Genomic DNA, 49,761 nt, shown 5'->3' with positions numbered 1-49,761 from the left:
ATCGAAGCCGGTGGCGTCGTAGATCGACTTGATCGTCGCCGCGCCCACGCGCGATTCCATCTTCTTGTGCACCGGCACCAGCGCCTTGATGAAGGCCGCACGCTCTTCGTCGCTCAGCTCGCGGATCTCGGTCTTGCCCGCGGCCCGCACCGCTTCCAGCGACTTGTCGTTCTCTTCCTTGGCGATCCGGTTGGCGTAGTCGGTGGCCTCGTCCATCGCCTTGTCGAGCTGGCTGCGCACCTCGGCGGGCAGACCGTCCCAGAACTTCTTGTTGGTGATCACCGCATAGCCCAGATAGCCGTGGTCGGTCAGCGCCAGGTGTTTCTGCACTTCATGCATCTTCTGCGTGTACAGGTTGGAGTGCGGATTCTCGGTGCCGTCCACCACGCCGGTCTGCAAGGCCTGGTAGGTTTCCGAGAAGGCCATCACCTGCGGCAGCGCCCTGATCTGGCGCATCTGCTCCTCGAGCACCTTGGACGACTGGATGCGCATCTTCTTGCCGCGCAGATCTTCCGGCTTGGCGATCGGGGTGTTGGCCGAGAAGGACTTGAAGCCGTTGTCCCAGTAGGCCAGGCCCTTGATGCCGCGCGGCTCCAGCTTGTCCAGCAGTTGCTGGCCGACCGGACCCTTGGTGACCTTGTGCAGGGCATCGTAGCCATCGAAGATGTAGGGCAGGTCGAAGGCTTCGAACTCGCGCACGCCCAGTGGGCCGAACTTGGCCAGCGACGGCGCCAGCATCTGCACCGCGCCCAGCTGCAGCGCTTCCATTTCTTCCTTGTCCTTGTACAGCGTGCTGTTCGGGTACACCTCGACCTTGACCGCACCGCTGGTGTATTTCTCGGCCAGTTCCTTGAACTTTTCGGCAGCCTTGCCCTTGGGCGTGTCCTGCGCGACGACGTGGCTGAACTTGATGACGATCGGGTCTGCAGCGACAGCGGCAGCCGACAGGCCGACAGCGACCAAACCCACCAGAAGTGCACGGATCTTCATGGTTTTCTCTCCTCCGAATGAACAGCGTTCATATTGACGTTTGCATTCCCCCGCCGGACGATGGTGCCCAACGTGGTTGACTGCACCGATAAGTTTTTCTGCACAGCCCCATCAGTATCCTTTGTACCTGCCAACAGGTTCTATTGTGGAAATCCGCAGTTCCAGCCGGGTACCATCCGCACACAGACCCCATGACCCAGGCCTCATGACCCACGCCGACGACACTCTCCCCCCCGCCACGGCCGGACGCGCCCGCTGGGTAGGCCGGGTCTCCTACTTCGCCCTGCCGCTGTTCCTGGCAGCGATCGCCGCACTCGTGTGGCTGACACGCCAGTACGACGCCGACGAGCAACGATCGACACTGATCAGCGACGTACTGTGGATGGAGCAGAATCTCCGTTTCGAGCTTGACCGCAACGAAGCGGATCTCCAGCAGCTCGGCCCGGATCTGTTCGTCTCCCAGCGGCACCAACAGACCGAAGCCCGGCTGGCACACCTGCTGACCCAGGGGCGGGGGCTGGTGCGCATCCTCTGGCGCGCACCGGACGGCACGCTGGTCGGTGCCATGCCGCCGCTCCCCGCCCCGAATCCGGACGAGGCGGCCGAGCTTTCCCTCGCCGACACGCCCTTCGAGCTCGCACGCAACATCGGCCGCCCCACTTACGGCCCGCCCTATCCGGGCAGCAACGGCAAGCATCGCTTCGAAGTGCACATCCCGGTCTGGTCCGACAACGCGCTGAAAGGCCTGGTGACCGGCGTTTATTCGCTGAACGACATCGTCGTCCGCGATCTGCCCTGGTGGTTCTCCACGCGCTACCGGGTCGCGGTACTCGATGGCGACGGGCGTGAGATCGCCGCCAAATCGAAGGTCGCGCCGCTGTCGTCGCAGCTCGACTACCAGATTCCCTTCGAGCCGCCCGGCCACGGCCTGAGCCTGCAGATCACCGCGTACCGGCCCGAGACGCGCTGGATCCCGGTGCTGCTGGCTGCTTCGATCGTGCTCCTCGGCGGCGTCATCGTCTGGAGCGTGGCCCAGCTCAGGCGCCAGCTCGCCCGCCGCCAGCAGGCCGAGATCGCGCTGCGCGCCGAATCGGCCTTCCGCAAGGCGATGGAGGATTCGATGCTGACCGGCATGCGGGCCCGCGACCTCGACGGCCGCCTCACTTACGTGAACTCCGCCTTCTGCCGCATGACCGGCTACAGCGCCGACGAACTGGTCGGCCTCGAACCCCCGCTGCCCTACTGGCTGCCGAACCACACCGAACAGCGCCAGCAATTGCTCGACCGCCTGGAAGACACCGGCTCGACGCCCGAAGGCATCGAACTGCGCTTCCGCCGCAAGAATGGCGAGATGGTCGACGTGCTGCTGTTCGAAGCGCCGCTGATCGATGCCGCCGGCCGCCACACCGGCTGGATGGGATCGGTGCTCGACATCACCGAACAGAAACAGGCCCAGGAACTGGCACGCCAGCAGAACGAGCGGCTGCAGGCCACCTCACGCCTGGTCACGATGGGCGAGATGGCCTCCACCCTCGCGCATGAACTCAACCAGCCCCTCACCGCCATCGCAAGCTATGCCGACGGCTGCCTGAACCACCTGCAGACGACCGACACCGACCGCGACGAGCTACTCGACATCCAGCGCAAGATCGGGCGCCAGGCCCGCCGCGCCGGCGAGATCATCCGCCGGGTGCACGACTTCGTGCGCCGCTCGGAGCCGCGGCTCGACCCGCTCGATCTCAATGCCGTCGTGCGCGATGCCGCCGGCCTGACCGAAGCGGATGTCCGCAAGCGGCGGATGCAGCTCATCCTCGATCTGGCCCCGGACCTTCCCCAGGTCACGGCCGACGCGGTGATGATCGAGCAGATCATCGTCAATCTGGTGCGCAACGGCATGGACGCAATGCGCGACACCCCGGCCGCCAAGCGGAAGATTCTCGTCACCACCCGGCTCGAAGGCCGATCGGTCGCGGTCCGCGTCACCGACCACGGCTGCGGCATCCCCGCCGACACTGCCGCCCGCCTGTTCGAACCCTTCTTCACCACCAAGAGCGAAGGCATGGGCATGGGGCTCAACATCTGCCGCTCGATCGCCGAACTCCACCGCGGCCGCCTCACTTTCGACACGAAGCCCGGCAGCGGTACCATCTTCACCCTGACGCTTCCCGTGGAAAACGCATGAACCCGGCTTTCGCGCACATCATCGACGACGACGACGCCATCCGCGACGCCCTTCAGTGGCTGTTCAAGACGCGCAACGTCGCCTGCCGGGCCTGGGAAGGCGGCGAACAGTTCCTCGCCGCCTGGCAGGCGGAATGGCAGGGCTGCATCGTCCTCGACATCCGCATGGCGGGCATGAGCGGGCTCGAATGCTTCGACGCCCTGCTGGCGCGCGGCTGCCGCCTGCCGGTGATCTTCATCACCGGCCACGGCGACGTGCCGATGGCGGTGGCGGCGCTGAAGAAGGGCGCGTTCCATTTCATCGAGAAGCCCTTCAACGACCACGACCTGGTCGAACTGGTGGAAAAGGCGCTCGCGCTCGATGCCGAACGCCAGCGCGCCGCGGCCAACCGCGAGGCGATCGAAGCCCGGCTGGCGACGCTGACGCAGCGCGAACGCGAAGTCATGGAGCTGATCCTGGAAGGCAAATACAACAAGGTCATCGCCGACGAGCTGTCGATCTCGATGCGCACCGTCGAAGCGCACCGCTCCCGCATCTTCGACAAGATGGCCGTTCGCTCGGCGGTGGAACTGGCGCAGATCCTGACCGACCTGCGCGGCTGAAGCTGCTGCGGGCCGGTCGTCACCGGCTTTCCTCCCCCCCCGGCCTCCACTCCGGCACCAGGCCGGCGCCGCCGGCCTCGCAGGCGAAATCCGCGGCGACGCCGATGCCGCCGATCCAGGCCGCTTCGCCGCCGATCCACAGCACGGGCAGGCGTTCGCGCATCCAGGCCGCAACCCCCGCTTCCTGGCACAGCTTCCTGAAGCTGCGCCGCGGCCGCCCCACGCCCAGGCGCATTTTCAGGCCGGGCCGATACGCATCCAGCACCACCGGCGCCAGGCCGTCGATTGCGGCACGGGCGATGCCTGCACCGACGGTGGGACGGAAATCGACGCTGCCCGCCCCCCACGGCAGACGTGCCCCGCCCTGCCAGGGCTGCGGCTGCGGGTCTTCGACGAGGCTCGCCTCCAGCCACAGTTCACCCCGGTAGATGCAGCAGGCCAGATCGCCCAGTTCGAGGCGCAATGGACGGGAAGCCGGCACCGCACGCATCTGGCGCAGCGCCTCGCCCAGCCGAACCCGACCGGGCGCGCGGAAGCCCTGCCGCCGCGCCAGCCAGCGCAGCAGATTGGCGATGCGGGCGTCGGGCAAGGCCAGCAGGCGCTCGCGCTTCAGCGCCTGCCTGCCGCAGGCGGCATGATCCAGTTCGGCGAGCTCGTCGAGCAGATCGCTCGCTTCGCGGAAATGCCCTGCCGCCCGTGCCAAGGTCACAGCTGCCGCCGGAAAGCGCTCGCCGATCACCGGCAGCACGCGATGGCGCAGATGATTGCGGCGGTAATCCAGCACCGCGTTGCTTTCGTCCTCGACCCAGCACAGCCCGTGGCGGCGCGCCCAGGCTTCGATCCCGGCGCGGCGGCAATCGAGCAGCAGCCGCAGCCGCCCCGGCCGGCCGGCCTGCGGCGGCTCGCATGCCGCCATCGCCGCCGCACCGCGCACGCCGCTGCCCCGCAGCAGCCGGAACAGCAAGGTTTCGGCCTGGTCGTCGAGATGGTGGCCCAGCACCAGCCAGTCGCAATCGACGCCATCGAGCGCCGCATGGCGCTCGCGGCGGGCGGCGGCTTCGAGCCCGGCGGCATCGTCGCGCGGCACGGTCACGCGGAACAAGGAGAAGGGAACCTGCAACTGCGCACAGAGCCGCCCGCAGGCTTCGGCCCACGCATCCGCGTTCGGGCTGAGGCCATGATGGACGTGGGCGGCCTGAAGGGAAAACCCCAGGCGCGGCGCCAGGTCATGCAGGACATGGAGCAGCACGACCGAATCGACGCCGCCCGACAGCGCGCAGCACAGGCGCGCGCCCGGGCCGACTCCCGCCGCCTTCAAGCTGCGGGAAGCGGCCTCCGGCAACATGGCTTCAGGCCGCCTGTTCCTTGAAGCGGCCGTAGCTCATCAGCTTCTCGTAGCGTTGCGCCACGAGTTCGGAAGGCGACAGATGCTCCAGCTGGCGCAGCGATTCGGCCAGCGCCAGCTTCAGCGACGCCGCCATCGCGCGGTGATCGCGATGGGCACCGCCAATCGGCTCATTGACGACCCTGTCGACCAGGCCGAGCGACTTCAGCCGCGCCGCGGTGATGCCCATGGTCTCGGCCGCCTCGGCCGCCTTGTCGGCACTCTTCCACAGGATCGACGCGCAGCCTTCGGGCGAGATCACCGAATAAGTGGAGTATTGCAGCATCAGCACCTGGTCGCCGACCGCGATCGCCAGCGCACCGCCGGAGCCGCCTTCGCCGATGATGGTGGCGATGATGGGCACGCGCAGTTCGGCCATCAGGTAGAGGCTGTGGCCGATCGCTTCGGACTGGCCGCGCTCCTCGGCGCCGATGCCGGGATAGGCGCCCGGCGTATCGACGAAGGTAAACACCGGCAGGCCGAACTTCTCGGCCAGCTTCATCAGCCGCATCGCCTTGCGATAGCCCTCGGGCCGCGGCATGCCGAAGTTGCGCGCGATCTTTTCCTTGGTGTCGCGGCCCTTCTGGTGGCCGATGACGACGCAGCTCTCGCCGTTGAAACGCGCCAGGCCGCCGACGATGGCCTTGTCGTCGGCATATGCGCGGTCGCCGTGCAGCTCCTCGAAGTCGGTGAAGATGTGCCGGGCGTAGTCGAGCGTGTAAGGCCGCTGCGGGTGGCGCGCGACCTGCGCGATCTGCCACGGCGTCAGCTTGGCGTAGATGTCCTTGGTCAGCGACTGGCTCTTGGCTTCGAGGCGGGCGATCTCCTCGGAGATGTCCACGGCGGGGTCGTCCGCCACGAAACGCAACTGGTCGATCTTCGCTTCCAGTTCGGCAACCGCCTGTTCGAAATCCAGAAAAGTGGTCTTCATCCAACCGTTCCCACTGAGAAATGTGCGCCATTGTAGCGCCACACGGACCGGTCCGTGCCCATCACATTCGGGCGAACATGCCCGGGAAGCCGGCCTGAACGCCTAAAACAAGCGGGGTGGCCGCCTTCCGGCAACCACCCCGCACACGGCACCGGCAGTGCCGGCGGTCAGTCGTTGTTCATGAAGCCCAGCAGGTGCAGCAGGCTGGTGAAGAGGTTGAAGATCGACACGAACAGCGTCACCGTCGCCATCACGTAGTTGGTCTCGCCGCCATGGATGATGTTGCTGGTCTCGTAAAGGATCAGGCCCGACATCAGCAGCACGAAAGCGGCGGAAACGGTCAGCGACAGCGCCGGGATCTCGAAGAAGATCGCGCCCAGGCCGGCCAGGAAGGCCACCAGGATGCCGACCATCAGGAAGCCGCCCATGAAGGAGAAGTCCTTCCTGGTGGTCACCGCGTAGGCCGACAGGCCGAGGAAGATCGCCGCAGTGCCGGCCATCGCCTGCATCACGATGGAATCACCGTTGGGCAGCGACATGTAGGCCGAGATGATCGGGCCGAGCGTGAAGCCCATGAAGCCCGTCAGCGCGAACACGAACAGGATGCCCAGGCCGCTGTTGCGGAACTTCGTCGTCAGGAACAGCAGGCCGAAATAGCCGACCAGGGTGATGATCAGCCCCGGGTGCGGCAGCCCCATCGCCATCGACAGCCCGGCCGTCAGTGCGGAGAAGGCCAGCGTCAGCGACAGCAGCATGTAGGTGTTGCGGATGACCTTGTTGGTCGACAGCACCGATGCTTCGGAGCGGGTCGTCGTCGAAAGGCGGTTTTCCATGGTCTTGCTTCCTCCGGTCAGTGGGTTTTGTTTTGGATGTATCGGATTGCCCCGGCGTCAGCGCTCTGACGTCAGGCCGGCTGCGCCTGCATCGACGCGATGCGGGCCCGGTTCGGTCGCTGGACACGGCGCACGCGCTGGGCAAGCACACGCGCGACACGTTCGGCAGCCTGGTCGATCGCAGCGCGAACGTCGAGCTGCGTGATGGCGAACACCACGTCGGGCAGGTTGCGCAGGCGCAGTTGTACCACGCAACGCTTGTCCTGGCCGCCGCGCGGGCCATTGACGTCGGCCACTTTCACGCGCGCCCACTGGATGTGGTCACGAAAACGTCCGATTGCGAAGCCCATCCGGCGGGTCACGTAATCACGCAGGACGGGCGCGGCTTCGACGCCCTCACAATGCAGGTCGATTCGCATCTCGAGTCTCCTTATTGGTAGTTGCGCATCACCGCCAGGCTGCACGCCTGCCGGATACTAAACCTCAGACGCTTCGATAGAATCTCGGTTCAACAGAATATGCATCCGATTTTTTCGAAGTATTCACGATACCCGGGAGCCGGCCATGATCAACTACAAGCAGCTGCATCACTTCTGGACCGTCGCCCGAGCAGGTGGGATCGTGCGTGGAGCAGAACGTTCCGGACTTGCGCCACAAACCTTGTCGGGCCAGATCGCCACGCTCGAAGCCGAACTCGGCGTCAGCCTGTTCAAGCGCCAGGGGCGCGGGCTGGCACTGACCGACACCGGGCGCGTCGCCCTCGATTATGCCGAAGAAATTTTCCGTCTTGGCGACGAACTGGAAGAAGCGATCCGCAGCCGCGCCAGCGGCCCTGCGGTTCCCTTTCGCGTCGGCGTCGCCGACGTGGTGCCGAAGACGATCGCCTGGCTGCTGCTGGCGCCGTCGATGACACTGGCCGAGCCGATGCGCATCGTCTGCCGCGAAGGCAAGTTCGACGCCCTGCTCGGAGAACTGGCGATCCACAAACTCGACGTCGTACTCGCCGACGGCCCGATGCCGCCGAACACGGACGTGCGCGGCTACAGCCACAAGCTGAGCGAATCGACCATCGGCTTCTTCGCCGCTCCCAGCCTGGCCGAGGCCCTGAACAGCGACTTTCCGCACAGCCTGAACGGCGCGCCGCTGCTGCTGCCGGGCAGCGAAGCCGCGGTGCGCGGCCCGCTGCTGCGCTGGCTCGACACCGCCGGGCTGAAGCCACACATCGTCGGCGAGTTCGACGACAGCGCGCTGATGCGCGCCTTCGCCGAAGCCGGTGCCGGCATCTTCCCCAGCGCCCTGGCGGTCGGCGAACAGCTCTGCCGCCAGGATGCGATGGTTCATCTGGGCACGGCCGACGGCGTCGTCGAAACCTATTACGCCATCTCGGTGGAGCGCCGGCTGACCCATCCTGCGGTACGCGCGATCAGCGCCGCGGCGAACGAAGGCCAGCAGCCGGCGTAAGCCGCGCGGACAGAAACCCTCATCCATCCGCCGGCTCAATGCCGCCCCGCGTCGATGCAGAACACGAGCGCCACCACGAGCAACGCCAGCACGATCGACAGGCACTTCCAGAACAGCACCGGATCGCGCTCCGCCAACGGCGTCCGCCGTGATCGCAGGAAACTCGCACCTGGCGCGCTCAGGTCGTGCACGAACTCCGAAATCACTTGCTGCCGCTTCGTCGGCACCGGATGCAGCGCCTTGCCGAGCACCGCATCCAGCCACGGCGGCAATTCGGGCCGGAAGTGGCGCAGCGGCACGTAGCGCAGCTTGCGCAGATCATGCTGCGTCCGTACGCGCGCTGCGCTCAGGCCGTAAGGTAGCTGGCCACAGAGCATCTGGTAGGAGATGGCGGCCAGCGAGAACAGATCCGCCTCCACGCCGGCCGCCTGGCCGAGCAGGCATTCCGGCGCCATGTACTGCAGGGTGCCGGGCGGGATGGCATGCGCCGGCTCGCGCCACCCCTCGGCCAGTCCGGCGACATGCACGTTCGCCAGGTCGATCAGCTTGACCGTACCGTTGCGGTCGATCATCACGTTCTCGGGGCGCAGATCGCGATGCAGCATGTCGCGGCCGTGCAATGCCTGCAGGCCCTGCGCCAGTTGCCCGACGATACCGCGCACGACGTCGAGCGGCGGCTTCGGATGGTCGATCATCCATTGCGCCAGCGTCTGCCCCTCGATGTACTCCATCGCCACGTAGAGATGAGCACGCCGGCGCTCGCCCGGCCAGGCCTTGATGACGTGCGGACTATCGACGCGCCGCGCCACCCACTCCTCCAGCACGAAACTGTCGAGATAGTCCGCATCCCCGCGCAGATCGACCGATGGCGTCTTCAGCACCAGTTGCCGGCCGCTGTCCTCATCCACCGCGAGGAAGACGTGGCTGCGCGCGCTCACCTGCAACTCGCGCACGATGGTGAAGCCTTCGAACACCGTGCGCGGCGTCAGCACCGACGGCAGGGCCAGCCCTTCCCGCCGCAGCTGTGCCTTTGGCGCTTCGTCCTGTGGCAGTTCGTCGATCCGCAGCAATTGCAGCGTGGCGTCGTCCTCGCTGCCGGCCGCGCGCGCCTGCGCCACCAGCCACGCGGCCGCTGCATCGAGATCGTCGGGATGGCGGGCGATACCGCAATGGACGAGTGTGGCGTCGAGGTATTCATAGGCCCCGTCCGTCGCCAGCACATAGATTTCTCCACGCTCGGCCTCCCAGCAAGCGTAGTCGATCTCGACGTGCGAGCTGGTGCCGAGCGCGCGGGCGAGATAGCTCTCGACCGACGAATGGCGGATCCGGTGGTCCTCCGTCAATTGCTCCAGCGACTGCGGATGCAGCCGGTAGATACGCGAGTCGCCGACGTGCAGCAGGTGCAGATCACGCCCTTTCAGCACCAGCGCGCTGAAGGTGCACACATGGCCGCGGTCCTTGTCGAAACAGCCCTCGCCGCGCTGCGTCTGGCCATGCAGCCAGGCGTTGGTCGCGCCCAGCACACACTGAGCCGCGCGGCGCACCGTCCAGGCTTCGGAAGTGGCGTAGTAGTCCTCCAGAAAGGAGTGGACTGCGGTCTGGCTAGCCAGATGGCTGACGCGGCTCGAGCTGATGCCGTCGGCCAGTGCCAGCACGATGCCCTTGGTGGCCAGCAGGTTTCCGCCCGGCAGCATGGCGCCGTGGAAATCCTGGTTGGTCGGATGGGCGCCGGCCAGCGAATGCTGGCCGACGGATACGCGTGGCGGCTTGCGCATCGGGAGCCGGCAGCGCTCAGGCAATCTTGCGCTTGGGCGCGGTCTTGTAATGTGTGGAGTACAACGTGGCGCCGACGAAGGTGAGACCACCAACCAGATTTCCCAGCACCGTCGGGATCTCGTTCCACAACATGTAATCCATGAAGGTGAACTGGCCGCCGAGCATCAGGCCGGAGGGGAACAGGTACATGTTCACGATGCTGTGCTCGAAACCCATGTAGAAGAACACCAGGATCGGCATCCACATCGCAATCACCTTGCCCGACACGCTGGTGGACATCATCGCCGCGACCACACCGGTCGACACCATCCAGTTGCACATCACCGCCCGCACGAACAGGGTCAGCATGCCGGCCGCGCCGTGCTCGGCGTAGCCGATGGTGCGGCCTTCACCGATGTGGCCGATCTTCTGGCCGATGGCATTGGGCGCCTCGGTGAAGCCGTTAGTAAAGATGATGGCCATGAACACCGCCACCGTGATCGCACCGGCGAAGTTGCCGACGAACACCAGCGACCAGTTGCGCATCACTCCGCCCCAGGTGGCGCCGGGCCGGCGGTCGAAGACCGCCAGCGGAGCCAGCGTGAACACGCCAGTGAGCAGGTCGAAGCCGAGCAGGTAGAGCATGCAGAAACCGACCGGGAAGAGCAGCGCACCAAGCAGCGGGTTGCCGGTGTTGACCGTCACCGACACGGCGAAGGCTGCAGCCAGCGCCAGGATGGCACCGGCCATGTAGGCACGGATCAGGGTGTCGCGGGTGGACATCAGGAGCTTGGATTCGCCGGCGTCGATCATCTTGGTGACGAATTCGGCAGGAGCCAGGTATGCCATGGGGGACCTCTCGGAAAATGGCCTTGGATCAGGAAAGGGGGGAAAGGGAAACGAAGACCGCTTCACCGCGCACCTGCACCCGGTGCGCACGCACCGAATGCTCCGGCATCTCGAGGCAGGCTCCGGTGCGCAGATCGAAATGGTTCTTGTACAGCGGCGAAGCGACGACGAGATGCTCGCCGAGATTGCCGACCAGTCCGCGCGACAGCACGCTGGCGCCGGAGCGGGGGTCGATGTTGTCGATGGCGTAGAAGCCGTCCTCGCCCAGGCGGAAGACGGCAACGTGGCAGTCCTCCACCAGCGCGCAGACGCCGGTGCCGGGCAAGATGTCGCCGATTTTGCAGACGGCGGTCCAGCGCGGTTTCTTGGTACTCATGGGGTGGTCCTCGGTGGATTCAGGTGCTCAGTTCGGGAGTTGCCACCAGCGCCGGGTCGCGCTCGTCGGTGCGGGCGGGCCGGATCTGGCCGCGCTCCTCGACGAAGACGATGCGCGCGTCGGGCTGCGGGTCGTTCACGAAACTACGGAAGCGCCTGCGCACGCCGGGGTCGGTGACCGCGGTCTTCCACTCGCACTGGTAGGTATCGACCACGTGCTGCATCTGGCGCTCGAGTTCGTCGCCGATGCCCAGCGAATCGTCGATCAGCACCGCCTTCAGGTAATCCAGCCCGCCTTCGAGGTTGTCGCGCCAGGTGCTGGTGCGCTGCAGGCGGTCGGCGGTGCGCACGTAGAACATCAGGAAGCGGTCGATCAGACGCACCAGGGCTGCCTTGTCGAGATCGCTGGCGATCAGCTCGGCGTGGCGCGGCTTCATGCCGCCGTTGCCGCAGACGTAGAGGTTCCAGCCGCGCTCGGTGGCAATGATGCCGACGTCCTTGCCCTGCGCCTCTGCGCATTCGCGGGTGCAGCCGGAGACGCCGAACTTGATCTTGTGCGGTGCGCGCAGGCCCTTGTAGCGGTTCTCCAGTTCGACCGCCAAGCCCACCGAGTCCTGCACGCCGTAGCGGCACCAGGTCGAGCCGACACAGCTCTTCACCGTGCGCAGCGACTTGCCGTAGGCATGGCCGGATTCGAAGCCGGCGGCGATCAGCTCTTCCCAGATCAGCGGCAACTGCTCGACACGGGCGCCGAACAGGTCCACCCGCTGGCCACCGGTGATCTTGGTGTAGAGGCCGTACTTCTTCGCCACCTGGGCGACTGCGATCAAGCCGTCGGGCGTCACCTCGCCACCGGGCATGCGCGGCACCACCGAGTAGCTGCCGTCCTTCTGGATGTTGCCGAGGAAGTAGTCGTTGCTGTCCTGCAGGCTGGCAAGCTCGCCCTTGAGCACGAAGTCGTTCCAGCACGAGGCGAAGATCGAGGCCGCGGTCGGCTTGCAGATGTCGCAGCCCAGACCGCGGCCGTGGCGGGCGAGCAGTTCATCGAAGCTGCGGATCCCGCCGACGCGCACCAGGTGATACAGCTCCTGGCGCGAATGAGGGAAATGCTCGCACAGGTGGTCGGTTACCGCCATGCCGAGCTTGGCCATTTCGGCCTTCATGATCTGCGTCACCAGCGGCACGCAGCCGCCGCAGGTGGCGCCGGCCTTGGTGCAGGCCTTGATCTCGCCGATGCTGGTTGCGCCCTCGGCCACCGCGGTGCAGATCTGCCCCTTGCTGACGTTGTTGCACGAGCAGATCTGCGCACTGTCGGGCAGCTCATGCGCACCGAGGCCGGGCCGGGCCTTGCCGTCACCTGCCGGCAGGATCAGGAACTCCGGAGCCTCCGGCAGCGCGATGCCGTTCAGGGCCATCTGCAGCAGGGTGCCATATTCGTCGGCATTGCCCACCAGCACTGCGCCGAGCAGGTGCTTGCCGTCGGCGCTGACGACGATCTTCTTGTAGATCTGCTTGCATTCGTCGGTATAACGGAAGCTGCGACAGCCCGGCGTCCGGCCGTGGGCGTCGCCGATGCTGGCCACATCGACACCCATCAGCTTGAGCTTGGTGCTCATGTCGGCGCCGGCGAAAACCACCCCGGCCTCGCCCGCAAGCTGGCGCGCGGCAATACGCGCCATCTCGTAGCCTGGCGCGACCAGGCCGAAAGTCTGGTCGCGCCAGGCCGCGCATTCGCCGATGGCGTAGATGTCCGGATCGCTGGTGCGACACTGGTCGTCGATCGCGATGCCGCCGCGGGCGCCGACCGCGAGCGCATTCTGGCGCGCCAGTTCGTCGCGCGGGCGAATGCCGGCGGAGAACACGATCATGTCGGTTTCCAGATGGCTGCCATCGGCGAACACCATCCGGTGGCGGGCCTGGCGGCCGTCGGTGATCTCCAGAGTGTTGCGCTCGGTATGCACCTGCACGCCCAGCGCCTCGATCTTGCTGCGCAGGATGCGCCCGCCATCGTCGTCGACCTGCACCGCCATCAGTCGCGGCGCAAACTCGACCACATGGGTCTCCAGGCCGAGGTCGCGCAAGGCCTTGGCACACTCCAGGCCAAGCAGCCCACCGCCCACCACGACGCCCTTGCGCGAGATCGCGCTGGCCTCCTTCATCGCCTCGAGGTCCTCGATCGTGCGATAGACGAAACATTGCCCACGGTCGCTACCCTTGACCGGCGGCACGAAGGGATAGGACCCGGTGGCCAGCACCAGCTTGTCGTAGGACAGGGTGACGCCGTCCTGCGTCGTCACCGTCTTCGCGCGGCGGTCGATGGCAGCCACGCGGTTGTTCAAACGCAGGTCGAAACCGGTATCGGCAAAAAAACCCGGCTCGACCAGCGACAGGTCTTCCGCCGTCTTGCCGGCGAAGAATTCCGACAGATGCACGCGGTCGTAGGCCGTACGCGGCTCCTCGCACAACACGGTGACGTCGGCCGCCGGAAACTGCAACTGCCGGAGCGCTTCGAGGAACTTGTGGCCGACCATGCCGTGGCCGACGAGAACGATCTTCATGCTGGTATCACTCATTCGGGCCCCGAGAGGCTGCCGATACCGGCGCAGCGGGCCTGGCCCGGCGCAAGCATGAAGACCTCCGCGGAACGCGGTTCGAAATCAGATGGATTCAGTGGCCGACATGGACCGAGACAGGGCCATGACTACCAACGTCCACCCTCATTGGCGGAGGTTCTTGCTCGCAGCACCGTTGCGGCGAGCAATGAGCACACAGCAGATTTCGTGCCAGCACGAAAACAGGGCGAAACTCGCCTGTTTCCGGGGAAACGGAATGCGGTATCCACGAATGATGCACTGCAACAGTGCCCGGATCACCAGAATGGTGCCTGACGGCGCACCTTGCCGGACGCGTAGAAGACTTGCACCTTCAGCCAGGAAGCAGCGAAGACGGCAGCAATGGCAATCGCCAGGGAAACCGCTCTTTGCGGCACGCACCACGGACAGGGTTGCATGCCGCATGGATGCTGAGAAACCGGCGCAACCGCAAGGGCGACAAGGCAGCACTCCAGGATGGCCAAGGGAATCCATCGGCCGGAGCTCAGCGTTTTTCTCTGGACTGGCGACGGTCCATGCTCGACGAATCTTTCACGCAGCCGCCGCCGCGCGCATCGGCGTTCCCCGTCGTGGTGGCGCTGCGGCAATGGGGCGAGCAGGCCGGGCGCGGCATGGCACTGAATCTGCGCAGGATGCGGCAGGCATGGAGGGAAGGAGGGACGCATGCCCGGCTCCATCCAGCCCCCTCACATCGTGGCTCGAAGGCCGTCCATGGAGGCTGATGCGCCACCAATGCCTGAGCGGGGCCGTCGAAGCCCAGGCTCCTGGGATAGGCAAGCGGAGAGGGGATGAACGGGCCTGATGCTGCAAAATTGCAGCAAAAACCCTAAAATGGCGGGCCTCCGCCACTCCATGCTTACGTAACCCATTGATTTCATGTGGTGCCGGGAGTGGGACTCGAACCCACACACCTTGCGGCGGCGGATTTTGAATCCGCTGCGTCTACCGATTCCGCCATCCCGGCTGGGAAGCCGCGCATTATCCACGAATACCGCTCGCCGCGGCAAGCAGGACACCCAGGGCATGCCGACGGGCCGTGCCTGCTTCCATCCACCCGACTCCATTCACCTGATTACATGCAGCTCACGCTGAACGATTTCGACTACCCCCTGCCGCCGGATCTGATCGCCCAGGCGCCACTCGCCGAACGCAGTGCAAGCCGCTTGCTGGTCGTGCCGGCAGACAGGGACGGCACCCTGCTCGACCGCCATTTTGCCGACCTGCCCGAACTGATCGGCCCGAACGACCTGCTGGTGTTCAACGACACCCGCGTGATCCATGCCCGCCTTCACGGCGTCAAGGCCAGCGGCGGCCAGGTCGAAGTGCTGATCGAGCGTGCCGTCGGCCCGCACGAAGCGCTCGCCCAGGTACGCGCGAGCAAGTCGCCCAAAACCGGCAGCACGCTGCGCCTGGCCGATGCCTTCGAGGTCGAGGTGCTCGGCCGCGCCGGCGAGTTCTACCACCTGCGCTTTCCCGCCGGCGAAGACCTGTTCGAACTGCTGGAACGCCACGGCAAGCTGCCGCTGCCGCCCTACATCCAGCGCGCCGCCGGCGACGACGACGAAAGCCGCTACCAGACCGTGTTCGCGCGCGAGCCCGGCTCGGTCGCCGCACCGACCGCCGGCCTGCATTTCGACGAAGCCACCCTCGCCCGCATCGCGGCAAAGGGTGCACGCTGCGCCTGGCTGACGCTGCATGTCGGCGCCGGCACCTTCCAGCCGGTACGGGTCGACGACCTCGGTGAACATCGCATGCACCGCGAGCGCTACGTGATCCCGCAGCAGACGGTCGATGCCATCGCGACCACCCGCGCCGCCGGCGGCCGCGTCATCGCCGTCGGCACCACCAGCATGCGGGCGCTGGAAGCCGCTGCGCAGGACGGCCCGCTCTCCGCCGGCAGCGGCGAGACCGAGATCTTCATCCTGCCCGGCTTCCACTTCCAGGTCGTCGATGCGCTGGTCACCAACTTCCACCTGCCCAAATCCACGCTGCTGATGCTCGTCTCCGCCTTCGCCGGCATGGACGAGATCCGCCGCGCCTACGCCCACGCCATCGCCCGGCGCTACCGCTTCTTCAGCTACGGCGACGCGATGTTCCTCACCCGCAACGAAAACGCCGAACACGATGCAGTTTGAACTCCTCACCACCGACGGCGGCGCCCGCCGCGGCCGCCTGACGCTGAACCACGGCACGGTCGAAACACCGGTCTTCATGCCGGTCGGCACCTATGGCACGGTCAAGGCGATGACGCCGGACATGCTCGCCGGCATCGGCGCGCAGATCTGCCTGGGCAACACCTTCCACCTGTGGCTGCGCCCGGGGCTGGACATCATCCGTGCCCACGAAGGCCTGCACCGCTTCATGGCCTGGGACAAGCCCATCCTCACCGACTCGGGCGGCTTCCAGGTCTTCAGCCTGGGCGCGCTGCGCAAGATCAGCGAGGAAGGCGTCAAGTTCGCCAGCCCGATCGACGGCGCCCGGCTGTTCCTGACGCCCGAGATCTCGATGCAGATCCAGGCCGTGCTGAACTCCGACAGCGTCATGATCTTCGACGAATGCACGCCCTACCCCGCCAGCCGCGACGAAGCGGCGAAGTCGATGCGGCTGTCGCAGCGCTGGGCGCGCCGTTCGCGCGACGAGTTCGACAAACTGGGCAACCCCAACGCCCTGTTCGGCATCGTCCAGGGCGGCATGTACGAGGACCTGCGCGACGAATCGCTCGGCGCGCTGGAAGAGATCGGCTTCCACGGCTTCGCCATCGGCGGGCTGTCGGTCGGCGAACCCAAGGAAGACATGGCGCGCATCCTCGCCCACACCGCGCCGCGCCTGCCGCAGCACAAGCCGCGCTACCTGATGGGCGTCGGCACGCCCGAGGACATCGTCGAAGGCGTGGCCGCCGGCATCGACATGTTCGACTGCGTGATGCCGACCCGCAACGCGCGCAACGGCTGGCTGTTCACCCGCTACGGCGACATCAAGATCAAGAACGCGGTGCACAAGGCCGACACCCGCCCGCTCGACCCGTCCTGCGACTGCTACACCTGCCGCAACTTCAGCCGCGCCTACCTGCACCACCTGCACCGTACCGGCGAGATCCTCGGCAGCATGCTCAACACCGTGCACAACCTGCGCTACTACCAGACCCTGACGGCCGAGTTGCGCGAAGCCGTCGCCAGCCAGCGCTTCGAGGCCTATGTGCGCCGCTTCCGCGAGGAACGCGCGACCGGCACGCATTGAACCCCCGGCACCACACAACGTCTCACCCGGCCGGAGCACTCGCCGGCAACTGCTATAATCGAGCGCTTTTTCGCTAACCCGGAGTAACCAACGTGCTGATTTCCAATGCCTATGCCCAAGCTGCGGGCAGCGACCCGACCGGCGGCCTGATGGGCCTGCTGCCCCTGATCCTGATGTTCGTGGTGCTGTGGTTCCTGATGATCCGCCCGCAGATGAAGCGCGCCAAGGAACACAAGGCCATGGTCGAAGCCCTGGCCAAGGGCGACGAAGTCATCACCGGCGGCGGCATCGCCGGCCGCGTGACCGAAGTCGGCGACAGCTTCGTGCAGGTCGAAGTGGCTGCCAACACCGTGATCGCGGTGCAGAAGCAGGCCGTCGCCTCCGTGCTGCCCAAGGGCACCCTGAAGTCCCTTTGATCCCCTTTGCCGTGGAGCCGGGCAAGCCCCCCGGGGGCCTGTCCGGTTTTGCGCAATCCCGGCTGCCCCGCCCGCCGCCGTCCCAGGCAGTGGTCGTGGCCCGGCACCATACTGTCTGCCGCCGACGATGAATCGCTACCCCCTCTGGAAGAACCTCATGATCGGCCTCGTGCTGCTCTGGGGTCTGATCTACACCTTGCCCAACTTCTACGGCGAGGTTCCCGCAGTCCAGCTGTCCAGTGCCAAGGCCACGCTCAGGCTCGACACCGCTGCCGCCTCCGATCGCGTCGCCAATGCACTGAAGGACGCCGGCATCGAACACGACGGCATCTTCTCCGACGCCGGCAGCGTGCGTGCCCGCTTCGCCAGCACCGACATCCAGCTGCGCGCCAAGGACGTCATCGAGCGCGCCTTCAACCCGGATGCCGAAGACCCGTCCTACGTCGTCGCACTCAACCTGCTGCCGGCCTCGCCCGCCTGGCTGACCGCGATCCACGCGCTGCCGATGTACCTCGGCCTCGACCTGCGCGGCGGCGTGCATTTCCTGCTCGAAGTGGACATGCCCGGTGCGCTGACCAAGCGCCTCGACTCCACCACCGGCGACCTGCGCACGCTGATGCGCGACAAGAACGTCCGCCACGCCGGCATCAGCCGCGAAGGCAACACCGTCGTCATCCGCTTCCGCGATGCCGCCCAGCGCGACGCCGGCCGCCGCGCCATCCAGGACAGCAGCAACGACCTGCAGTTGAGCGAACGCGACGCCGGCGCCGACGACCTCCGCCTGGTCGCCACGCTGACGCCGCAGGCGCAGCAGACGATGCGCGATTTCGCCATCAAGCAGAACATCACCACGCTGCACAACCGCATCAACGAGCTCGGCGTCGCCGAGCCGGTGATCCAGCAGCAGGGCGCCGATCGCATCGTCGTGCAGTTGCCGGGGGTGCAGGACGTGGCCAAGGCCAAGGACATCCTCGGCCGCACCGCGACGCTGGAAGTGCGCATGGTGGACGACACCCCCGGCGCGCTCGAAGCCGCGCTGGGCGGCAGCATCCCCTTCGGCACCGAGCTGTATTCCGAGCGCGGCGGCGGCCCGCTGCTGGTCAGGAAGCAGGTCGTGCTGACCGGCGACCGCCTCACCGACGCCCAGCCCGGCTTCGACGGCCAGACCAACGAACCCGCGGTGCACCTGACCCTGGACGCCGCCGGCGCCCGCATCTTCCGCGACGTCACGCGCGAGAGCGTCGGCAAGCGCATGGCCATCCTGCTGATCGAGAAAGGCAAGGGCGAAGTCGTCACCGCGCCGGTGATCCGCACCGAGATCGGCGGCGGCCGCGTGCAGATCTCCGGCCGCATGACCACCACCGAAGCCAACGACGTCGCCCTGCTGCTGCGCGCCGGCTCGCTCGCCGCGCCGATGGAGATCATCGAGGAGCGCACCGTCGGCCCCAGCCTCGGCGCCGACAACATCTCCAAGGGCTTCCACTCGACGCTGTGGGGCTTCATCGCCATCGCCGTGTTCATGTGCCTCTACTACGCCCTGTTCGGCATCGTGTCGTCGATCGCGCTGGCCGCCAACCTGCTGCTGCTGGTGGCGCTGCTGTCATTGCTGCAGGCCACGCTGACGCTGCCCGGCATCGCCGCGATGGCGCTGACGCTGGGCATGGCGATCGACGCCAACGTGCTGATCAACGAGCGCATCCGCGAGGAACTGCGCAACGGCTCGAGCCCGCAGGCCGCGATCGCCGCCGGCTATGAGCGCGCCTGGAACACCATCCTCGACTCCAACGTCACCAGCCTGATCGCCGGTATCGCGCTGCTGGTGTTCGGTTCGGGGCCGGTGCGCGGCTTCGCCGTGGTGCACTGCCTCGGCATCCTGACCTCGATGTTCAGCGCCATCCTGGTGTCGCGGATGCTGATCAACTTCATCTACGGCCGCCGGCGCAAGATCGACAGCCTGTCCATCGGCCAGGTCTGGAAGCCGGACAGCAACTGAGCGCGGACCAAGGGAACGCACAATCATGGAATTCTTCCGCATCAAGAAAGACATCCCGTTCATGCGCCACTCGCTGGTGTTCAACGCGATCTCTTTCGCCACCTTCCTGCTCGCGGTGTTCTTCATCGCCACCCGCGGCCTGCACCTGTCGGTGGAGTTCACCGGCGGCACGCTGGTCGAAGTCACCTACGCCGAAGCCCAGCAACTGGAACCGATCCGCAGCGCACTCGCGGCCGACGGCAACACCGACATCCTGGTGCAGCACTTCGGCAGCGCGCGCGACGTGCTGATCCGCCTGCCCAACCGCGACGACGTCGACAGCAACGGCATCGCCGACCGCGTCATGGCCACGCTGCACAAGATGGACACCCCGGCACCGGAGCTACGACGCGTCGAGTTCGTCGGCCCCCAGGTCGGCAAGGAGCTCGCCAGCGACGGCGCGATGGCGCTGCTGCTGGTGATCATCGGCATCGTCGTCTACCTGGCGCTGCGCTTCGAGTGGCGCCTGGGCGTCGCCACCATCATCGCCAACCTCCACGACGTCATCATCATCCTGGGCTTCTTCGCCTTCTTCCAGTGGGAATTCTCGCTGGCGGTGCTGGCGGCGACGCTGGCGGTGCTGGGTTACTCGGTGAACGAATCGGTGGTCATCTTCGACCGCGTGCGCGAGACCTTCCGCAAGAAGCGCGGCTACACCACCGAACAGGTGGTCGACCACGCCATCACCAGCACCATCTCGCGTACCGTCATCACCCACGGCAGCACGCAGATGATGGTGTTGTCGATGCTGATCTTCGGCGGCGAGACGCTGTTCTACTTCTCGCTGGCGCTGACCATCGGCATCTGCTTCGGCATCTACTCCTCGGTGCTGGTCGCCAGCCCGCTGGCGATCTGGCTCGGCATGAAGCGCGAGCAGTTCGTGAAGGTGAAGAAGGAAAAGGAAGAAGCCGTGGTCTGATACGGCCCGGCCACGCCGAAGAAAAGGCGCCCCACGCGGGCGCCTTTTTCATCGCCGGGCCGCCCCAAGATGAAAAGCGCCCCCTTGGGGGGCAGCGACCGCACGCAGTGGGGGAGCGTGGGGGTTATTTTTTCATTTCATCGGGATTCCGGCACCGGACTACTCCGAATCCCGGATGGCAGGCTCGTCACCGCGACGAAACGCCCGGATATGGCGCACAGATCAGGCGTTGTGCGAAGCAGCAGGGTCGGCAGGCAGACGGAAAGACGCCAGCTCCTGCTCATCGAGCTGGCCGACCAGCCCTGTCTCCCAGGCCAGGTAGCGCCGCGCAGCTTCCTTGTTGCCGTCGTGCCGGTCATGCACGAAGAAGAGATGGTCGATGCAGTCCGCATCGCCGGGAACGTCGGGCGTGGCCACCTCGGCCAAGCCCGCTGCACGCCAGGCGGCCATGCCGCCTTCCAGCAGCAGCGGCGGCTGCGCCAGCCGGCATTCGGTCACGGCCCAGGCTGCCAGTGCGGATTCGTCGGCAATCACTACAACCTGGCGCCTTTCCCCCGCGAGATCGGCCTCAAGCCGGGGCCGGATGGACCAGCGAGCGCCATCGATGTGTCCGGCGCGGTAAGCCATGCCGGGGCGGAGGTCGACGACGGCGATGTCGCCACGCTCCAGCCTCGCCGCCAGCGCCTGAACGGAGATGCTTCCCAGCATGGGCGGCACAGGCGCGGCAGGGACCTGCAGCGACAGGCCGCTGGACAGGCCTCCTTCGAGCACGCAGGCGTCGTGCCCCATCTGACGCAGCCAGCCGGCGACCGCGGGCGCCCGTACGCCGTCGTCGTCGAACAGCACCAGCCGGGCGCCGCGCACGCCGACGTACTGATCGAAAGCCTGCATCAGTTGCCCGCCCGGGGTGTGCTGCGCACCGGGCAGGCTGCCGCGGGCGAATTCCTCCGGCGTGCGCACGTCGCACAGAAACAGCGTCCGGCCGGCGTCCGCAGCCCAGGCCTGCACGGTCGAGGCGCTCACGCTCGGCACCTCGAAGCGCGCGGCCAGCCGGTGCGCCGCATCCCGCAGGGCCGGACTGCCGGAATCGTCGGGGTAACGCCGGCTGCCGCCGTGCTCCAGCACCTGGTCGGCGAGGAACCAGCCCTGGGTGCCGTTCTCCAGCGCATAGACGGGATTGGGGATGCCGAGGTTGATCAGCGTCTGAGCACCGATGATCGAGCGGGTGCGGCCGGCGCAGTTGATCACGATTGGCGTACTGTCGTCGGGCACGAGGGATCGCACCCGGTAGGCCAGTTCGCCGTTGGGGCAACAGACGGCCGTCGGGATGTTCATCTTGCGGAACTCCGAGACGGGGCGGCCGTCCAGCACCACCACCGGCGTGGGCCCGGCGATCATTGCCGCCAGTTGCGCTGCCGTCACCCGAGGGGTGTGATAGACCTTCTCGGCCAGTTCGCCGAACGTCTTGGAAGGCAGGTTGACGCCGGCGAACAGCACATGGCCGGCAGCCTGCCAGGCGCGCGTCCCGCCATCCAGCACGCAGACGCGGCGATAACCCAGCGCCGCCAGCCGTGCCGCTGCGCGCGAGGCGACGCCATGATCCCCCTCAGCACCGTCGTCATACACCACGACCCGCACATCCAGCCGCGGCACCAGGCGCCGGACCTCCAGCTCCAGCCGGCTGTAGGGCAGCGGCGTGGCATGGAACAGATGAGCCTCGCCGTACTGGCCGTGCTCCCGGACGTCGAGCACGGCGATCTCGCCGTCGTCGTGCAGCCAGATCTTGAGCAGGGAGGGGCTTATGCGATCGATGGTCATGAAAGGCGGGGTCGGCAGTGCCCGGCAGCGTGGCCGCCGAATCACGGAAGAGAACGGAGAAGCCTGCGGCGCAGCGTGGTCAGCGGCGGGTCTGCACGCCGATGCCCATGGTCTGACAAGTCCCCTGCTCCAGGTCGTAGGCGGTACGTTGATCCAGGGTCTCCAGCGCGCGGCCGTACATGTGCAGGTGGCGGATGATCTGCTCGCCCTCGATCTGCACCGAATGGATGTCGTCGGGCATCAAGGCAACGCCGTGGCCGGGCTCCACCAGGATGCGGGCCGTCTCGCGCAGCCTGCCCACGCCCGGTACTGAGCCGTCGTCGATGCGCTCGTAAAGACGATTGACCTCGGTGCCTTCGACCGCCGCGATACAGGCCCAGGTCGTGTGGTTGTGCGGCACGATCTTCTTGCCCGGGCGCATCACGTTCAGGTAGAGCGCATAGCTCTGGTCCGGATCCTCGGCGATGAGATAGCGGGCCTGATGTTCGCCGGCCTCGGGCGGGGGAAAGTCGGTGGCCTGCCACAGCTCGGCCCTGGCGGCGATCGCCTCCAGCGAAGCCAGCACGGTGGCGAGGGCCGCGCGCGTGGGCCCGGTATCGCCGATGGCGTGTTTCATCCGGGCAATGGCCTCACCGACGGCCTGCTGGCGTTGCTCACTCACAGTATTCACAGCAATCTCCTTGTCTCCGGCACCGATGCGGGGATGGGATGATCGGCACGCCTCAGCGCCACTCTAATGGCGGCGCCATGTCGGAACAACGCCATTCCAGAGCAAAAAACATCAGTATCATTAATGAATGAGCACACTCGACCTCGAGCAACTGCGTACCCTGGCGGCAATCGTCAAGCACGAGAGTTTCGCCGCGGCGGCGGTGCAGCTGGGCAGGACACAATCGGCCGTCACGCAGCAGATGCAGCGGCTGGAGGCACACATCGGCCATCCGCTGTTCGAGAAGCGCGGGCGCCAGAAGCGGCTGACCGAACACGGCGAAAGGCTGCTGGCCTATGCCCGCCACATGCTGGCGATCAACGACGAAGCATTACGCCAGCTGCAGCAGGGACGGCTGGAGGGCACGCTTCGCATCGGTGCGCCGCACGACGTCGCCGACACCATGCTGCCCAGCCTGCTGTCGGAGGTGGTTCGCAGCTCCCCGATGCTGCAACTGGACATCCACGTCGGCCGCAGTCCTTTCCTGATGGACTCGCTGAAGCGCGGCGAACTCGACATGGCGATCTCCAACCGCCCCGACGCCGAGCTCGAAGGCGTGGTGCTGCGCACTTCGCCCACAGTATGGCTATGCGGTGCGGGCTATGTGCACGATCCGTCCCGGCCCATCCCGATGATCATGGCCGACGGCCCGAGCATCTTCCGCCGCCTGGCGCAGGAAGCGCTCGACAACGCCGGCCTGTCCTGGACCACCCACTACACTTCCAGCAGCCTGATCGGCATCCGCGCCGCGCTGCGTGCCGGACTCGGCGTGAGCGCGCGGGGCGTGGAGCAGCTGGACAGCGGCCTGCGCGTGCTGGGTCCGGCGGAGGGGCTGCCTCCGCTGCCGGACCTCGTCTATCGCCTCTATGTGCGCCGCCACGTGGTCAATCCGCTGACGCGCCAGGTCTTCGAGCAGATCAGGACGCGGCTGCATCGGGCCGGCGAGCCCTGATGGTGCATTCGCCGTCGCTCGACGGCCAGTTCATCAGCACCCTCACTCGGCCCGCCACCTCAAGCCCGATCGCCGCGCAAGGCCGCCACCCGCTGGTACAAGGCTTCGGGCGAAACCTCGGCGGCTTCGATCGGCGCATCCGCCACCAGCTCGATGCGGCTGAAGGCACCGCGGCGGAAAGGCCGCGTCATCGCCGCGCCGCCCTTGCGGCTGAAGAAGCTGCCCCACAGCCCGCGCAAGGCCATCGGCACCACCGGCACCGGCGTGCGGGCGACGATGCGCGCGATGCCGGGGCGGAAAGGCGACATCTCACCGTCGCCGCTGATCTTCCCTTCCGGAAACAGGCCCACCAGTTCACCGGCTTCCAGCGCCCGCGCCACTTCGTCGAAGGCGCGCTCCATCATTGCCCGGTCTTCACTGGCCGGCGCGATCGGGATCGCGCGGCTGGTGCGGAAGATGAAGGACAGGATCGGTAAACGGAAGATGCGGTGATCCATGACGAAGCGGATCGGCCGCCGGCAGCCCGCCATGATGATCAGCGCATCGACGAAGCTGACGTGGTTGGCGACGATGACCGCGCCGCCCTTTTCCGGCACCTGCTCGATGCCCTCGACGCGCAGCCGGTACACCGTATGCACTAGCAGCCAGACGATGAAGCGCAGCAGGAACTCCGGCACCAGGGTGTAGATGTAGATCGCCACCGCGGCATTGAGCAGCGCCGTCGCCAGGAACAGCTGCGGCACGCTGGCGCCGGCCACCAGCAGCCCTGCGCCCAGACCGGCCGCCGCGACCATGAACAGCGCATTGAGAATGTTGTTGGCGGCGATGATGCGCGAACGGTGCGAGGGCGCGGAGCGGCTCTGCACCAGCGCGTACAGCGGCACGATGTAGAAGCCGCCGCACAGCGACAGCATCACCAGATCGAACAGGATGCGCCACACCACCGGCTCGGCCAGCAGTTCGGCGAGCGGGCGCATCGCCGCGCCAGCTTCCAGTCCCGCCGCGCCCGAGCCAGCCGCGCCCAGGCCGGCCGCACCTAGGCCGGCCGCACCGAACCCAGCTGCTTCCAGCCCCGCGCTCGCCCACCACAGATCCAGGCCGAACAGGGTCAGGCCGATCGAACCGAAAGGCACCAGGCCGATCTCGACCTGCTTGCCCGACAGCCGCTCGCACAGCAGCGAGCCGAGCGCGATGCCGAGCGAGAACACCGCCAGCAACAGGGTGACCGCCTTTTCGTCGCCGCCCAGCACGGTGGCGGCGAAACCGGGAAACTGCGACAGGAACATCGCGCCGTAGAACCAGAACCACGAGATGCCGAGGATGGACAGGAACACCGTGCGCTCGTCGGCGGCGAAGCGGATCATCTGCCAGGTCTGGCGGACCGGGCTCCAGGCTATCTTCATCTGCGGATCGACCGCTGCCGCAGGCGGAATCGCGCGGCTGCTGAGGTAGCCCAGCACCGCCACCGCCAGCGTGCCGGCCGACACCCAGGCCACGCCGTTCGGCGCCTCGATCAGCAGGCCGCCGACGATGGTACCGAGCAGGATCGCCAGGAAAGTGCCCGATTCCACCAGCGCATTGCCGCCGACCAGTTCGGTTTCGTCCAGCATCTGCGGCAGGATCGCGTACTTCACCGGACCGAAGATCGCCGACTGCGTGCCCATCAGGAACAGCGTCGCCAGCAGCAGCGGCAGCGACATCAGCGCGAAGCCGAGCGCGGCGAGCAGCATCAGGCCGATTTCCAGCAGCTTGGTCCAGCGGATCAGCCGGCTCTTCTCGAACTTGTCGGCAAACTGCCCGGCAATCGCGGAAAACAGCAGGAAAGGCAGGATGAACAGCCCCGCCGCCAGATTCACCAGCACGCCGGGCGACAGTTCGGTGAGCCGGGCGGCCTGGAAAGTGATCAGCACCACCAGCGCATTCTTGTAGAAATTGTCGTTGAAGGCGCCGAGGAACTGGGTCAGGAAGAAAGGCAGGAAGCGGCGCTGCTCCATCAGCTTGAACTGGCTGCTCATACAGGATTCCGGTCGAAGAAACGGCGGGTTTCGAACACTGCTGCCGAAAAACGGCTGCCCTTGCTGTGCAGCAGGCGCTTCAGCACGAAACTGAACAGCAGCGGATTGTGCTCGCGAATCGTTTCGAGCAAGGGTACGGCGTCCTCGTCCAGCATGTCCTCGCGCGCCAGCGCGGCGGGCGAGATCAGCGGCAGGATGCCGGGTAGTGGGTAGTCGGTGCCGTACAGCAGGCGCGGATGCCAGTCCTCGCGCTCGATCAGCACACGCAGGCGTTCAGGCTCACGATTACGCAGCACGACGGCGGAGATGTCGCCGAACAGCAGGCTCCGCCAGGCCGGTTCCGCCATCAAACGCTCGAACAATGCAAAGCTCGGCACACGCGGGCCATTGTCGCCCCGGTCCAGATCGACATCCTCGCCCACCGTCGCGCAATGCGCCATCACCACCCGCACCCCCAGGTCCAGCGCGCGGCGCAGGCGCAGCGGATTGCCCCATTCCGGCCGGCCGACGCCATGCACCGCCTTTTCCTCGCCCACGTGGGTGATCAGTGGCAGCCCCAGCCGTGCCAGCGTCCGGTAGACACGGTCGCAGGCCGGATCGGCAGGGTCGATGCCCATCGCCGGCGGCAGCCATTTAACTGCGCGGGCGCCCTGCTCCGCCGCCTGCTGCAAGGCGTCCTCGGCATCGGCGCGGTAGGGATGCACCGAGCACACCCATTCGAAACGCTCCGGCATCGCCTGCGCCAGCTTGCGGGCATAGGCGTCCGGCACGTACAGCGCGCTGCGCTCGGGCATCGGCGTACCGTCGGCCGCATGGGCGCGGTCGAAGGCGAACAGCATGCTCTTGTAGCCGGGCGCCATGCCGTCGCTCAGGTTCAGCAGGCGCTCGACATAGCTGTCGTCCACCCGGCCCGGCGCCTGATGCACGCAGCCGGCATTGAGGTAGAACAGGCGCTGCAGGTATTGCAGCGGATTCAGCGGGCTCAGCATGTCCGGCGACATCTCGATGCCGTGGCCGCCATCGCCGGTGCCGGCCAGATGCACATGGCAGTCCCACACCTGTGCCGGATCCAGCCCTTGCCACGCAGCCGCCACCAGCGGATGCTCGGCCCATTCCGGCGGCAATGCCGCAAGGCAGGGATTCAGCAGCCGGGACTGGGCCAGCCTGGCAGCCACGCCGCCGCCCGCTGCCAGCACGCCGGCGGCCAGTCCTGCGCGCAGCCAGCGTCGGCGTGCGGGTGAAGCAATGTTCGAAGCAGGTTTCATCACACGGCCTCCGCCTGTTGCTTCAGGGATACGTAGTCGATCTTGCCGGTGCCCACCAGCGGCAGCATAGGCGTCAGGCCGCCGCTGGTGGTGATGCGGCCGTCCGGGCGACGTCGTCGCGCTTGAGATCGCGGAATGCCGACATCGTCCAGGAGCGCATCGCGATCATCAGGGTGTAGGGGCGCCGCCGGGCGGGCGGCAGCTTCTGGTCGGCAACGTGCTGGCGGGAAAAATCCTCGCCGATGCGCATCAGCCGTTCGCGGAAGCCTTCGGCCACGCTGACGCCGAGCTGGCCGTGGACCACGCTCAGCATCTCGGCTTCGCCGTCGAAGCCGCCGGCAAAGTACTCGTCCAGCACTTCGCTGCGGAAATAACTCATCACCGGGCCGTGCGGACGCCAGCGAAAGCCTTTCGCCACGCGCAGGCGGTAGTGGTTGAGCGGCCGCAGCTCGATGATGCCGAGGCGGTCCAGCCGCAGCAGATGGGCAGTGCATTCGGCCGCGTCGATGCGGTAGGTGGCGACGATCTGCTCGGCGCTCCACTGGCTCATGCAGCAGGTCGCCACCAGCAGCAGGCGCCGATCCGCCACCACCGCCTGTTCCTGTTCCAGCGTCAGTTCGGCAAGCAGCGGCTGGCGCTCCGCCACGCGGCGGGCGAGATCGGCGAAGTCCAGCCGCAGCACACGGCAGATCTCATCGACGCGCGACAAGGGCATGTCGCCGCCCTGGGCGAACATGCGCTTGATACTGGATTCGGCCAGGCCGATGCGCTCGGCCAGCTCGGCATAGGTGATGCGGGCCTCGCGCAGTTCGGCTTTCAGCGCGGCGACGAGATCGGCGGAAGTGCTCATGGCGTAGAAATTCGGGAAGCGATGACAGGGTTCGCAGCGTAGCCCTGAACACACCTTCCATCTTTAGCTCCATCGAAAGTACCGCATGGAGATACTTTCGAGTGCGCTGCACAGCACGCCTTGCTGAAGCGGCCGTGCTTTCGGCTCCGAACCTTCGGGCCTCCCGCAGCCCTTTCCTTACGCCTGGCTCAGGCACGGCCGGCGCCGCCGATGCGGCGCGGCTTCGGCGCTTCTTCAGGCAGGAGCAAGGCAAGGCGTCAGGCAGCTCAGCTTCACCTCCGGATGCGACGCGAGCAGGAAGCTCGCCTGGAAGAACTTCAGTTTCCCCCGCACCGGATGCGAGAACAGCCGCTCCCCGCCTTCGCGGTTGAGCACGTCCTGGCATTGCCACCAGTGCGCGAACTCGGTACTGAGCCCGGACAGCCGCTCGACCAGTGCCTGCATGCGTGCATCCGTCGGACGCCGATTGAAATCGGCGCGGAATTCGGCGACCAGGCGGCGGACGCGCTCGGCCCGGTCGACCAGCAAGCCTCGCGCCGCATCCGCCAGCAGCACGTATTCGAGCAGGTTGCGCGACGACGCACCTTCATCCAGCCAGCCGACGAACAGCTCGGCCGCAGGTTCGTTCCAGGCGATCGCAGTGAAGCTGCCGTCGAGCAGATAGGCGGGCGCCGAGAACCGGGAAGGCATCGCCAGCAACTCGGCCGGCAGTTCCTCGGCCTCTTCCCGGCTTCGCACCGGATCGCGCTTGCCGGCCAGGTCGAACAGCGAGGCCCGTTCGGCCGGCGTCAACGCCAGTGCCTCGGCCAGGCGGCACAGCGCCGGCACCGAGGCACTGACCTGCCTGCCCTGCTCCAGCCAGGTGATCCAGGTCACGCCCAGGCCGGCGGCTTCCGCCAGTTCCTCCCGCCGCAGGCCCGGCGTGCGCCGCCGTCCGCCGGTTTTCGGCGACGGCAGGCGCTCGCGGTGGGCGCGAATGAAGGCACCGCGCAGGCGGCGCGAGTCCGATTCGATCATGGCTGGATTTATACCAGGATAACCAGGCTCCTTGTACCCGTAGCAAGCCTGCGTGAGACTGCGTTTCCCATCCCCTGGAGCCGAACATGGATACCGCCAGCCACAACTCCGTCGTCCTCAAGCAATACGAACCCCGGGCAGCCGCCTACGTGCAGAGCGCCGTGCATGCTGCAGGCGAAGATCTCGAACGGCTCGCCGCCGTGGTCGGCAGCCGGCCGGATGGACTCGCGCTCGATCTCGGCTGTGGCGGCGGGCATGTGTCGTACCGGCTTGCGCCGCTGGTCGGCAAGGTCGTCGCCTGCGACCTGTCAGAAGCGATGCTCGGCGCGGTGCGCGAGGAAGCCCGCGCACGCGGATTCGGCAACCTGGAAACCCGCCAGGCCAGCGCCGATGCGCTCCCCTTCGACGACGCTGCATTCGACCTCGTGGCGACGCGCTTCAGCGCCCACCACTGGCATGACTTCGACGGCGGGCTGGCCGAAATGCAGCGCGTCCTCGAGCCCGGCGGCACGGCCGTCTTCATGGACGTGATATCGCCCGGCAGCTTCCTGCTCGACACCTGGCTGCAAAGCCTCGAACTGCTGCGCGACCCTTCCCACGTGCGCAACGCCTCGGCCGCCGAATGGCTGGCGGCATTGGCGCGCGCGGGCTTCACCATCGAGGAATGCAGGACCTTCCGCCTGCGCCTCGCCTTTCCCACCTGGATCGCGCGCATGAACACGCCGGCACCGCATGTCGCCGCGATCCGCTCGCTGCAGGAACAGGCTGCGCCTGCCGTGAAGGAATATTTCGAGATCGAGGAAGACGGCAGCTTCACTGTGGACACCGCCTTCTTCCTCGCCCGAAAAGCCTGAACATGCCCTCGCCCACAGGCGAGGGCCACAGGCGATCAGACGGCGAACACCTGCTTCACGCGCAGGGTCTCGCCCCGCTCCATCAGCCCGATCAGGCGGTCGATGTTGGGATGCTTGCCGGGGCTGGTACGGGCGTCCTCGGTGTGCTCGGCGTAGAGCTCCAGGCCCTTCTTCGCCGCTTCGGGGGTGATGGCACCGTAGAGCTGGGCGAGGTGGTTATAGACCACCAGCGAGCCCGCCTGGCCCGGCTTGTTCTCGATGGTGGCGACCGTGCTGTCGGCAGCGTCGATCAGGTTCAGGGCGGAAAGATGCGACACGCCGGGCATCGCTTTCAGGTTGTCGGCAAAAGCCATGTACTTGCTCCTCGATCAAGGCAAAACGCCACCCTCGGGTGGCGTTCGTTTTCATTGCCAGGACAGGGCCGGCAGACAGCCGGCCACTGTCCTGCGGCTGCTCAGATGCGGCGCGCCAGTTCGGCGGCCTTGCCGACGTAGCTGGCCGGCGTCATGACCAGCAGGCGCTCGCGCTCTTCGGCGGGAATCGCCAGCGTGCGGATGAAGTCCTGCAGCGCTTCGCGGGTGATGCCCTTGCCGCGCGTCATCGCCTTGAGCTGCTCGTAGGGGTTCTCGATGCCGAAGCGGCGCATCACCGTCTGCACCGGCTCGGCCAGCACTTCCCAGCATTCGTCGAGGTCGGTCGCGAGGCGGGCCGGGTCGGCTTCGAGCTTGCCCAGGCCGCGCAGGCAGCTGTCCAGCGCCAGCACGGTGTGGCCGAAGCCGACGCCCATGTTGCGCAGCACGGTGGAGTCGGTCAGGTCGCGCTGCATGCGCGAGATCGGCAGCTTCTCGGAGAAGTGCTTCAGCACCGCGTTGGCGATGCCGAAGTTGCCTTCGGCGTTCTCGAAGTCGATCGGGTTGACCTTGTGCGGCATCGTCGACGAGCCGACTTCGCCTTCCTTCAGCTTCTGCTTGAAGTAGCCGAGCGAGATGTACATCCAGATGTCGCGGCAGGCATCGATCAGCATCGTGTTGGCGCGGGCGACGGCGTCGAACAGTTCGGCCATGGCGTCGTGCGGTTCGATCTGGATGGTGTATTCGTTGAAGGCGAGGCCGAGCGACTCGATGAAGCGGCGGTTGAAGCCTTCCCAGTCGAAGGCCGGCCAGGCCGACAGGTGGGCGTTGTAGTTGCCCACCGCGCCGTTGAACTTGGCAGTCATCGCCACGCCGGCAATCGCCGCGCGGGCGCGCATCAGGCGGGCGGCGATGTTGGCCATTTCCTTGCCCAGTGTGGTCGGGCTGGCAGGCTGGCCGTGGGTGCGCGACAGCATCGGCAAGTCGGCCAGCGCATGGGCCAGTTCGCGGAAGCGGGCGATGACGGCATCGAGCGCCGGCAGCAGCACCCGGTCGCGGCCTTCGGCCAGCATCAGCGCGTGCGAAGTGTTGTTGATGTCTTCCGAGGTGCAGGCGAAGTGGATGAATTCCGACACCTTCATCACTTCGGCGTTGTGGCCGAGGCGCTTCTTCAGCCAGTACTCCATCGCCTTGACGTCGTGGTTGGTGGTGGCCTCGATCGCCTTCACCGCTTCGCCGTCCGCGGTCGAGAAGGCGGCGACGACACCATCCAGTTCCACGACCGTGGCCGGCGAAAAGGGCGCGATCTCCGCCAGCGCCGGCTCGGCAGCCAGCGCCTTCAACCATTCGACTTCCACCCTCACGCGATTGCGGATCAGGCCGTGTTCGGAGAAGTGGTCGCGCAGGCCCGCGACCTTGCCGTGGTAGCGGCCATCGAGCGGAGACAGGGCGGTGAGCGGGGACGGTACGGCTTGGGACATGGCGGCGGTTCCGGGCAAAAGTGCTATTTTACCGCTTCGCCCCGGCGAAACAGAGCACAACAAGACCAAGGAGAGGCCGAGACCGTGAACACACCAGACACCCCAGCGTCCCCCTATCGCATCGAGATATCGGCCAGGGCCGAATACATCGCCGCGCAATCCCGCCCGGACGAAGGGCATTACGTGTTCGCCTACCACATCAGCCTGCGCAATACCGGCAGCCTGCCCGCGCAGTTGATCAGCCGGCACTGGATCATCACCGACGGCAACAGCAAGGTGCAGGACGTGCGCGGCAAGGGCGTGGTCGGCGAGCAGCCGCTGCTGGCGCCCGGCGAGAGCTTCGGCTACACCAGCGGCTGTGTGCTGGAAACGCCGGTCGGCACGATGCACGGCAGCTACCAGATGGTGGCGGGCGACGGCCATCGCTTCGATGCGGCGATTCCGCCCTTCATGCTGGCGATGCCGCATGTGCTGCATTGAAGCCATGACACCTTACCGACGGCCCGGCCATTGCAGGAGCGGCCTGACCCGGAGCGCCTAGCCGCGAACGGGGCTGCGCTTTGCTTCCACGGCTGCTTTCGCGGCCAAGCGCCCCCGGCTGAGGCGCCCCCGGCTGAAGCCGCCACTACGGATACGGTATGTACAGCGTCGGACCGAATCGGCCGAAGACGGCATCGGTGACGGCTCAGGCGCCCGCCGCACTCTTTTCTACCGCCCCGAGTTCCCGCGAGCGGCGCGGATCGCGGAAGATCAGCGGCTTCGCACCGCCCTTCCAGCCCGGATCGCTGGCCTGCTCCACCGCCTTAACGACCTTGCCGTGGTGGGGTGACTTGTCGCAGACCGGATCGGCCGCAGCCGGATCGCCGGCCAGCATCCAGGCCTGGCAGCGGCAGCCGCCTCTATCCTTTTCCTTGTCGGGACAGCTTCGGCACGGCTCCTTCATCCAGGCGTCGCCGCGATAGCGGTTGAAGCCTTCCGAGCCGTACCAGATCGACTTCACGTCCATGTCGCGGACGTTGGGAAAATCCAGCCCGGGCAGCATGCGCGCGGTATGGCAAGGCAAGGCCGTGCCGTCCGGCGTCACCGTCAGGAAGACTTCGCCCCAGCCATTCATGCACTTCTTGGGCCGCGTCTCGTAGTAGTCGGGCACGACGAAGAAGATGCGGATGCGGTCGCCGAGGCGCTGCCGGCATTCGTTGACGATACGCTCGGCGCGCTCGAGCTGGGCGCGCGAGGGCATCAACTGGTCGCGGTTGAGCAGCGCCCAGGAGTAGTACTGGCTGTTGGCGAGTTCCAGGTATTCGGCGCCGAGCGCGACCGCCATGTCGATGATGTTCTCGACGTAGTCGATATTCAGGCGATGGATCACGCAGTTCATCACCATCGGCCAGCCGTTGTCCTTGATCAGGCCGGCAACGCGCTGCTTGAGGTCGAAAGTGCGGGTGTGCGAGAGGAAATCGTTGAGTTCGCGGGTCGAGTCCTGGAAGGACAACTGGATGTGATCCAACCCGGCTTCGCGCAAGGCCTGGGCGCGCCTGGCATCGAGGCCGACGCCCGAAGTCAGCAGGTTGGTGTAGAAGCCGAGGCGGTGCGCTTCCGCCACCAGGACTTCGAGGTCGTCGCGCATCAGCGGCTCGCCGCCGGAAAAGCCGCACTGCACACTGCCGGCGGCGCGCGCTTCGCGCAGCACCCGCAGCCAGTCCTCGGTGGCCAGCTCGCCGTCGTGGCGGGCGAAATCGACCGGGTTGTAGCAGAAGGCACAATGCAGCGGGCAGCGATAAGTCACTTCGGCCAGCAGCCACAGCGGCGGGCCGGGCGTGGCAAGCGGCGGAGCTGGCAGCGGCGCGTTCATGGCCGGCCTGCCCCGGCTTCGAGCCACTGCTGCTGGCGCGCCATGTCGATGAAGGCACCGACGTCGGCGGCCAGGTCGCTGGCACCGAAGCTCTGCTCCAGCTCGCCGACGATGGTCTCCAGCGTGCGCGTGCCGTCGCAGCGCCGCAGGATCTCGCCGGCGCTCCGGTTGAGCCTGACCATGCCTTCCGGGTAGAGCAGCACCCAGGACTGCTGCGCCTCCTCCCATTGCAGGCGGAAGCGGCGCGATACCTTCGGGCAGGCGCCGGCGAGCGGCGCGGCAGTTTCCGCGATATTTTCCCGGTTCATGCCTTCGCCCCCCGGATCTCGATCTCGCACTGGTCGAGCATGATCGCGTCGGCCAGCGCCCACAGCACGTCCAGCTTGAACTGCAGGATTTCCAGCGCACGCTGCTGCAAGGCTCGGCTGCGGCTGAAGTGCTCGAGCGTGAAGCGCAGGCCGTGGTCGACGTCGCGCCTGGCCTGGGTGAGGCGGTTGCGGAAATACTGCAGCCCCGCCGGATCGACCCAGGGGTAGACCTGCGGCCAGGTGTCGATGCGCTGCTGGTGGATGTGCGGCGCGAACAGCTCGGTGAGGCTGGACGCGACCGCTTCCTCCCAAGGCTGCCGGCGGGCGAAATTGACGTAGGCATCGACCGCGAAGCGCGCCGCCGGCGCCACCAGGCGCAGCGAAGTGACATCCTCCCTCGTCAGCCCGACCGCTTCGCCGAGCCGGATCCAGGCTTCGATGCCGCCGGGATCGTCGGCGCCGCGGCCGTCATGGTCGAGGATGCGCTGGATCCACTCGCGGCGGATCTCGCGCTCCGGGCAGTTGGCGAGAATCGCGGCGTCCTTCAGCGGGATCGACACCTGGTAGTAGAAGCGGTTGGCGACCCAGCCGCGAAGCTGCGCCGGCGTCAGCCGCCCTTCGGCCATCATCACGTGGAAGGGATGGTGGATGTGGTAGCGCGTGCTCTTGCCGCGCAGCCGCGCTTCGAATTCCTCGCGCGACAGCGGCGCGACCCCATCATCGACAGCGGACGCAGCAGGCGGCGGGGCAATCAGTTCAGCGTCCATCAGTCGCTCCCATCGGGCAATCCTCGGCAGGCAGCAGCACAGCCGCTCAGAGTTCGATCACCATGCCATCCCAGGCGACTTCCACGCCGCGTGCATCCAGCTCGGCACGCTCGGGACTGTCCTCGTCCAGGATCGGATTGGTGTTGTTGATGTGGATCAGGATCTTGCGGGTCGTGGCCGGCAGTTGCTCCAGCCACTCCAGCATGCCGCCGGGGCCGCTCTGCGGCAGGTGCCCCATCGAGCGTGAGGTCTTGCCGGAAGCGCCGAGACGGATCATCTCGTCGTCGGTCCACAAGGTGCCATCGACCAGCACGCAGTCGGCGGCCTGCATCGCCGCCCAGACGTCGGGCGTCATCTCGCCGAGGCCGGGCGCGTAGAACAGGCGGCGGCCGCTGTCCGTACAACTCAGCGTGACGCCGATGTTGTCGCCCGGCTGCGGCCGGTCGCGCCGCGGCGAATACGGCGGCGCATTGCTGCTGATCGGCAGCGCGGCGAAACCGATGCCGGGCACTTCGGGAATGCTGAAGCCGCCCTGCAGCGGAATCTCGTGCAGATCCAGCCCGCAGTAATGGCCGAGCACGCCGAACAGCGGGTTGCCGGTGCTCAGGTCCTCGCGCACCGGCGCGGTACACCACAGCACCTGCGGCTGGCGGTGCTCGCGCAGCATCAGCAGGCCGGTGGTATGGTCGATCTGCGCATCGATCAGCACGATGGCGCGGATCGCGGTGTCGCGCAGCGAACGTGCCGGCTGCAATTCCGGCGTCTCGCGCAACTGCTGCAGGATGTCGGGCGAGGCATTGAACAGCACCCAGTTCTCGCCGTCGCCGCTCGCCGCGATCGACGACTGGGTGCGGGCACGGGCACGCACGCTGCCGCGGCGCAGGCCGTCGCAGTTGCGGCAGTTGCAGTTCCACTGCGGGAATCCGCCGCCGGCAGCCGAGCCGAGAACACGTACTTTCACCTGCAGCCCTCCATCCCTGCCTGGCCGGGAGCTGCCGCGCAGCTCCCGGGCGACGGCATCAGCGGTTCGCGATGTACATGGTGATTTCGAAGCCGAAACGCATGTCGGTGGCAGTCGGGGTTTCCCATTTCATGGTGTGTCTCCTGTCGTGGTCGGGGGTTTGCCGGTTCGCCCGGTGCGGTGCGGGACGAAGCGTCCGGAGCACGGTGCATAGCCTGCGCCTGGCAGCGATCGCGGGCATCGGCAAAGCCCTGAAGCCGGCCTCAAGATTTTCATGAAGCTGGTGTGCCGCCGGCGCGGGCCTCGCCGTGCAGCAGTAGCATGACCGCCATGAACGACAGCCCAGCCCCCGACGAAGTCCGTTCCGGAGCCTCTTTCGCAGACCACTCGCAGCCCTGGCAGCAGGGCATGCTGGAAGTCGGCGACGGCCACGCGATCTGGTTCGGGCAATACGGCAACCCGGACGGCACGCCGCTGCTGTTCCTGCACGGCGGCCCGGGCAGCGGCTGCAGTCCGCGCCACCCCGCCCTGTTCGACGCCAAGCGCTTCCGCATCGTGATGTTCGACCAGCGCGGCTGCGGCCGCAGCACGCCGCGCGGCGCACTGGCCGCCAATACCACGACCGGCTTGGTGGCCGACATCGAGCGCCTGCGCCGCCATCTCGGCATCGAACGCTGGCTGGTCAGCGGCGGCTCATGGGGGTCGACGCTGGCGCTAGCCTGGAGCGCGCAGCATCGCGCCGCCTGCCTCGGCGCCGTACTGCGCGGCATCTTCCTCGCCCGCCGCAGCGACATCGACTGGTTCTTCGACGGCGCGGCCGCGCTGCAGCCGACGGCGCATGCCCGGCTCGCCGCCTGCGTGCCGGGCAATGGGCGGCTGGCGGAACGGACCTGCGACGCGGCGCTCGGGAACGACCACGACCTGGCGCTGGACGTCGTCCGCCACTGGATGCAATGGGAAGACAGTCTCACCCGCGGCCGGCCGGTGCCGCTGCCGCAACTCGACGAGACAGGCGCCGCACGTATGCTGGACAAATACCGGGTGCAGGCCCACTACCTCCGCCACGACTGCTTCCTGGCCGAGGGCGAATGGCAGCGCCAGGCCGCCGCGCTCGCCGGCCTGCCGATCGTCCTGCTGCACGGCCGCCGGGATGCGGTCTGCCGCTCGGAAGGCGCGCTCGCGCTGCACCGGCGCCTGCCCGGCGGCCGACTGGCGTGGGTGGACGACGCGGGGCACGATCCCTTCGAACCGGCGATGCGAGCGGCCCTGCGCGATGCCTGCGCGAGCTTCGGATGAATCGCTGCCGCCGCCAGGCACGGCCGGAACCGGCATAATCGAATGCCTTGCGGCCGGAAACCCAAGCTATCGTTTCCATGCCGGCAAAGGTAGGCGCTGGAATACCGCCTGTTTGCCGGCCTCATCCCGGGAGCATGCCATGCCGGAAAGAACCTCCCCTTCACATCCCGCCGAGCCGCCGCTCCGGCCGATCGCAGCGACCATCGCCGCCGTGTTTCTCGACGGCCGCATACTCCTGGTGCGGCGAGCCAATCCGCCCGATGCCGGACGCTGGGGTTTCCCGGGCGGCAAGATCGACGCCGGAGAAACGATCGAGAATGCGGCGGTCCGCGAACTGCTCGAAGAAACCGGCGTTCACGCCGAAGCGCATCGGGTCTTCACCGCGGTCGATGTCTTCGACCGCGATGACGGCGGCGGGCTGCGCCGGCACTTCATCCTGATTGCAGTGCTGTGCAAGTGGCGGTCGGGCCAGCCGATCGCCGGAGACGACGCACTCGAAGCAAGGTGGTTCGAACTCGACGAGCTGGATGAATCGGGACTCGCGCTCAGCCTCGATGTCGCGCGAGTGGCACGCCAGGCGGCGGTCGTTTTCGAGCAGGAGATCGCACGGGAATAGGAGCCAATGCCCTCGGCATCGTCGGCGCCGGTGCTGCCGGGGCCGCCAAGGAAATCGCCGCGCGGCTCACGCTGCGAGCCGCAGCCGGCAGCGTGGGCCGGGCCGCGGAGACAGCGCCGCAGGCGAAACCCGCCTCATCGAGGCAGACCAGCGCGATCGACGGGTTCCGTTTCGCTGGCTGCGCGGCCCCCGCCCACTCCAGCGGGATCTCAGGAACGGTAATCCGCGTTGATCCTGACGTAGTCGTACGAGAAGTCGCAGGTCCACACCGTCGCGGCAGCCTGGCCGCGAGCGAGGTCGATGCGCACCGACAGTTCGGCGTGCTCCATGATGCGCGCGCCCGCCTCTTCGACGTAGGACGCCGCCCGGCCGCCGTGCTCGGCGACCAGCACGGCTTCGTCCGGATTGCCGAGCCACACGCGCAGCTTCGACACCTCCAGGTCGTCGATGCCGGCATAGCCGATCGCAGCCAGGATGCGGCCGAGGTTGGGATCCGAGGCAAAGAAGGCCGTCTTCACCAGCGGCGAATGCGCCACCGCATAGCCGACCTTGCGGCACTCGTCGCGATCACGGCCGCCTTCGACCGCGACCGTCATGAACTTGGTCGCGCCCTCGCCGTCGCGCACGATGGCCTGCGCCAGCGCGATCGACACCTCGACTACCGCATCGCGCAGCGCCTGGTAGTCGGCGCCGCTGGCGGCGGTGATTTCGGCGTTGCCGGCCCGGCCGGTGGCGATCAGGATGAAGGAATCGTTGGTCGAAGTGTCGCCATCGACTGTGATGCTGTTGAAGGACAGATCGGCCGCTTCCCGGATCAGCGCATCGAGCACCGGCTGGGCGACGGCGGCGTCGCAGGCGAGGAAGCCGAGCATCGTCGCCATGTTCGGCCGGATCATGCCGGCGCCCTTGCTGATGCCGGTCAGCGTCACAGTGCTGCCGCCGATCTGCACCTGCTTCGACACCGCCTTGGCCAGCGTGTCGGTGGTCATGATCGCGTGCGCGGCATCGAACCAGCCGTCGGTCCGCAGATCGGCGATCGCGCGCGGCAGGGCGGCGATCAGCCGGTCGACCGGCAGCGGCTCCAGGATCACGCCGGTCGAGAACGGCAGCACCTGCCCGGCAGCGATGTTCATTTCCTTCGCCAGCGCCGCGCAGGTACTGCGCGCCGCGGCCAGGCCGGGCTCGCCGGTACCGGCATTGGCGTTGCCGGTGTTGATCACCATCGCCCGGATCGCCCCGGATGGCAGATGTTCACGGCACACCTGCACCGGGGCCGCGCAGAAGCGGTTGCGGGTGAACACGCCCGCCGCGCGGCTGCCTTCGGCGAGTTCGATCACGGTCAGGTCGCGGCGGGCGGCCTTGCGGATGCCGGCTTCGGCAACACCCAGACGGACGCCGGCAACCGGCAGCAGATCGACGGGATTCGGAGTATTCAGATTGACGGCCACGCGAGGCTCCTTGCAGGCTTGCCGGGCAGAGGTGCCCGACGCGAAATAAGGTCGAATGATAGCGGATCAGCCCTTCATCGACGCTGTCGCAGCCTGGCACGCAGGGCCAGGGCGATATCCCTGACGTGTATCACCAGCGTTACAGCAACGGACTCCGGCCCTTTCGCCCCTTTCAAAGCGACAAGCCGCGCCACGACACGCGTTCCGGCGGCCGGACCATGCGGCACCGTCCGGCACCGCTGTACAGAAAATGGACAATCGGCCCCTCCCGCAGGCTTCTCACCTGCACCGCCCGTTCGCCGAAACAACTCCGTACATCTCGCATCCAGCCACTTTGGCATGCCTGGCACAGCGTTTGCTGACGCCACTCTGCAGGGGTTCTGCATCATGCACGGGCCCTGCCGACAACCAGTGGAGGACGCCATGAAACACAGTCTGCTCGCAAGCGCGATTGCTCTCGCATTCGGTCTTTCCTCGCCAGCCATGGCGAACCCCACCAACAACCTGGCGCAACACGACGGCGACGTACAGCAGAACGCCGAGGCACATTCGAACCAGAGCGGTGGCACTGGCGCACTCGCCAACGAGTACTCGAGTGCCACATGGTCGACCGACAACAGCAACAACTCCGACAATCGAGTCAAGAACGTCTCGATCAGCAATGCGGACAGCAGGGATCAGTCGGACAATCGAGTGAGAAACACGTCGATCGACAGATCCGACAACAGCACGACCTCGATCGACAAGTCCGACAACAGTACGACCTCGATCTCGAAGAGCAGCAGCAAGAGCACCAATCTGAGCAGAAGCGACACGTCTGCCAGGGCGGCGGCCAACGCCGCCGGTTCGGCCGCGGCAGGCATCGGCAATGCGACATCGAATCTGGCCGACTCCTTCAACAGGACCTCGGTCGTAGCGCTGTCCAGGCTCGACGGCACGGTGACCCGAATCAGCGTGCATGGCCTCGGCAACAGCGCCGGCAACCTCGGCAGCGCCAATGGCGGCAACGGCGGCAAGGCCTACGGCGGCAATGGTGGCGTGGGCCTGGGCGGCAATGCCAAGGGTGCAGCCGGCGGTGACGGTGGCAAGGCCTTCGGCGGCAACGGCGGCAGCGGCGCCGCTGGCGGCAGCGCATACGGTGGAAATGCCATCGGCGGCGATTCGGATTCCCTGTCCGCTGGAGGCATGAGCAGCGGCGGCGGTGCACGCAACGGTTCGGCCATCGCTGGCGGCGGCGGCACAGGCATCGGTGGTGATGCGGGCAGCGGCGGCGCCCGTGGTGCCAATGGCGGCGACGGTGGTGGCGCCATGGGCGCGCTGGCAGGCGGCGGTGGCGACGCCAGCTCGAGCGGCGGCGGTGCCAAGGCGTACGACAGCGCCAGTGGCGGCGGAGCCTTCGGCGCCGGCGGCGGCGCCAGAGGCGGTAGCTCGGCAGGCGGCAGCGGCGCAAGCGGAGGCAGCGCCGACGGTGCCGGCAGCTTCGCCAAGGCTGGCTCGGCCACGGCCGGGGCGAATGGCCGCGGCAACGATGCAGCCAATGCCTCGAACAGCCCCAGCGCCGCGGGTGGAGCTGGCGGCGCAGGTGGCAGTGCCACCTCCTCTGGCGGCATGACCGGGGCAGTCTCGGTGGCCGGAGGCGAGGGCAGCGGCACGGGCGGTGCAGGCAGCTCCGGCGGCGCCAGCGCGGCGGCCGGCAACAGCGCGGCCAATGGCGGTCAGGCAGGCTCGGCCACCAATACTGCCGGCTACGGCGGCAATGGCGGCACGGCGACCAGTGGCACCGCGAACGCCGGTTCGGCCAGCGGCGGCGCAGGCGGCACGGCGGCCGGCGGCACGGCGACCGCAGGTAGCGGCACTGGCGGCGATGCCACCAGCACTGCGTCGAGCGGAGATGCGAGCGGCGGTGCGGCCACGGCTGCTGCCGGCGGCGCAGGCGGCTCCGGCCAGGGCGGCCAGGGCGGCGCAGGCGGTGCAGGCGGTGCGGCCTATGCCGGTGCCGGCACCGGTGGTTCGGGCGTGGGGGGCACCGGTGGATCCGGCGGCGCAGGCGGTTCCGTGGCAGTCAATGCGGGGACGTTCGACATGTCCAACACCATCGCGGGCAGCGCCCTTGCCAACTCTGCGGGCATCACCGTCGCAGCCCAGAACACGGGCATCGGTGCGCTGGTGCAACAGAGCGTCAATGTGCAGGCGAACATGACGCTGCGGTAAGCGAGAGGGGCTTGGCGGCGGCATCGCTGCCAAGCCCTGCTGCACACTTCATGGAGGGGCAGCATCATGCAATCCGCTTTGCAAATCATGGTCGCACTAGGAATCGCCCTGGCCTTCTCATGCTCTGCGCCAGACAGCGCGCACGCCAGCGAACCCGAGGGTTCACCTGCATCGCTGACCGGCTTCGGACGGATCATCGATACGGAAGTGCTGGATACCCAGCGCGGCGGCAGCGACGTGCATCTGAGCGAAATTCACGCTTCGGGTGCGGTCAGCGAAGTTCAAGCGTACGACCTCGTCACCGGCCACAACATCGTGTCCGACAATGCGCTCGCAGGCGCAGCCGGACTGCCCATGGTGATCCAGAATTCGGGCAACGGCGTGCTGATCCAGAACGCCGTGATCCTCAACGTCCAGGTGCAGTGAGGTCCGCTGCCATGTTCGCCGGCTCCCTGCGCCATACTCTGATGCCCTGCGCGATGCTGGCGGTTCTGCTCGGTGGCACCGCTGCTCATGCCGAACGCCTGCAGATGACGGCACCGCTGGGCGGGACGCTTTCGGTCCCCACCGTGAGCATGAAGGGCAACCGCTTTCTCGCGACGCTTCGCCAGCAATACGATTTCAGTTGCGGCTCGGCGGCCGTTGCCACGCTGCTGACGCATCACTACGGCTGGGAGGTCGATGAATCGTCCGTCTTCCAGGTCATGTTCGAGCACGGCGACCAGGAGAAGATCCGCCACGACGGCTTCTCGATGCTGGACATGAAGCGCTATCTCGACAGCCGCGGCTTCGAAACCAATGGCGTCGAGGCGAGCCTGGACGAGCTCGCCGGCGTGGGCATTCCCGCGATTGCCCTGATCAACGAAAACGGCTACGCCCACTTCGTCGTCATCAAGGGCGTGCGCGACGGCGACGTCCTGCTCGGCGATCCGGCGATGGGTACGCGCGTGGTCGCACGCACCGACTTCGAGCGCCACTGGACCAACGGCATCCTGCTGGTCGTGACCAGTCACATGGAGCTGGCGCGCTTCAACCACGCAGACGACTGGAGCGTCCGGCCGCACGCTCCGGTGCGCTCCCATCAGGACAACATCGTGCGACACAGCCTGACCCGGCCCAGCATGGTGGATTTCTGAGCGACGGAGCACACACCATGCCCAGCCGGCCCCTCCACCACACACGAACGCCCCTGCTGGCCATGATCGCTGCCGGCCTGTGCGCGTACGCGGCGAGCCAGCCCGCCAGCGGAGCGGATTTCGCCGAAACGGGGGCAACGGCGCGGCAGGACCGGCTGGATCATCTGCTGGCCGCGGCGACGATCGCCGACGCCCGCCTCGACACCCTGCGCGGCGGCTTCGAAACCCCCGGCGGCCTGCAGATGCGTTTCGGCATCGAACGCGTCGTGCTGATCAACGGCGTCCTGCACAGCACCACGAGCCTGCGCCTGGACGGCCCGAATCCGGCTGGCGGCCAGTCCGCCGCCGGCATCCCCCTGTCGCCCGGCAGCGCTCTGGCATTGATACAGAGCGGGCCGAACAACATTTCACACCTTCTACCGGCCAACTCGCTTGCCACGATCGTCCAGAATTCGCTCGACAACCAGAAGCTGCAGACCATCACGACGATCAGCGCAACGGTCAATAGCCTGGAAGTCATGCAGGGCGTGCGCATGGAGCAGGCGATGCAGGAAGCCGTGACGCGCGCGGCGCAGATGCGCTGATTTCGCCGTTCCAGGCCGACCGGACGAGGCTTGCCCTGCCGGCTGCAGCACGGGCCGGCTCATGCCCGATGAGCCGGCCCGTTTCGCTTGCGCCCTACAGCGAGAAAGGCATGCGCAGCGTCATCTGCACGTCGGGCGTGTCGCGTGTGACGCCGACGCCGAGCGACAGATTGACGGTCCGCATCGAATCGAGCTTGTAGGAATAACCCAGCAGTAGCGTGCCGAGCTGGACGCGCACGCCTTCGGCACGCTGGCCGTCGGCATACCTGGCGTCGGTCTTGCCGACCGACAGATGGTCGTAACCGATGCTGAACGACGAACGTTCGTTCAGTGCCAGCCCCATGCCGAAGTTGAAGCCGAGCACGCCGCCGGGCTGGATCGAGGAATAGGCATAATCGGCCGGATCGACATCGCCGACCAGGTTCGGCGTCACGTTCTTGCGCTTGAAGCTGTACTGATAGCTGATCCCGCCAAAAAAAACGGCCGGGTCGGACGGAATGAGCACGGTCAGCCCGGGTGTCAGCGAGTAGAAGCCGGAGCCGGTCGGCAGATCACGCTGCATGCCCGTCCTCGCGCCGGTATTCGGGTCGGACGGGTCGACCGTCAGGCTGGTCGGCACCTCGAAGGGATCCTTGCCGGTGCGGGCCTTGAAGCGCAGCGAAGCGATGTAATACGGCGAATCGCTGCCGCCGTCGTTGAGCTGGTAGCGACCGATCAGTTCGACGTCACCGATCCCCTGCCCTTTCTGATCGGAATAGAACTCGCGTACCCGTTCGGGATCCAGGATCTCCCGTCCGCGCGTATTGTCGTAGCGGTAAACATATGGAATACGCGCCTCGAGCTCGAAACGGTTGGTGATGCCCCGGCGCACCGAAAGCGTCGCCGTGAAGGAGTTCGATTTGACGTTGCGCACGTCGATCAAGCCGATCAGGATCGCCGGAATGATCGTGTAGCCGACCAGGGCGATCCTGTCGCTGGACGAGTACGAGTACTGCAACGAGGGCTCGACGATCCACTTTCCGGGCGGTGTCAGCACTCCGGGCTGCTCGAAGATGGGCGCGACCTCCGGCGGCCGCTCGGGCGCCTCCGGCGCTTGTCCGACAGGCTCCACTGGTGCTGCATCCGCCTGGGCGACGGCAATCGGCGCCGCCCGGGCAGGGGCCCCATCCTGCCCTCGAGCTCGCTGCCGCAGATCGACTTCCCGGCGCAAGGCCTTGAGTGCCGCCTCCTGCCTGGCCAGTTCGCGCTTCAGGATCTCGATCTGCTGGAGTTGGGCTTCGAAGCGCTCGGCGATGCTGCCGACGTCCTCTTCCGCATCCTCGGCAAGCACCGGCTGCCCCAGCACAGCGACGAGCACGCCGAGAAGTGGACGGGCAAATCTGCTTCGGTACGACTGTGTCTTCTTCATCGCAGTTGCTCCCAGTAAAACTACTGCGTCGAGACCTCCGCCCACGGGCCGGCTAGAGGACGATCTTCAGACGGTCGATCATGCGGTACAAGGTGACCCGGGAAATACCCAGACGGCGAGCCGTCTCCGAAACGTTGTTGCCGTGCGTCTTCAGGCTGGTTTCGATCAGTTCGCGCTCGACCCTGGTACGGATTTCGTCCAGGGTCGGCATGCCCTGCTCCGGTTCCGACGACAGCCCGAGGTCGGTTGGACCGATCAGGCGGCTCTCGGTCATGATCATCGCGCGCTGAACCCGGTTGACCAGCTCTCTGACGTTGCCGGGCCAGTCGTAGCGCATCATGGCCTGGAGTGCCACGCTGCTGAAGCCGCGCACCTGGGGAGCCGCCTGCTCCCGGTGCTCGGCGAAGATGCACTCGGCAAGCAGGGGAATGTCCTCGCGTCGTTCGCGCAAGGCGGGCAGCCCGAGATGCAGGACATTGAGGCGATAGTACAGATCCTCGCGGAAACGGCCTTGGGTGACCGCGCGCACCAGGTCGACATGCGTCGCCGCGATGACCCGGACATCGACTTTCACCCGCTCGGTCGAACCGACCCGGGTGATGCATTTCTCCTGCAGGAAACGCAGCAGATTCGCCTGCATTTCCAGCGGCAGATCGCCGATCTCATCGAGAAACAGAATCCCGCCGTTGGCCGCCTCGATGTTGCCGATCTTGCGCTGGGCGGCACCGGTGAACGCGCCCCGCTCGTGGCCGAACAGTTCGGACTGGATCAGGCTGGGCGCGATCGCCCCGCAGTTCATGGCGATGAAGGGCCCCCGTGCGCGCACCGAATACTGATGAATGGCATGCGCAACCAGCTCCTTGCCGGTGCCGGATTCGCCACCGATCAGTACCGGTGCATCGACCGTCAGGATCTTGTCGATCTGACGATACAGCTGGCGCATTCCGGAGCTCGTCCCCGTCATGCCGTATGCGCCGCACTCGCGGCGGGGTGCCAAGGCATGCCGGCACAGCTCGACCTTGCCATGGGCATGGCCCAGCGTGCACGACAGCCGCTCCCTGTCCAGGGGCCGGGAGTGGAAATCATGGAAACTGCGCAGCAGCTCCGGCTCCAGTCGGTCGCTGTTCAGCAGATCCGGGCCGAGCAGCGCGATCCATTCGATGTCGGGGCGCCGGAGCACGCTCTCCAGCTCACCGAGGGACCAGGGCCGCCCGGAATCGAAGGCCACGAGGCCGATCGGTGGCGGATCGCAACTCAGGGCCTTGCGTGCGGCATCCATCGTCGCCACTCGCTGGAACATCCAGCCGGACAGGTGAAGCGCTTCGAGCTCGGCTATGGCATAGCCAGTACGGTCGAGCACGATCGCCCGCCTCGACGCCTTTACGCACGTCCTGTCGGACATGCCCGCCCTTCCATCGCGCCAGATCGAACAGCATGCTCCGCCATCTGTCTCTCCCGAATCGAGATTCACGGCCGTGACACACACTCGCCTGCCCCGCACAGCTCATGAAGCCATCGCACCGAATTCGCCGGGCAAGGCATCACGTCCCGCCCTCATGCATGGGGCGGGCATGGGGGCGACAAGACGGCAGGCGCGGGCCTTGCGCCCACAGCCATCCGACGAACCTGAAGCCAGATCCGTCTCATGCCATCTTGCAATTCAGTTATGGAATATCGTGATGGAGAGCGTCAAGCAATCAGCAGGCCAGATCATACAAACCGCTGATTCTCATATTTGTTTTTCTTCGTATTGAAGCCGGCGGCGTCGAAAACGTAAAAGAATCCGACACAAAGCCCCTGCAGCCGCCTCGACATCAAGGACTACGGGCGGCGAACACCATGCCCGCCGCACTTGCAGTCTCGTGCATGTGAGTCACCCCAGCCTGAAAACCGGGGCTTCCTCGCCGCGGGCTTGTGAAGCCTTCGGCTCCACGAACGCTTGTCTCGCCGACCCCGCCATGAACGGCAGGGCTTGCGCTCGACCCGTGGTCAGTTCAACTGGCCGTGGCAGTGCTTGAACTTCTTGCCCGAGCCGCAGGGGCAGGGATCGTTGCGGCCGACACGCGGCCCGGCCTGTGCAGGCTGCGGCCCCTTCGCCGCCTGCGCGGCATTGGCGGCAGCCAGCACTTCATCCTGGTCGGCGTGGTGGTATTGCACGTTTTCCAGCGCGGGCGGCGTTTCGGCCTCGTCGAGCTGGGCTTCGGTGCGCACCTGGACCGTCATCAGGATCTTGGTGACGTCGGCGCGGATCGCGTCGAGCAGGGTCTCGAACAGCTCGAAGGCTTCGCGCTTGTATTCCTGCTTGGGGTTCTTCTGCGCATAACCGCGCAGGTGGATGCCCTGGCGCAGGTGGTCGAGCGCGGCGAGGTGCTCGCGCCAGTGCGTGTCGAGGCTCTGCAGCATCACGTTGCGCTCGAACTGATGCCAGGCCGAGACATCCACCAGCGAGGTCTTGGCGGCGTAGGCTTCCTCGCCCGCGGCGACGATGCGTTCGAGCATCTGCTCGTCGTCCAGGCTCGGCTCGACCTTGATCCACTCGCCCACCGGCAGCTTCAGCGCCAGCTCGGAGGCCAGCGCCATCTCCAGGGCGGGGATATCCCATTGCTCTTCGACGCTGTCCAGCGGCACATAGCGGCGGAAGACGTCGTGCAGCACGCCCTGGCGCATCGCCTTGACGGTGTCGGAGATGTCCTCGGTCTCGAGCAGCTCGTTGCGCTGCTGGTAGATGACCTTGCGCTGGTCGTTGGCGACGTCGTCGTATTCCAGCAACTGCTTGCGGATGTCGAAGTTGCGCTGCTCGACCTTGCGCTGCGCCGATTCGAGCGAGCGGGTGACCATGCCGTGCTCGATCGCCTCGCCTTCGGGCATCTTCAGCCGCACCATGATCGCGTTCAGGCGCTCGCCGGCGAAGATCTTCATCAGCGGATCTTCCAGCGACAGGTAGAAGCGGCTGGAGCCCGGGTCGCCCTGGCGGCCCGAACGGCCGCGCAGCTGGTTGTCGATGCGGCGCGACTCGTGGCGCTCGGTGCCGATGATGTGCAGGCCGCCGGCGGCGATCACCTGCTCATGCACCTTGGCCCAGTCCTCGCGCATCGCGGCGATCTTCGCTTCCTTCTCTTCGGCCGGCAGCCCGTCGTCGTCGCGGACCGCGGCGACGGGGCGCTCGATGTTGCCGCCGAGCACGATGTCGGTACCGCGGCCGGCCATGTTGGTGGCGATCGTCACCACCCCCGGGCGGCCCGCCTGGGCGACGATCTGCGCTTCGCTGTCGTGCTGCTTGGCGTTGAGCAGCTGGTGCTCGATGCCGGCCTTCTTCAGCAGGCTGGAGAGGAATTCGTTGGTCTCGATCGAGGTCGTGCCCACCAGCACCGGCTGGCCGCGCTGCACGCAGTCGCGGATGTCCTCGATCACCGCGTCCCATTTCTCCTTCGCGGTGCGATAGACCTTGTCGTTCTCGTCCCTGCGCTGGGTGGGCTTGTTGGTCGGGATCACCACCGTTTCGAGGCCGTAGATCGAGTGGAACTCGAAGGCTTCGGTATCGGCGGTACCGGTCATGCCGGCCAGCTTGCCGTACATGCGGAAGTAGTTCTGGAAGGTGATCGAGGCCAGGGTCTGGTTCTCGGCCTGGATGCGCACGCCTTCCTTGGCCTCGACCGCCTGGTGCAGGCCGTCGGACCAGCGCCGGCCGGCCATCAGGCGGCCGGTGAATTCGTCGACGATGACCACTTCGCCGTTCTGCACCACGTAGTGCTGGTCCTTGTGGTACAGCGCATGCGCGCGCAGCGACGCGTACAGGTGATGCACCAGCAGGATGTTGCCCGGATCGTAGAGGCTGGTGCCTTCGGCCAGCAGGCCCATGCGCATCAGGATCTGCTCGGCGTTCTCGTGGCCGTCCTCGGTCAGCAGCACCTGGTGCGACTTCAGGTCGACCGTGTAGTCGCCCGGCTCGGTGATGTTGTCGCCTTCGCCTTCCTGCCTTTTCAGCAGCGGCGCGACCTGGTTCATCTTCAGGTAGAGCTCAGTGTGGTCCTCGGCCTGGCCGGAGATGATCAGCGGCGTGCGCGCTTCGTCGATCAGGATGGAGTCCACCTCGTCGACGATGGCGAAATTCAAGGCGCGCTGCACCCGCTCGCTGGCCGCATAGACCATGTTGTCGCGCAGGTAGTCGAAACCGAACTCGTTGTTGGTGCCATAGGTGATGTCGGCCGCGTAGGCCGCCTGCTTCTGGTCGTGCGACATGCGCGACAGGTTGCAGCCGGTGGAGAGGCCGAGGAAGCCGTAGATCCGTCCCATCCACTCGGCGTCGCGGCTGGCGAGGTAGTCGTTCACCGTGATCACATGCACGCCCTTGCCGGACAGCGCGTTCAGGTAGGCGGGCAGCGTGGCGACCAGGGTCTTGCCCTCGCCGGTGCGCATTTCGGCGATCTTGCCGTTGTGCAGCACCATGCCGCCGACGAGCTGGACGTCGAAGTGGCGCATGCCATGCACGCGCTTGCCGGCCTCCCGCACTACCGCGAAAGCCTCGGGCAGCAGCATGTCGAGCGCCTCGCCGTTCGCCACGCGTTGCTTGAACTCGGCGGTCTTGCCGCGCAGTTCCTCGTCGGACAGTGCGGAGATCGTCGGCTCGAGCGCATTGATCTTGCGCACGGTCTGGGAATACTGGCGGACGAGGCGGTCGTTGCGACTACCGAAGATTTTCTTGAGCAGGCCGGAGATCATGTTGGAGGTGGACGTCGATTCGGCAAAGGCGCGAGTTTATCATGCCGTACAGGGTGCCCCACTGCGCACCACGGCACGACCTCCCGCATTCCTCTTTCCCACGCCCCATGAGCCGCCCCCTCCATCGTTTTCTCGGCAGCGTCGAATCCCTCGCCCGCCTGCAGGACCACGCCGCCCGCCTGCGGCGGCTGCAGGGCACGCTGGAAGCCGTGCTGCCCCTGCAACTAGCCGAGCAGTGCCACGTCGCCAACCTGAAGGACGACGTGCTGGTCATCACCACGCGCAACGGCGCCACCGCAGTGCGGCTCAAGCAGATGCTGCCCAGCCTGCAGGAGCACTTCCTGCGTGCCGGCCACGCGCTGGGTACGATCAGGGTCAAGGTCGGGACGCCGGAGCAGCGGGCCTGGCGTCCGCCGGCGACGGAGCGTCACATATCGGCCGACGCCAAGGCCAGTCTGTCGGAATTCGCCGCCTCGCTGCCGCCGGATTCACCCTTGCGCGAATCTCTCGAGCGCCTGGTCAGGCGCGGGCGCGAGTAGCGGCAGGGAAAGTGGCGGCCCAAGGCC

At 66.8% G+C, this 49,761-nt stretch carries 45 protein-coding genes and 1 tRNA gene; 18 read left to right on the top strand and 28 right to left on the bottom strand.

What is annotated here, in order from left to right; translation table 11 throughout:
- The coding region (locus tag NX068_RS13325; RefSeq protein ID WP_263461745.1) for a TRAP transporter substrate-binding protein at positions 1 to 990 on the bottom strand (990 nt) is incomplete at its 3' end.
- Positions 991 to 1,195: 205 nt separating this feature from the next.
- Here NX068_RS13325 and NX068_RS13320 point away from each other — a divergent pair.
- Complete coding sequence (locus NX068_RS13320) at positions 1,196 to 3,172, top strand: sensor histidine kinase (protein WP_263461744.1); 1,977 nt, start codon at positions 1,196 to 1,198, stop codon at positions 3,170 to 3,172.
- On the top strand, positions 3,169 to 3,774 hold the full coding sequence (locus tag NX068_RS13315; protein ID WP_263461743.1) for a response regulator transcription factor: 606 nt from the start codon (positions 3,169 to 3,171) through the stop codon (positions 3,772 to 3,774). The genes NX068_RS13320 and NX068_RS13315 overlap by 4 nt, the downstream gene beginning before the upstream one ends.
- Positions 3,775 to 3,793: 19 nt before the next feature.
- Here the strand turns inward: NX068_RS13315 and tilS are convergent, their stop codons facing one another.
- From tilS to NX068_RS13295, 4 genes are all read right to left on the bottom strand, one after another.
- Positions 3,794 to 5,119 carry a tRNA lysidine(34) synthetase TilS gene (gene tilS, locus NX068_RS13310; protein WP_263461742.1) on the bottom strand — a complete coding sequence of 442 codons (1,326 nt, stop codon included), beginning with the start codon at positions 5,117 to 5,119 and terminating at the stop codon, positions 3,794 to 3,796.
- Positions 5,120 to 5,123: 4 nt separating this feature from the next.
- Positions 5,124 to 6,089 carry an acetyl-CoA carboxylase carboxyltransferase subunit alpha gene (locus tag NX068_RS13305; protein ID WP_263461741.1) on the bottom strand — a complete coding sequence of 322 codons (966 nt, stop codon included), beginning with the start codon at positions 6,087 to 6,089 and terminating at the stop codon, positions 5,124 to 5,126.
- A gap of 167 nt (positions 6,090 to 6,256) precedes the next feature.
- Complete coding sequence (locus NX068_RS13300) at positions 6,257 to 6,922, bottom strand: Bax inhibitor-1/YccA family protein (RefSeq protein WP_263461740.1); 666 nt, start codon at positions 6,920 to 6,922, stop codon at positions 6,257 to 6,259.
- 71 nt (positions 6,923 to 6,993) lie between these two features.
- The gene (locus NX068_RS13295) at positions 6,994 to 7,341 is read right to left on the bottom strand and encodes an HPF/RaiA family ribosome-associated protein (protein WP_263461739.1); all 348 of its coding nucleotides are present in this window, start codon (positions 7,339 to 7,341) and stop codon (positions 6,994 to 6,996) included.
- Between the two features lie 145 nt (positions 7,342 to 7,486).
- Between NX068_RS13295 and NX068_RS13290 the strand changes: the two genes are divergently transcribed.
- On the top strand, positions 7,487 to 8,383 hold the full coding sequence (locus tag NX068_RS13290; RefSeq protein ID WP_263461738.1) for a LysR family transcriptional regulator: 897 nt from the start codon (positions 7,487 to 7,489) through the stop codon (positions 8,381 to 8,383).
- A 35-nt stretch (positions 8,384 to 8,418) separates the two neighbouring features.
- Here the strand turns inward: NX068_RS13290 and NX068_RS13285 are convergent, their stop codons facing one another.
- The 6 genes from NX068_RS13285 to NX068_RS13260 all read right to left on the bottom strand — a co-directional run bounded on the left by NX068_RS13285 (position 8,419) and on the right by NX068_RS13260 (position 14,938).
- Positions 8,419 to 10,158, bottom strand: coding sequence for a bifunctional protein-serine/threonine kinase/phosphatase (locus NX068_RS13285; RefSeq protein WP_263461737.1), 1,740 nt, complete (start codon positions 10,156 to 10,158; stop codon positions 8,419 to 8,421).
- Positions 10,159 to 10,174: 16 nt separating this feature from the next.
- On the bottom strand, positions 10,175 to 10,987 hold the full coding sequence (locus tag NX068_RS13280; protein ID WP_263461736.1) for a formate/nitrite transporter family protein: 813 nt from the start codon (positions 10,985 to 10,987) through the stop codon (positions 10,175 to 10,177).
- A gap of 28 nt (positions 10,988 to 11,015) precedes the next feature.
- Positions 11,016 to 11,363 carry a nitrite reductase small subunit NirD gene (gene nirD / locus NX068_RS13275; protein ID WP_263461735.1) on the bottom strand — a complete coding sequence of 116 codons (348 nt, stop codon included), beginning with the start codon at positions 11,361 to 11,363 and terminating at the stop codon, positions 11,016 to 11,018.
- Positions 11,364 to 11,382: 19 nt separating this feature from the next.
- The gene (gene nirB, locus NX068_RS13270; protein ID WP_263461734.1) at positions 11,383 to 13,920 is read right to left on the bottom strand and encodes a nitrite reductase large subunit NirB; all 2,538 of its coding nucleotides are present in this window, start codon (positions 13,918 to 13,920) and stop codon (positions 11,383 to 11,385) included.
- Positions 13,921 to 14,231: 311 nt separating this feature from the next.
- Positions 14,232 to 14,639, bottom strand: a complete 408-nt coding sequence (locus tag NX068_RS13265; protein WP_263461733.1) for a disulfide bond formation protein B — start codon at positions 14,637 to 14,639, stop codon at positions 14,232 to 14,234.
- A 214-nt stretch (positions 14,640 to 14,853) separates the two neighbouring features.
- Positions 14,854 to 14,938, bottom strand: a tRNA-Leu gene (locus tag NX068_RS13260).
- Between the two features lie 112 nt (positions 14,939 to 15,050).
- Between NX068_RS13260 and queA the strand changes: the two genes are divergently transcribed.
- From queA to secF, 5 genes are all read left to right on the top strand, one after another.
- Positions 15,051 to 16,109, top strand: coding sequence for a tRNA preQ1(34) S-adenosylmethionine ribosyltransferase-isomerase QueA (queA, locus tag NX068_RS13255; RefSeq protein ID WP_263461732.1), 1,059 nt, complete (start codon positions 15,051 to 15,053; stop codon positions 16,107 to 16,109).
- The gene (tgt, locus tag NX068_RS13250) at positions 16,099 to 17,211 is read left to right on the top strand and encodes a tRNA guanosine(34) transglycosylase Tgt (RefSeq protein WP_263461731.1); all 1,113 of its coding nucleotides are present in this window, start codon (positions 16,099 to 16,101) and stop codon (positions 17,209 to 17,211) included. Before queA ends, tgt begins: the two co-directional genes overlap by 11 nt.
- A 92-nt stretch (positions 17,212 to 17,303) precedes the next feature.
- Complete coding sequence (gene yajC / locus NX068_RS13245) at positions 17,304 to 17,627, top strand: preprotein translocase subunit YajC (protein ID WP_068636035.1); 324 nt, start codon at positions 17,304 to 17,306, stop codon at positions 17,625 to 17,627.
- Positions 17,628 to 17,754: 127 nt separating this feature from the next.
- Complete coding sequence (secD, locus tag NX068_RS13240) at positions 17,755 to 19,620, top strand: protein translocase subunit SecD (RefSeq protein ID WP_263461730.1); 1,866 nt, start codon at positions 17,755 to 17,757, stop codon at positions 19,618 to 19,620.
- Between the two features lie 25 nt (positions 19,621 to 19,645).
- Positions 19,646 to 20,578, top strand: a complete 933-nt coding sequence (gene secF / locus NX068_RS13235) for a protein translocase subunit SecF (protein ID WP_263461729.1) — start codon at positions 19,646 to 19,648, stop codon at positions 20,576 to 20,578.
- 222 nt (positions 20,579 to 20,800) lie between these two features.
- Here secF and NX068_RS13230 read toward each other — a convergent pair whose 3' ends face one another.
- Positions 20,801 to 22,396: a rhodanese-like domain-containing protein gene (locus NX068_RS13230; protein ID WP_263461728.1), complete on the bottom strand. Its 1,596-nt coding sequence runs from the start codon at positions 22,394 to 22,396 to the stop codon at positions 20,801 to 20,803.
- 79 nt (positions 22,397 to 22,475) lie between these two features.
- The gene (locus NX068_RS13225; protein WP_263461727.1) at positions 22,476 to 23,066 is read right to left on the bottom strand and encodes a cysteine dioxygenase family protein; all 591 of its coding nucleotides are present in this window, start codon (positions 23,064 to 23,066) and stop codon (positions 22,476 to 22,478) included.
- Between the two features lie 127 nt (positions 23,067 to 23,193).
- On the opposite strand from NX068_RS13225, the gene NX068_RS13220 reads away from it, so the two are divergent.
- On the top strand, positions 23,194 to 24,057 hold the full coding sequence (locus NX068_RS13220; RefSeq protein WP_263461726.1) for a LysR substrate-binding domain-containing protein: 864 nt from the start codon (positions 23,194 to 23,196) through the stop codon (positions 24,055 to 24,057).
- Between the two features lie 59 nt (positions 24,058 to 24,116).
- Here the strand turns inward: NX068_RS13220 and NX068_RS13215 are convergent, their stop codons facing one another.
- The 4 genes from NX068_RS13215 to NX068_RS13200 form a co-directional block, all read right to left on the bottom strand.
- Positions 24,117 to 26,072: an MFS transporter gene (locus NX068_RS13215; protein ID WP_263461725.1), complete on the bottom strand. Its 1,956-nt coding sequence runs from the start codon at positions 26,070 to 26,072 to the stop codon at positions 24,117 to 24,119.
- Positions 26,069 to 27,337: an amidohydrolase family protein gene (locus NX068_RS13210; protein ID WP_263461724.1), complete on the bottom strand. Its 1,269-nt coding sequence runs from the start codon at positions 27,335 to 27,337 to the stop codon at positions 26,069 to 26,071. The genes NX068_RS13215 and NX068_RS13210 overlap by 4 nt, the downstream gene beginning before the upstream one ends.
- 73 nt (positions 27,338 to 27,410) lie before the next feature.
- Positions 27,411 to 28,187, bottom strand: coding sequence for a helix-turn-helix domain-containing protein (locus NX068_RS13205; RefSeq protein WP_263461723.1), 777 nt, complete (start codon positions 28,185 to 28,187; stop codon positions 27,411 to 27,413).
- Between the two features lie 234 nt (positions 28,188 to 28,421).
- Positions 28,422 to 29,204 (bottom strand): helix-turn-helix transcriptional regulator, encoded by a 783-nt coding sequence (locus NX068_RS13200; protein WP_263461722.1) that lies wholly within the window; start codon positions 29,202 to 29,204, stop codon positions 28,422 to 28,424.
- Between the two features lie 86 nt (positions 29,205 to 29,290).
- Between NX068_RS13200 and NX068_RS13195 the strand changes: the two genes are divergently transcribed.
- Positions 29,291 to 30,058 (top strand): class I SAM-dependent methyltransferase, encoded by a 768-nt coding sequence (locus NX068_RS13195; protein ID WP_263461721.1) that lies wholly within the window; start codon positions 29,291 to 29,293, stop codon positions 30,056 to 30,058.
- A gap of 35 nt (positions 30,059 to 30,093) precedes the next feature.
- Here NX068_RS13195 and NX068_RS13190 read toward each other — a convergent pair whose 3' ends face one another.
- Both NX068_RS13190 and purB read right to left on the bottom strand, forming a co-directional pair.
- On the bottom strand, positions 30,094 to 30,411 hold the full coding sequence (locus NX068_RS13190; protein WP_263461720.1) for a DUF2322 family protein: 318 nt from the start codon (positions 30,409 to 30,411) through the stop codon (positions 30,094 to 30,096).
- A 101-nt stretch (positions 30,412 to 30,512) separates the two neighbouring features.
- Entirely contained in the window at positions 30,513 to 31,889 is a 1,377-nt protein-coding gene (gene purB, locus NX068_RS13185; protein ID WP_263461719.1) for an adenylosuccinate lyase, read from the bottom strand.
- An 84-nt stretch (positions 31,890 to 31,973) separates the two neighbouring features.
- Between purB and apaG the strand changes: the two genes are divergently transcribed.
- The gene (gene apaG / locus NX068_RS13180; protein ID WP_263461718.1) at positions 31,974 to 32,369 is read left to right on the top strand and encodes a Co2+/Mg2+ efflux facilitator ApaG/CorD; all 396 of its coding nucleotides are present in this window, start codon (positions 31,974 to 31,976) and stop codon (positions 32,367 to 32,369) included.
- Between the two features lie 205 nt (positions 32,370 to 32,574).
- Here the strand turns inward: apaG and pqqE are convergent, their stop codons facing one another.
- Genes pqqE through pqqA form a run of 5 tightly spaced genes read right to left on the bottom strand, consistent with a single transcriptional unit; the run spans position 32,575 to position 35,910 of the window.
- Positions 32,575 to 33,741, bottom strand: a complete 1,167-nt coding sequence (gene pqqE, locus NX068_RS13175) for a pyrroloquinoline quinone biosynthesis protein PqqE (RefSeq protein WP_263461717.1) — start codon at positions 33,739 to 33,741, stop codon at positions 32,575 to 32,577.
- Positions 33,738 to 34,049 (bottom strand): pyrroloquinoline quinone biosynthesis peptide chaperone PqqD, encoded by a 312-nt coding sequence (pqqD, locus tag NX068_RS13170; protein ID WP_263461716.1) that lies wholly within the window; start codon positions 34,047 to 34,049, stop codon positions 33,738 to 33,740. Before pqqD ends, pqqE begins: the two co-directional genes overlap by 4 nt.
- Positions 34,046 to 34,816, bottom strand: a complete 771-nt coding sequence (gene pqqC / locus NX068_RS13165; protein WP_263461715.1) for a pyrroloquinoline-quinone synthase PqqC — start codon at positions 34,814 to 34,816, stop codon at positions 34,046 to 34,048. The genes pqqD and pqqC overlap by 4 nt, the downstream gene beginning before the upstream one ends.
- Positions 34,817 to 34,862: 46 nt before the next feature.
- Positions 34,863 to 35,777 carry a pyrroloquinoline quinone biosynthesis protein PqqB gene (pqqB, locus tag NX068_RS13160; RefSeq protein WP_263461714.1) on the bottom strand — a complete coding sequence of 305 codons (915 nt, stop codon included), beginning with the start codon at positions 35,775 to 35,777 and terminating at the stop codon, positions 34,863 to 34,865.
- A 58-nt stretch (positions 35,778 to 35,835) separates the two neighbouring features.
- A complete protein-coding gene (pqqA, locus tag NX068_RS13155; RefSeq protein ID WP_068636095.1) occupies positions 35,836 to 35,910 on the bottom strand; it encodes a pyrroloquinoline quinone precursor peptide PqqA in 75 nt (24 codons plus the stop codon).
- Positions 35,911 to 36,107: 197 nt separating this feature from the next.
- Between pqqA and pip the strand changes: the two genes are divergently transcribed.
- Complete coding sequence (gene pip, locus NX068_RS13150) at positions 36,108 to 37,073, top strand: prolyl aminopeptidase (RefSeq protein WP_442806740.1); 966 nt, start codon at positions 36,108 to 36,110, stop codon at positions 37,071 to 37,073.
- Positions 37,051 to 37,689: an NUDIX hydrolase gene (locus NX068_RS13145; protein WP_327084826.1), complete on the top strand. Its 639-nt coding sequence runs from the start codon at positions 37,051 to 37,053 to the stop codon at positions 37,687 to 37,689. The genes pip and NX068_RS13145 overlap by 23 nt, the downstream gene beginning before the upstream one ends.
- 209 nt (positions 37,690 to 37,898) lie before the next feature.
- Here NX068_RS13145 and argJ read toward each other — a convergent pair whose 3' ends face one another.
- Positions 37,899 to 39,137, bottom strand: a complete 1,239-nt coding sequence (gene argJ / locus NX068_RS13140) for a bifunctional glutamate N-acetyltransferase/amino-acid acetyltransferase ArgJ (protein ID WP_263461713.1) — start codon at positions 39,135 to 39,137, stop codon at positions 37,899 to 37,901.
- Positions 39,138 to 39,560: 423 nt separating this feature from the next.
- On the opposite strand from argJ, the gene NX068_RS13135 reads away from it, so the two are divergent.
- The 4 genes from NX068_RS13135 (at position 39,561) to NX068_RS13120 (ending at position 43,068) form a co-directional block, all read left to right on the top strand.
- Entirely contained in the window at positions 39,561 to 41,348 is a 1,788-nt protein-coding gene (locus tag NX068_RS13135; RefSeq protein WP_263461712.1) for a hypothetical protein, read from the top strand.
- A gap of 66 nt (positions 41,349 to 41,414) precedes the next feature.
- Entirely contained in the window at positions 41,415 to 41,774 is a 360-nt protein-coding gene (locus tag NX068_RS13130) for a hypothetical protein (RefSeq protein ID WP_263461711.1), read from the top strand.
- A gap of 11 nt (positions 41,775 to 41,785) precedes the next feature.
- A complete protein-coding gene (locus NX068_RS13125; RefSeq protein WP_263461710.1) occupies positions 41,786 to 42,484 on the top strand; it encodes a C39 family peptidase in 699 nt (232 codons plus the stop codon).
- 17 nt (positions 42,485 to 42,501) lie between these two features.
- A complete protein-coding gene (locus NX068_RS13120) occupies positions 42,502 to 43,068 on the top strand; it encodes a hypothetical protein (protein ID WP_263461709.1) in 567 nt (188 codons plus the stop codon).
- Positions 43,069 to 43,162: 94 nt separating this feature from the next.
- Here NX068_RS13120 and NX068_RS13115 read toward each other — a convergent pair whose 3' ends face one another.
- The 3 genes from NX068_RS13115 to secA all read right to left on the bottom strand — a co-directional run bounded on the left by NX068_RS13115 (position 43,163) and on the right by secA (position 49,195).
- The gene (locus NX068_RS13115; protein WP_263461708.1) at positions 43,163 to 44,476 is read right to left on the bottom strand and encodes an acetate kinase; all 1,314 of its coding nucleotides are present in this window, start codon (positions 44,474 to 44,476) and stop codon (positions 43,163 to 43,165) included.
- Between the two features lie 52 nt (positions 44,477 to 44,528).
- On the bottom strand, positions 44,529 to 45,878 hold the full coding sequence (locus NX068_RS13110; RefSeq protein WP_263461707.1) for a sigma-54 dependent transcriptional regulator: 1,350 nt from the start codon (positions 45,876 to 45,878) through the stop codon (positions 44,529 to 44,531).
- A gap of 587 nt (positions 45,879 to 46,465) precedes the next feature.
- Positions 46,466 to 49,195, bottom strand: coding sequence for a preprotein translocase subunit SecA (gene secA / locus NX068_RS13105; RefSeq protein ID WP_263461706.1), 2,730 nt, complete (start codon positions 49,193 to 49,195; stop codon positions 46,466 to 46,468).
- A gap of 107 nt (positions 49,196 to 49,302) precedes the next feature.
- Between secA and NX068_RS13100 the strand changes: the two genes are divergently transcribed.
- Complete coding sequence (locus NX068_RS13100; protein WP_263461705.1) at positions 49,303 to 49,734, top strand: DciA family protein; 432 nt, start codon at positions 49,303 to 49,305, stop codon at positions 49,732 to 49,734.
- Positions 49,735 to 49,761 lie beyond the last annotated feature (27 nt).

It is taken from the genome of Thauera carbonicopians (assembly GCF_025699485.1).
Lineage (GTDB): Bacteria > Pseudomonadota > Gammaproteobacteria > Burkholderiales > Rhodocyclaceae > Thauera.
This window is presented reverse-complemented; position numbering and strand designations above follow the sequence as displayed.

What these genes read in the sequence shown, in the direction of transcription:
- NX068_RS13100 (WP_263461705.1), top strand. Translation starts at nt 49,303, where the DNA reads ATGAGCCGCCCCCTCCATCGTTTTCTCGGCAGCGTCGAATCCCTCGCC.
- NX068_RS13120 (WP_263461709.1), top strand. Translation starts at nt 42,502, where the DNA reads ATGCCCAGCCGGCCCCTCCACCACACACGAACGCCCCTGCTGGCCATG.
- NX068_RS13205 (WP_263461723.1), bottom strand. Translation starts at nt 28,187, where the DNA reads ATGAGCACTTCCGCCGATCTCGTCGCCGCGCTGAAAGCCGAACTGCGC.
- NX068_RS13280 (WP_263461736.1), bottom strand. Translation starts at nt 10,987, where the DNA reads ATGGCATACCTGGCTCCTGCCGAATTCGTCACCAAGATGATCGACGCC.
- NX068_RS13110 (WP_263461707.1), bottom strand. Translation starts at nt 45,878, where the DNA reads ATGTCCGACAGGACGTGCGTAAAGGCGTCGAGGCGGGCGATCGTGCTC.
- NX068_RS13300 (WP_263461740.1), bottom strand. Translation starts at nt 6,922, where the DNA reads ATGGAAAACCGCCTTTCGACGACGACCCGCTCCGAAGCATCGGTGCTG.
- NX068_RS13215 (WP_263461725.1), bottom strand. Translation starts at nt 26,072, where the DNA reads ATGAGCAGCCAGTTCAAGCTGATGGAGCAGCGCCGCTTCCTGCCTTTC.
- purB (WP_263461719.1), bottom strand. Translation starts at nt 31,889, where the DNA reads ATGTCCCAAGCCGTACCGTCCCCGCTCACCGCCCTGTCTCCGCTCGAT.
- pip (WP_442806740.1), top strand. Translation starts at nt 36,108, where the DNA reads ATGAACGACAGCCCAGCCCCCGACGAAGTCCGTTCCGGAGCCTCTTTC.
- NX068_RS13125 (WP_263461710.1), top strand. Translation starts at nt 41,786, where the DNA reads ATGTTCGCCGGCTCCCTGCGCCATACTCTGATGCCCTGCGCGATGCTG.
- NX068_RS13295 (WP_263461739.1), bottom strand. Translation starts at nt 7,341, where the DNA reads ATGCGAATCGACCTGCATTGTGAGGGCGTCGAAGCCGCGCCCGTCCTG.
- NX068_RS13130 (WP_263461711.1), top strand. Translation starts at nt 41,415, where the DNA reads ATGCAATCCGCTTTGCAAATCATGGTCGCACTAGGAATCGCCCTGGCC.
- secF (WP_263461729.1), top strand. Translation starts at nt 19,646, where the DNA reads ATGGAATTCTTCCGCATCAAGAAAGACATCCCGTTCATGCGCCACTCG.
- NX068_RS13115 (WP_263461708.1), bottom strand. Translation starts at nt 44,476, where the DNA reads ATGAAGAAGACACAGTCGTACCGAAGCAGATTTGCCCGTCCACTTCTC.
- NX068_RS13230 (WP_263461728.1), bottom strand. Translation starts at nt 22,396, where the DNA reads ATGACCATCGATCGCATAAGCCCCTCCCTGCTCAAGATCTGGCTGCAC.
- NX068_RS13315 (WP_263461743.1), top strand. Translation starts at nt 3,169, where the DNA reads ATGAACCCGGCTTTCGCGCACATCATCGACGACGACGACGCCATCCGC.
- queA (WP_263461732.1), top strand. Translation starts at nt 15,051, where the DNA reads ATGCAGCTCACGCTGAACGATTTCGACTACCCCCTGCCGCCGGATCTG.
- NX068_RS13195 (WP_263461721.1), top strand. Translation starts at nt 29,291, where the DNA reads ATGGATACCGCCAGCCACAACTCCGTCGTCCTCAAGCAATACGAACCC.
- NX068_RS13135 (WP_263461712.1), top strand. Translation starts at nt 39,561, where the DNA reads ATGAAACACAGTCTGCTCGCAAGCGCGATTGCTCTCGCATTCGGTCTT.
- NX068_RS13210 (WP_263461724.1), bottom strand. Translation starts at nt 27,337, where the DNA reads ATGAAACCTGCTTCGAACATTGCTTCACCCGCACGCCGACGCTGGCTG.
- secA (WP_263461706.1), bottom strand. Translation starts at nt 49,195, where the DNA reads ATGATCTCCGGCCTGCTCAAGAAAATCTTCGGTAGTCGCAACGACCGC.
- secD (WP_263461730.1), top strand. Translation starts at nt 17,755, where the DNA reads ATGAATCGCTACCCCCTCTGGAAGAACCTCATGATCGGCCTCGTGCTG.
- nirD (WP_263461735.1), bottom strand. Translation starts at nt 11,363, where the DNA reads ATGAGTACCAAGAAACCGCGCTGGACCGCCGTCTGCAAAATCGGCGAC.
- tilS (WP_263461742.1), bottom strand. Translation starts at nt 5,119, where the DNA reads ATGTTGCCGGAGGCCGCTTCCCGCAGCTTGAAGGCGGCGGGAGTCGGC.
- nirB (WP_263461734.1), bottom strand. Translation starts at nt 13,920, where the DNA reads ATGAAGATCGTTCTCGTCGGCCACGGCATGGTCGGCCACAAGTTCCTC.
- NX068_RS13290 (WP_263461738.1), top strand. Translation starts at nt 7,487, where the DNA reads ATGATCAACTACAAGCAGCTGCATCACTTCTGGACCGTCGCCCGAGCA.
- NX068_RS13190 (WP_263461720.1), bottom strand. Translation starts at nt 30,411, where the DNA reads ATGGCTTTTGCCGACAACCTGAAAGCGATGCCCGGCGTGTCGCATCTT.
- NX068_RS13220 (WP_263461726.1), top strand. Translation starts at nt 23,194, where the DNA reads ATGAGCACACTCGACCTCGAGCAACTGCGTACCCTGGCGGCAATCGTC.
- pqqC (WP_263461715.1), bottom strand. Translation starts at nt 34,816, where the DNA reads ATGGACGCTGAACTGATTGCCCCGCCGCCTGCTGCGTCCGCTGTCGAT.
- pqqD (WP_263461716.1), bottom strand. Translation starts at nt 34,049, where the DNA reads ATGAACCGGGAAAATATCGCGGAAACTGCCGCGCCGCTCGCCGGCGCC.
- tgt (WP_263461731.1), top strand. Translation starts at nt 16,099, where the DNA reads ATGCAGTTTGAACTCCTCACCACCGACGGCGGCGCCCGCCGCGGCCGC.
- NX068_RS13285 (WP_263461737.1), bottom strand. Translation starts at nt 10,158, where the DNA reads ATGCGCAAGCCGCCACGCGTATCCGTCGGCCAGCATTCGCTGGCCGGC.
- NX068_RS13305 (WP_263461741.1), bottom strand. Translation starts at nt 6,089, where the DNA reads ATGAAGACCACTTTTCTGGATTTCGAACAGGCGGTTGCCGAACTGGAA.
- pqqE (WP_263461717.1), bottom strand. Translation starts at nt 33,741, where the DNA reads ATGAACGCGCCGCTGCCAGCTCCGCCGCTTGCCACGCCCGGCCCGCCG.
- NX068_RS13200 (WP_263461722.1), bottom strand. Translation starts at nt 29,204, where the DNA reads ATGATCGAATCGGACTCGCGCCGCCTGCGCGGTGCCTTCATTCGCGCC.
- NX068_RS13145 (WP_327084826.1), top strand. Translation starts at nt 37,051, where the DNA reads ATGCCTGCGCGAGCTTCGGATGAATCGCTGCCGCCGCCAGGCACGGCC.
- NX068_RS13320 (WP_263461744.1), top strand. Translation starts at nt 1,196, where the DNA reads ATGACCCACGCCGACGACACTCTCCCCCCCGCCACGGCCGGACGCGCC.
- NX068_RS13265 (WP_263461733.1), bottom strand. Translation starts at nt 14,639, where the DNA reads ATGCGTCCCTCCTTCCCTCCATGCCTGCCGCATCCTGCGCAGATTCAG.